This window comes from Streptomyces erythrochromogenes (genome assembly GCF_040684695.1).
GTDB lineage: Bacteria > Actinomycetota > Actinomycetes > Streptomycetales > Streptomycetaceae > Streptomyces > Streptomyces erythrochromogenes_C.
On record NZ_JBFBGM010000009.1, the window covers coordinates 1 to 57,671 of the forward strand.

At 72.9% G+C, this 57,671-nt stretch carries 45 protein-coding genes (1 of these 45 running past the window's edge); 17 read left to right on the plus strand and 28 right to left on the minus strand.

The window, feature by feature from the left end; all coding sequences use genetic code 11:
• Positions 1-147 precede the first annotated feature (147 nt).
• The 5 genes from sucD to AB0O53_RS15730 all read right to left on the minus strand — a co-directional run bounded on the left by sucD (position 148) and on the right by AB0O53_RS15730 (position 7,167).
• On the minus strand, positions 148-1,038 hold the full coding sequence (gene sucD / locus AB0O53_RS15710; RefSeq protein WP_030764277.1) for a succinate--CoA ligase subunit alpha: 891 nt from the start codon (positions 1,036-1,038) through the stop codon (positions 148-150).
• A gap of 21 nt (positions 1,039-1,059) precedes the next feature.
• Complete coding sequence (gene sucC / locus AB0O53_RS15715) at positions 1,060-2,238, minus strand: ADP-forming succinate--CoA ligase subunit beta (RefSeq protein WP_030851393.1); 1,179 nt, start codon at positions 2,236-2,238, stop codon at positions 1,060-1,062.
• Positions 2,239-2,529: 291 nt separating this feature from the next.
• Complete coding sequence (locus tag AB0O53_RS15720; RefSeq protein ID WP_350992713.1) at positions 2,530-3,726, minus strand: VWA domain-containing protein; 1,197 nt, start codon at positions 3,724-3,726, stop codon at positions 2,530-2,532.
• Positions 3,727-3,772: 46 nt separating this feature from the next.
• The gene (locus AB0O53_RS15725) at positions 3,773-6,064 is read right to left on the minus strand and encodes a DUF5682 family protein (protein WP_365196050.1); all 2,292 of its coding nucleotides are present in this window, start codon (positions 6,062-6,064) and stop codon (positions 3,773-3,775) included.
• Positions 6,061-7,167, minus strand: a complete 1,107-nt coding sequence (locus AB0O53_RS15730) for an ATP-binding protein (RefSeq protein ID WP_350992716.1) — start codon at positions 7,165-7,167, stop codon at positions 6,061-6,063. The genes AB0O53_RS15725 and AB0O53_RS15730 overlap by 4 nt, the downstream gene beginning before the upstream one ends.
• A gap of 134 nt (positions 7,168-7,301) precedes the next feature.
• Between AB0O53_RS15730 and AB0O53_RS15735 the strand changes: the two genes are divergently transcribed.
• Both AB0O53_RS15735 and AB0O53_RS15740 read left to right on the plus strand, forming a co-directional pair.
• On the plus strand, positions 7,302-8,645 hold the full coding sequence (locus AB0O53_RS15735; protein WP_350992718.1) for an SWIM zinc finger family protein: 1,344 nt from the start codon (positions 7,302-7,304) through the stop codon (positions 8,643-8,645).
• Positions 8,646-8,815: 170 nt separating this feature from the next.
• Entirely contained in the window at positions 8,816-10,483 is a 1,668-nt protein-coding gene (locus AB0O53_RS15740) for a DUF5691 domain-containing protein (protein WP_434094392.1), read from the plus strand.
• Positions 10,484-10,635: 152 nt separating this feature from the next.
• Here AB0O53_RS15740 and icmB read toward each other — a convergent pair whose 3' ends face one another.
• On the minus strand, positions 10,636-11,037 hold the full coding sequence (icmB, locus tag AB0O53_RS15745) for a coenzyme B12-dependent isobutyryl CoA mutase small subunit (protein WP_030764263.1): 402 nt from the start codon (positions 11,035-11,037) through the stop codon (positions 10,636-10,638).
• A gap of 173 nt (positions 11,038-11,210) precedes the next feature.
• Between icmB and AB0O53_RS15750 the strand changes: the two genes are divergently transcribed.
• Positions 11,211-11,993 (plus strand): esterase/lipase family protein, encoded by a 783-nt coding sequence (locus AB0O53_RS15750; RefSeq protein ID WP_365196055.1) that lies wholly within the window; start codon positions 11,211-11,213, stop codon positions 11,991-11,993.
• Positions 11,994-12,214: 221 nt separating this feature from the next.
• On the plus strand, positions 12,215-13,783 hold the full coding sequence (locus AB0O53_RS15755; protein WP_350992724.1) for a M23 family metallopeptidase: 1,569 nt from the start codon (positions 12,215-12,217) through the stop codon (positions 13,781-13,783).
• Positions 13,784-13,892: 109 nt separating this feature from the next.
• Here the strand turns inward: AB0O53_RS15755 and pcrA are convergent, their stop codons facing one another.
• Together pcrA and AB0O53_RS15765 are read right to left on the minus strand one after the other, a co-directional pair.
• The gene (gene pcrA / locus AB0O53_RS15760; RefSeq protein WP_350992726.1) at positions 13,893-16,436 is read right to left on the minus strand and encodes a DNA helicase PcrA; all 2,544 of its coding nucleotides are present in this window, start codon (positions 16,434-16,436) and stop codon (positions 13,893-13,895) included.
• Positions 16,420-16,764, minus strand: coding sequence for an ArsR/SmtB family transcription factor (locus AB0O53_RS15765; RefSeq protein WP_350992728.1), 345 nt, complete (start codon positions 16,762-16,764; stop codon positions 16,420-16,422). The genes pcrA and AB0O53_RS15765 overlap by 17 nt, the downstream gene beginning before the upstream one ends.
• A 150-nt stretch (positions 16,765-16,914) precedes the next feature.
• On the opposite strand from AB0O53_RS15765, the gene AB0O53_RS15770 reads away from it, so the two are divergent.
• Together AB0O53_RS15770 and AB0O53_RS15775 are read left to right on the plus strand one after the other, a co-directional pair.
• Positions 16,915-17,268 (plus strand): hypothetical protein, encoded by a 354-nt coding sequence (locus AB0O53_RS15770; RefSeq protein ID WP_350992730.1) that lies wholly within the window; start codon positions 16,915-16,917, stop codon positions 17,266-17,268.
• 143 nt (positions 17,269-17,411) lie between these two features.
• Positions 17,412-18,461 (plus strand): C40 family peptidase, encoded by a 1,050-nt coding sequence (locus AB0O53_RS15775; RefSeq protein WP_350992732.1) that lies wholly within the window; start codon positions 17,412-17,414, stop codon positions 18,459-18,461.
• A 51-nt stretch (positions 18,462-18,512) separates the two neighbouring features.
• Here the strand turns inward: AB0O53_RS15775 and AB0O53_RS15780 are convergent, their stop codons facing one another.
• The 3 genes from AB0O53_RS15780 to AB0O53_RS15790 all read right to left on the minus strand — a co-directional run bounded on the left by AB0O53_RS15780 (position 18,513) and on the right by AB0O53_RS15790 (position 21,696).
• Complete coding sequence (locus tag AB0O53_RS15780; protein WP_350992734.1) at positions 18,513-19,616, minus strand: alpha/beta hydrolase; 1,104 nt, start codon at positions 19,614-19,616, stop codon at positions 18,513-18,515.
• 89 nt (positions 19,617-19,705) lie between these two features.
• Positions 19,706-20,404, minus strand: a complete 699-nt coding sequence (locus tag AB0O53_RS15785; RefSeq protein ID WP_030659486.1) for a LuxR C-terminal-related transcriptional regulator — start codon at positions 20,402-20,404, stop codon at positions 19,706-19,708.
• On the minus strand, positions 20,401-21,696 hold the full coding sequence (locus AB0O53_RS15790; protein ID WP_350992736.1) for an ATP-binding protein: 1,296 nt from the start codon (positions 21,694-21,696) through the stop codon (positions 20,401-20,403). Before AB0O53_RS15790 ends, AB0O53_RS15785 begins: the two co-directional genes overlap by 4 nt.
• A 131-nt stretch (positions 21,697-21,827) precedes the next feature.
• Here AB0O53_RS15790 and AB0O53_RS15795 point away from each other — a divergent pair, with 131 nt between their 5' ends.
• A complete protein-coding gene (locus AB0O53_RS15795; RefSeq protein ID WP_365196064.1) occupies positions 21,828-23,174 on the plus strand; it encodes a PspC domain-containing protein in 1,347 nt (448 codons plus the stop codon).
• Entirely contained in the window at positions 23,161-23,385 is a 225-nt protein-coding gene (locus AB0O53_RS15800) for a hypothetical protein (RefSeq protein WP_350992739.1), read from the plus strand. The genes AB0O53_RS15795 and AB0O53_RS15800 overlap by 14 nt, the downstream gene beginning before the upstream one ends.
• Here AB0O53_RS15800 and AB0O53_RS15805 read toward each other — a convergent pair.
• The 4 genes from AB0O53_RS15805 to guaA all read right to left on the minus strand — a co-directional run bounded on the left by AB0O53_RS15805 (position 23,331) and on the right by guaA (position 27,711).
• Complete coding sequence (locus AB0O53_RS15805) at positions 23,331-23,840, minus strand: DoxX family membrane protein (RefSeq protein ID WP_350992741.1); 510 nt, start codon at positions 23,838-23,840, stop codon at positions 23,331-23,333. The two genes, AB0O53_RS15800 and AB0O53_RS15805, sit on opposite strands and share 55 nt — an antisense overlap.
• Positions 23,841-23,858: 18 nt before the next feature.
• Entirely contained in the window at positions 23,859-25,115 is a 1,257-nt protein-coding gene (locus AB0O53_RS15810; RefSeq protein WP_350992743.1) for a hypothetical protein, read from the minus strand.
• A 102-nt stretch (positions 25,116-25,217) separates the two neighbouring features.
• Positions 25,218-25,979 (minus strand): class II aldolase/adducin family protein, encoded by a 762-nt coding sequence (locus AB0O53_RS15815; RefSeq protein WP_350992745.1) that lies wholly within the window; start codon positions 25,977-25,979, stop codon positions 25,218-25,220.
• Between the two features lie 145 nt (positions 25,980-26,124).
• The gene (gene guaA / locus AB0O53_RS15820) at positions 26,125-27,711 is read right to left on the minus strand and encodes a glutamine-hydrolyzing GMP synthase (protein ID WP_350992747.1); all 1,587 of its coding nucleotides are present in this window, start codon (positions 27,709-27,711) and stop codon (positions 26,125-26,127) included.
• A 292-nt stretch (positions 27,712-28,003) separates the two neighbouring features.
• Here guaA and AB0O53_RS15825 point away from each other — a divergent pair, with 292 nt between their 5' ends.
• Complete coding sequence (locus tag AB0O53_RS15825; RefSeq protein ID WP_031147873.1) at positions 28,004-28,264, plus strand: chorismate mutase; 261 nt, start codon at positions 28,004-28,006, stop codon at positions 28,262-28,264.
• A gap of 271 nt (positions 28,265-28,535) precedes the next feature.
• Here AB0O53_RS15825 and AB0O53_RS15830 read toward each other — a convergent pair whose 3' ends face one another.
• The 7 genes from AB0O53_RS15830 to AB0O53_RS15860 all read right to left on the minus strand — a co-directional run bounded on the left by AB0O53_RS15830 (position 28,536) and on the right by AB0O53_RS15860 (position 42,818).
• Positions 28,536-30,164 (minus strand): LPXTG cell wall anchor domain-containing protein, encoded by a 1,629-nt coding sequence (locus AB0O53_RS15830; protein WP_365196070.1) that lies wholly within the window; start codon positions 30,162-30,164, stop codon positions 28,536-28,538.
• A 166-nt stretch (positions 30,165-30,330) separates the two neighbouring features.
• A complete protein-coding gene (locus AB0O53_RS15835; RefSeq protein ID WP_365196073.1) occupies positions 30,331-32,181 on the minus strand; it encodes a GMC oxidoreductase in 1,851 nt (616 codons plus the stop codon).
• 10 nt (positions 32,182-32,191) lie between these two features.
• On the minus strand, positions 32,192-33,823 hold the full coding sequence (locus AB0O53_RS15840; protein ID WP_350992753.1) for a succinic semialdehyde dehydrogenase: 1,632 nt from the start codon (positions 33,821-33,823) through the stop codon (positions 32,192-32,194).
• A gap of 103 nt (positions 33,824-33,926) precedes the next feature.
• Positions 33,927-35,570: a serine/threonine-protein kinase gene (locus AB0O53_RS15845; RefSeq protein WP_350992755.1), complete on the minus strand. Its 1,644-nt coding sequence runs from the start codon at positions 35,568-35,570 to the stop codon at positions 33,927-33,929.
• A 125-nt stretch (positions 35,571-35,695) separates the two neighbouring features.
• Positions 35,696-38,359: a serine/threonine kinase C-terminal domain-containing protein gene (locus AB0O53_RS15850; protein ID WP_365196077.1), complete on the minus strand. Its 2,664-nt coding sequence runs from the start codon at positions 38,357-38,359 to the stop codon at positions 35,696-35,698.
• A gap of 77 nt (positions 38,360-38,436) precedes the next feature.
• Positions 38,437-40,830 carry a serine/threonine-protein kinase gene (locus AB0O53_RS15855; RefSeq protein ID WP_435886655.1) on the minus strand — a complete coding sequence of 798 codons (2,394 nt, stop codon included), beginning with the start codon at positions 40,828-40,830 and terminating at the stop codon, positions 38,437-38,439.
• A 281-nt stretch (positions 40,831-41,111) separates the two neighbouring features.
• The gene (locus tag AB0O53_RS15860) at positions 41,112-42,818 is read right to left on the minus strand and encodes a glycerol-3-phosphate dehydrogenase/oxidase (protein WP_350992761.1); all 1,707 of its coding nucleotides are present in this window, start codon (positions 42,816-42,818) and stop codon (positions 41,112-41,114) included.
• Between the two features lie 229 nt (positions 42,819-43,047).
• On the opposite strand from AB0O53_RS15860, the gene AB0O53_RS15865 reads away from it, so the two are divergent.
• From AB0O53_RS15865 to AB0O53_RS15880, 4 genes are all read left to right on the plus strand, one after another.
• Complete coding sequence (locus AB0O53_RS15865) at positions 43,048-44,277, plus strand: nucleotide sugar dehydrogenase (protein ID WP_350992763.1); 1,230 nt, start codon at positions 43,048-43,050, stop codon at positions 44,275-44,277.
• 114 nt (positions 44,278-44,391) lie between these two features.
• Complete coding sequence (locus AB0O53_RS15870; RefSeq protein ID WP_350992765.1) at positions 44,392-44,862, plus strand: hypothetical protein; 471 nt, start codon at positions 44,392-44,394, stop codon at positions 44,860-44,862.
• A 99-nt stretch (positions 44,863-44,961) separates the two neighbouring features.
• Complete coding sequence (locus tag AB0O53_RS15875) at positions 44,962-45,930, plus strand: hypothetical protein (protein ID WP_350992767.1); 969 nt, start codon at positions 44,962-44,964, stop codon at positions 45,928-45,930.
• 12 nt (positions 45,931-45,942) lie between these two features.
• Positions 45,943-47,685, plus strand: a complete 1,743-nt coding sequence (locus AB0O53_RS15880; protein ID WP_365196083.1) for a M16 family metallopeptidase — start codon at positions 45,943-45,945, stop codon at positions 47,683-47,685.
• Between the two features lie 71 nt (positions 47,686-47,756).
• Here the strand turns inward: AB0O53_RS15880 and AB0O53_RS15885 are convergent, their stop codons facing one another.
• The 4 genes from AB0O53_RS15885 to AB0O53_RS15900 all read right to left on the minus strand — a co-directional run bounded on the left by AB0O53_RS15885 (position 47,757) and on the right by AB0O53_RS15900 (position 52,250).
• Positions 47,757-48,881, minus strand: a complete 1,125-nt coding sequence (locus tag AB0O53_RS15885) for a GuaB3 family IMP dehydrogenase-related protein (protein ID WP_350992771.1) — start codon at positions 48,879-48,881, stop codon at positions 47,757-47,759.
• A gap of 139 nt (positions 48,882-49,020) precedes the next feature.
• Complete coding sequence (gene guaB / locus AB0O53_RS15890) at positions 49,021-50,520, minus strand: IMP dehydrogenase (protein ID WP_359126073.1); 1,500 nt, start codon at positions 50,518-50,520, stop codon at positions 49,021-49,023.
• Between the two features lie 113 nt (positions 50,521-50,633).
• Positions 50,634-51,263, minus strand: coding sequence for a sigma-70 family RNA polymerase sigma factor (locus AB0O53_RS15895; protein ID WP_350992775.1), 630 nt, complete (start codon positions 51,261-51,263; stop codon positions 50,634-50,636).
• A gap of 375 nt (positions 51,264-51,638) precedes the next feature.
• Positions 51,639-52,250, minus strand: a complete 612-nt coding sequence (locus AB0O53_RS15900; protein ID WP_003948568.1) for a response regulator transcription factor — start codon at positions 52,248-52,250, stop codon at positions 51,639-51,641.
• 389 nt (positions 52,251-52,639) lie between these two features.
• Here AB0O53_RS15900 and AB0O53_RS15905 point away from each other — a divergent pair, with 389 nt between their 5' ends.
• On the plus strand, positions 52,640-52,966 hold the full coding sequence (locus AB0O53_RS15905; RefSeq protein WP_030027725.1) for a WhiB family transcriptional regulator: 327 nt from the start codon (positions 52,640-52,642) through the stop codon (positions 52,964-52,966).
• A gap of 207 nt (positions 52,967-53,173) precedes the next feature.
• On the opposite strand, the gene AB0O53_RS15910 is transcribed toward AB0O53_RS15905, so the two are convergent.
• A complete protein-coding gene (locus tag AB0O53_RS15910) occupies positions 53,174-54,073 on the minus strand; it encodes a LysR family transcriptional regulator (protein WP_350992777.1) in 900 nt (299 codons plus the stop codon).
• A gap of 89 nt (positions 54,074-54,162) precedes the next feature.
• Here AB0O53_RS15910 and AB0O53_RS15915 point away from each other — a divergent pair, with 89 nt between their 5' ends.
• From AB0O53_RS15915 to AB0O53_RS15925, 3 genes are all read left to right on the plus strand, one after another.
• Positions 54,163-54,849, plus strand: a complete 687-nt coding sequence (locus tag AB0O53_RS15915; protein ID WP_365196270.1) for an MOSC domain-containing protein — start codon at positions 54,163-54,165, stop codon at positions 54,847-54,849.
• A gap of 31 nt (positions 54,850-54,880) precedes the next feature.
• Complete coding sequence (locus AB0O53_RS15920; protein WP_350992779.1) at positions 54,881-55,654, plus strand: SDR family NAD(P)-dependent oxidoreductase; 774 nt, start codon at positions 54,881-54,883, stop codon at positions 55,652-55,654.
• Between the two features lie 122 nt (positions 55,655-55,776).
• Entirely contained in the window at positions 55,777-56,472 is a 696-nt protein-coding gene (locus tag AB0O53_RS15925; protein ID WP_365196089.1) for an ester cyclase, read from the plus strand.
• A gap of 75 nt (positions 56,473-56,547) precedes the next feature.
• On the opposite strand, the gene groL is transcribed toward AB0O53_RS15925, so the two are convergent.
• On the minus strand, positions 56,548-57,671 hold the 3' portion of the coding sequence (gene groL / locus AB0O53_RS15930; RefSeq protein WP_350992783.1) for a chaperonin GroEL. The gene runs 505 nt beyond the window's last position; only the last 1,124 of its 1,629 coding nucleotides appear in the window; the start codon falls outside the window, past its right edge; the stop codon is at positions 56,548-56,550.

The following is a 57,671-nucleotide window of genomic DNA, read 5'->3' on the forward strand; positions in this document are numbered from 1 at the left end:
CGCCACCTCCTGTACACGCGCCCCGCGTTCCCGCTGGGGGGCCCCCCGCCCACCCCCCCCACGGTCTATGCCGCCGGCACCGGCACACGGGGGGGCCCCCCCCCCCGGGGGGGGGGCCCCACGCCCGTTCAGCCGTACGGCCGCTGCTTACTGAGCGGCGTTCAGGATCGCGCGAGCGAGCTCGGCGGTCTCGGTCGGCGTCTTGCCGACCTTGACGCCGGCGGCCTCGAGGGCCTCCTTCTTGGCCTGCGCGGTGCCGGAGGAGCCGGAGACGATGGCGCCGGCGTGGCCCATGGTCTTGCCCTCGGGGGCGGTGAAGCCCGCGACGTAGCCGACGACCGGCTTGGTGACGTTCTTCGCGATGAAGTCCGCCGCACGCTCCTCGGCGTCGCCGCCGATCTCGCCGATCATGACGATCAGCTCGGTCTCCGGGTCGGCCTCGAAGGCCTCCAGGGCGTCGATGTGCGTGGTGCCGATGACCGGGTCGCCACCGATGCCGACGGCGGAGGTGAAGCCGATGTCACGGAGCTCGTACATCATCTGGTAGGTCAGCGTGCCGGACTTGGACACGAGACCGATCTTGCCGGGCTTGGTGATGTCGCCCGGGATGATGCCGGCGTTGGACTGGCCGGGGGTGATCAGACCCGGGCAGTTCGGGCCGATGATGCGGGTCTTGTTGCCCTTGGCGGTCGCGTACGCCCAGAAGGCGGCGGAGTCGTGCACCGCGATGCCCTCGGTGATGACGACGGCCAGCGGGATCTCGGCGTCGATGGCCTCGACGACGGCGGCCTTGGCGAAGGCCGGCGGGACGAAGAGGACGGAGACGTTGGCGCCCGTCTTCTCCATCGCCTCGGCGACGGAACCGAAGACCGGGACCTCGGTGCCGTCGAAGTCGACGGTCGTGCCGGCCTTGCGCGGGTTCACGCCGCCGACGATGTTGGTGCCGTCAGCCAGCATCAGCTTGGTGTGCTTCATGCCCGTGGCACCGGTCATGCCCTGGACGATGACCTTGCTGTCCTTGTTGAGGAAGATAGCCATGTGAGTCTGTGACCTCTGCCCTTACTTCGCAGCCGCGAGCTCGGCGGCCTTGTCGGCCGCGCCGTCCATGGTGTCCACGCGCTGCACCAGCGGGTGGTTGGCGTCCGAGAGGATCTTGCGACCCAGCTCGGCGTTGTTGCCGTCGAGACGGACGACGAGCGGCTTGGTGACCGCCTCGCCCTTCTCCTCCAGCAGGGCCAGCGCCTGGACGATGCCGTTGGCGACCTCGTCGCACGCGGTGATGCCACCGAAGACGTTGACGAAGACGGACTTGACGTCCGGGTCCCCGAGGATGATCTCGAGACCGTTGGCCATGACGGCGGCGGAGGCGCCACCGCCGATGTCCAGGAAGTTGGCGGGCTTGACGCCACCGTGGTTCTCGCCGGCGTAGGCGACGACGTCCAGGGTGCTCATGACGAGACCCGCGCCGTTGCCGATGATGCCGACCTCACCGTCGAGCTTGACGTAGTTGAGGTTCTTCGCCTTGGCGGCGGCCTCGAGCGGGTTCGCGGCGGCGTGGTCGACGAACTCCTCGTGACCCGGCTGGCGGAACTCGGCGTTCTCGTCGAGGGAGACCTTGCCGTCGAGGGCGATGACCTCGCCGGAGGCGACCTTGGCGAGCGGGTTGACCTCGACGAGGAGCGCGTCCTCGGCGATGAAGGTGTCCCACAGGGTCACGAGGACCTCGGCGACCTTCTCGGCGACCTCGGCCGGGAACTGCGCCAGCGCGACGATCTCGCGGGCCTTCTCGATGGTCACGCCCTCGTTGGCGTTCACCGGGACCTTGGCGAGCTTCTCCGGGGTCTCCTCGGCGACCTGCTCGATGTCCATGCCGCCCGCGACCGAGGCCATGGCCAGGAAGGTGCGGTTGGTGCGGTCGAGGAGGTACGAGACGTAGTACTCCTCGACGATCTCGGGAGCGGTCTCCGCGATCATCACCTTGTGGACCGTGTGGCCCTTGATGTCCATGCCCAGGATGTCCGTCGCGCGGGCGACGGCCTCGTCCGGGGTGGCGGCCAGCTTCACGCCGCCGGCCTTGCCGCGGCCGCCGACCTTCACCTGCGCCTTGACGACCGACTTGCCGCCCAGCCGCTCGGTGGCCTCGCGAGCCGCCTCAGGCGTGTCGATGACTTCACCGGCCAGCACCGGTACACCGTGCTTGGCGAAGAGGTCCCTCGCCTGGTACTCGAACAGGTCCACGCGCGTCCGTCCCTTGTCTTTTTAAAGATTCGCAGTGATTCGCGGTTGTCTGCTATCTGCGTGGGCGTGCCGCGGAGGGCAACGTGACGGCGCTGTCACAAGGAAGGCGCACACGGTGACCGTGGACGCGGCATGTCCGTCCGGCAGGTTATCCCCGTGGGGCGTGGGACCCTAAATCGCAGATCACACCTGAGCGGTGATACCTGTCACAGAACGCCTTACGGTTGAACTGGAAATTCGTGTGATCGGCCGATTCACAGGCGTGGCCGGGACGGGCGTGTCGGAGGAACCTCAGGGGGTCGGCAGGGGCCGCTTCTCCAGCGCCGCGGCCATCACCTCCGGGAACAGGTCGGGCGTGCAGGCGAAGGCCGGCGCCCCGAGCGCGGCGAGGGCCGCGGCGTGCTCGCGGTCGTAGGCCGGGGCTCCCTCGTCGGACAGCGCCAGCAGGGTCACGAACTCGACGCCGGCCCCCTTCATCGCGGCGACCCGCTTGAGCATCTCGTTGCGTATGCCGCCCTCGTAGAGGTCGCTGATGAGCACGACGACCGTGTCGGAGGGCCGGGTGATCTTCGACTGGCAGTACGCGAGGGCCCGGTTGATGTCGGTGCCGCCGCCCAGCTGGGTGCCGAAGAGGACGTCGACCGGGTCGTCGAGCTGGTCGGTCAGGTCGACGACGGCGGTGTCGAAGACGACCAGGCGGGTGGCGATCGAGCGCATGGAGGCGAGGACCGCGCCGAAGACGGACGCGTAGACGACGGAGGCCGCCATCGAACCCGACTGGTCGATGCAGAGGATCACCTCCTTCTTCACCGATTGCGCCGCCCGGCCGTAGCCGATCAGCCGCTCGGGGACGACGGTGCCGTACTCGGGCAGGTAGTTCTTGAGGTTGGCCCGGATCGTGCGGTCCCAGTCGATGTCGCGGTGGCGGGGACGGCTGATGCGGGCGGAGCGGTCGAGCGCGCCGGTGAGGGTGGCCCGCGTACGGGTCGCGAGCCGCTTCTCCAACTGCTCGACGACCTTGCGGACCACGGCCCGCGCGGTCTCCTTCGTCGTCTCGGGCATCGCCTTGTTCAGGGAGAGCAGGGTGCCGACCAGGTGGACGTCCGGTTCGACGGCCTCCAGCATCTCCGGCTCCAGCAGCAGGGCGGACAGGCCGAGCCGCTCGATGGCGTCGCGCTGCATCACCTGGACCACCGAACTCGGGAAGTACGTCCGGATGTCCCCGAGCCAGCGGGCCACGTTCGGCGCGGAACCGCCGAGCCCGGCCGACCGGGCCGACCCCGTGGACCGGCGGCCCCCTCCTTCGCCGCCTCCCCCGTACAGCGCGCCGAGCGCGGCGTCCATCGCCGCGTCCCGCCCGGTCAGGGCGTGGCCGGTGCCGTCGGCGTCTCCCCCGCCGAGCACCATCCGCCACCGGCGCAGCCGCTCGCCGCCCACGGGGTCCGCACTGCCCCGTGCCGCCGCCGCGCTCATGTCCGTACCGCTCATCCGTCCGTCCCCCTGCACTCGTCGTACCCGTCCTTGCACCGCGTTCTCAGGCGGCTGCCACCCCGTCGGGGGAGGCCAGCAGCATCCGGACCAGCTCCGTCACCGCGTCCGCCCGCTCCGGGTCCAGATCGGGGGCGAAGCCCTCGGGGGCCCGGTCCGTCGCCCGCGCCGCCCCCGCGGCGGCGGCCGGGCCGCGCCGGACCAGCTCGCCCAGGGTCCGCTTCACCCCCGGCTCGTACGCCCCGAAGGTCCGCCGCAGCAGCGGGAGGACGTCGGTGAAGGCGCGCTCCGGGACCCCGGTCAGCCAGCTGTCGATCAGGCCCAGCAGCCGTTCGTCGTGCACCAGCAGGGTGCCGCCGCCCGAACTCCCGCCGGCGAAGCCCTCGATCCAGCCCGCCGCGTCGGCGGGCGGGGCGGCCGGGGACAGCGCGAGGCCCATCAGCCGAGCCGTCTCCTCGGCCTCCAGCCGTCCGTCGTCGAGGAGCAGCCGCGCCGCCCTGCCCCGGATGACGCCCGGCACGGTGTCCCGGGCCGCCAGCGTCCGCAGCACCGCGGACCAGCGCACGCGCAGCCCGTCGCCGGTGTCCGCCAGCAGGCCGACCGCCGTGTGCACCCCGTCCACGTGGCCGCGCAGCTCCGCCGCCGCGTCGGCGTCCAGGCCGGCCGCGCAGGCCGGCGGGAGCGCGACGCATATCCGCTCGGCGAGCCCGGCCGCGACGGTGCCGAGCGCCGTCGCGTCGGTCCCCCGCACGTCCCCGTACCGCAGTGAACGGGCGAGCGCCGGAAGGGCCTTCGCGAGCTTGGCGACGTCGGTGTCCAGCGCGGCGCGGTCCGCCAGGGCCCGCAGTACGGCCGGCAGCGCCTCGGACAGCCCGGCCAGGAGGCACCGCTCGGCCAGCGCCGTGACCTCGCCCAGTTCCCCGGCGCCCGCCGCGTCCGCCTCCGCCTTGGCGGTGGCCGCCGCGAGGACGGTGGTGCCCCAGATCCCGGCCTCGGCCACCCGCACGGACAGTTCCGGCTCCCAGCGCAGCCGCCAGGTCTCCCGGAAGGTGCCGGTGCTGCCGCGGGAGGCGGTCGGGGTGCCCCAGCCGATGCCGAGCAGCCGCAGCCGGTGCAGCAGCAGGGACTTCGCGGCGTCGGTGTCCTTGCGCAGGTCGAGTTCCAGCTCGCGTTCCTGCGCCTCGGCCTTGAGCCGCAGGGACTTCTGCAGGCGTGTCAGGTCCCGCTGGAGCGGTACGACGGGGGCCGCGTCCGGGACCTCGCCGAGCACGTCGCCGACGACGAGGCGGTCCTCGACGAGCGCCAGCGGTACGTCGGAGCCGTCGCACATCACCGCCCGGACCGCTTCCAGGGTCTCCGTCAGGCCGGGCAGGGGCCTGCCCCGCATCGCGGCCAGGGTCTCGGCCAGCCGGACCGCCTCGATGACGTGTGCCGAGGAGACCTGCCGGTCCTCCTCGCGCAGCAGGCCGGCAACCTTGGTCAGCCACCGCTCGACGGGCCGGTCCGGGGCGGAGAAGAGGTGGGCGTACCAGCCGGGCGAGGTGATCCCCGCGCCGTAACCGCCGGCGCGGGCGAGCCTGCGGTGGGTCCACGGCACCCAGGTGGTCTCCACCTTGACCTTCGCCAGCCCGGTCAGCAGCGCCCTGTCCGCGGCCACCGTGGTCTTCGCCCGCAGCGCCGGGACGTGCCAGGCTCCGCACACCACCGCGTACCCGTCGCCGAACTCGCGGCGGGCGGCGCGCATCCGCTGCCGCATGTACGCCTCGCGCACCAGGTCGCGGCGGTGACCGCCGTCGCCGTACGCCTCGCGCAGGGCCGCCATGGCCTCCCCGAGCGCCTCGAACGCGCCGAGCGCCTCCTCCCCCGCGCCGCCGGTGCCCCGGTGCTCGACCACGTCCTCCCACCAGCGCTCGGGGTCGTCGTACCCGGCGGTCTCGGCGAGCACCGCGAGGGGGTCCAGCCGGACCCCGTCGGTCTCGGCACGGTCCGCGTCCGCCTCCCCGGCCGCGGCCAGCGAATGCGCGGCGGGCAGGTCCATGAACCGGACCGGTACGCCGGCCTCCTGCGCCCAGCGGATCGCCACCCACTCCGGGGAGAAGTCGGCGAGCGGCCAGAACGCGGCCCGGCCCGGGTCGTCCGCGGCGTGCGCGAGCAGTGCCACGGGCGGCCGCATACCGGGGTCGGCGGCCAGCTCCAGCAGTGCGTCTCCCTCGGGCGGCCCCTCGATCAGCACGGCCGCCGGGCGGGCCGCGTCCAGGGCGGAGCGGACCGCGCGGGCCGATCCGGGCCCGTGGTGGCGCACGCCGAGGAGCAGCGGGCCCTTTCGGGCGGTGCTCATGCGGTCACCTCCCGGCAGGCCCGGTAGAAGTCCTTCCAGCCGTCGCGCTCGCGGACCACGGCCTCCAGGTACTCCTGCCAGACCACCTTGTCGGCCGCCGGGTCGCGGACGACGGCGCCGAGGATCCCCGCGGCCACGTCGGAGGGGCGCAGGACGCCGTCCCCGAAGTGGGCGGCCAGGGCGAGGCCGTTGGTGACGACGGAGATGGCCTCGGCGGTGGAGAGGGTGCCGCTGGGCGACTTGACCTTCGTGCGGCCGTCGTCGGTGACGCCGTCGCGCAGCTCGCGGAAGACGGTGACGACCCGGCGGATCTCCTCCAGCCCCTCGGGCACGGCGGGCAGGTCGAGGGCGCGGCCCATCTGGTCGACGCGGCGGGCCACGATGTCCACTTCGGCGTCCGCGGTGGCGGGCAGCGGCAGGACGACGGTGTTGAAGCGGCGGCGCAGCGCGCTGGAGAGCTCGTTGACGCCGCGGTCGCGGTCGTTGGCGGTGGCGATGAGGTTGAAGCCGCGCACGGCCTGCACCTCTTCGCCGAGCTCCGGTATCGGCAGCGTCTTCTCGGACAGGACGGTGATGAGGGTGTCCTGGACGTCGGCGGGGATGCGGGTGAGCTCCTCGACGCGGGCGGTCATGCCGTCGGCCATGGCCCGCATGACGGGGCTGGGGACGAGGGCCTCGCGGCTGGGGCCGTGGGCGAGGAGCCGGGCGTAGTTCCAGCCGTACCGGATGGCCTCCTCGGGGGTGCCGGCGGTGCCCTGGACGAGGAGGGTGGAGTCGCCGCTGACGGCGGCCGCGAGGTGTTCGGACACCCAGGTCTTGGCGGTGCCGGGAACGCCGAGGAGGAGCAGGGCCCGGTCGGTGGCCAGGGTGGTGACCGCGACCTCGACGATGCGGCGCGGGCCCACGTACTTGGGTGTGATCACGGTGCCGTCGTCGAGCGTGCCGCCGAGCAGGTAGGTGGCGACGGCCCACGGGGAGAGCTTCCAGCGGGTCGGGCGGGGCCTGTCGTCGGCGGCCGCCAGGGCTTTCAGTTCGTGCGCGAAGGCGTCTTCGGCGTGCGGTCGCAGCGCCTCGGCGCCGGTGCCGTTCTCGGGCTTGCTCATGGTCCCCCTCCAATGCTCGGCAGCCGCTCCCGACTGCTGTTCCAACGGTGCACCACGCCACTGACAACGCACCGAGCCCAGGCCGTTGTTGCAGGTCAGAGCAATTGTCAGAGGGGGTCTCTACGGTGGTTGTCATGACTGAGCAGGGGGTCCGCTGGACGGCGGAACAGGTACTGGCTCTGGCTCCTGACGATGCCTCACGCAAGGCGGGCGGCAGACTCGGCGGGGCGGGGCCGTGGTCACAGATCGGAGGTTCCGCTTCCGGTTCTGTATGGGGGTTGTGCAAGGGCAGCGGCAGCAATCCGTACCGCACGGTCGTCGACCTGACGGGACCGGCCTACAAGTGCTCCTGCCCGAGCCGGAAGTTCCCGTGCAAGCACGCGCTGGGACTGCTCCTGCTCTGGTCCGCCGAGGGGGTCGGCGAGCCCGGGGAGGCACCGGACTGGGCCGCGCAGTGGCTGGCGGACCGGGCGGCCAAGGCCGCCCGTCCGGCGGGCGCGGCGGCCGGGCCGGTGGACGAGGAGGGGGCCCGGCGCCGGGCCGAGCGGCGGGCGGCGCGCATCGGAGCGGGCGTCACCGAGCTGGAACAGCGGCTGTCCGACCTGCTGCGCGGCGGCCTCGCGGGCCAGGAGCACGCGGGCTACGCGGCATGGGAGGAGACCGCGGCCCGGATGGTCGACGCCCAGGCGCCCGGACTGGCCGGGCGCGTAAGGGAGTTGGGGACGATACCCAGTTGCGGCCCCGGCTGGCCCGCACGGATGCTGGAGGAGGCGGCGCTGCTGCACCTGCTGGACCGGGCCTGGATGGGGGTGGCGGGACTGCCGGAGCAGTTGGCGGCGACCGTGCGCAGCCGGGTGGGACTGCCGGCCTCCGGGGAGGGGGAGGCCGTACGGGACCGCTGGCTGGTGCTCGCGCAGTACGACTCGGTGTCGCCGGACGGACGGCTCACCACCCGCCGGATATGGCTGCGCGGGCTGGCGGGCGGACGGCCCGCGCTGGTGCTGGACTTCGGACCGCCCGGGCGGCCGCCGGGGCTGGCGCTGCCGGTGGGTCTGGTGCTGGAGGCGGAGATGCGCTTCCGGCCCGGGTCGGCGGGGCTGCGGGCGGACCTCGGGGAGAGGTTCGCGGCGGCCGCGCCGTGCACGGAGGTTCCGGCCGGGGTGGGCACGCAGGCGGCGCTGGAGGCCTATGGGACGGCGCTGCGGGACGACCCGTGGCTGGAGTCCTGGCCGGTGGTGCTCGGTCCGGTGGTTCCGATACCGGGCGAGCTCGGCTGGCAGTTGGCGGACGCGGAGGGCACCTGTGCCCTGCCGGTGCCCCTCACCGGGGCCGGCAGCCGCTCCCGCGGGGGGCTGTGGCAGCTGGCCGCGTTGTCGGGCGGGGACCCGGTGACGGTGTTCGGCGAGTGCGGCCACCGCGGCTTCACCCCGCTGACGGCCTGGCAGCCGGGTTCCTCGGAGCCGGTCGCCCTGTCCTGAGCCGGGCGGGGTCGGACAACCACATCGCAGGGGGCCTGGGGGGTCCTGTGCCGTCACACGGCGGCGGCAGGGAGAAGTGCGGCGCCGGGGGGCGCCGTACACGCAACGACGAGAAGCCGGGGGGCTTTCATGAACGACAACCACGCCAGTTGAGCGGACCCGCAGGGGACATCGACAGCCCTGGTCCCGCGGAGGGGGCGGGACCGGGGCACCGGACACAACCGAGGACGAGCAGCGAGGGAGGGGCACCGATGGGCGAGGGTGACGAGGGGTACGGGGAGTGGCAGGAGCTGGTCGGCACCGCGCTGCTGGGCACCGACCGGCGCCGGGGCGGGGGGCCGGCCGGCTCGCCGGAGGCCCTGCTGGACGCGGCGGCCGTGCACGCCGTGCGCCGCCGCGCCGGATTGCGGCCGGCCGAGGCGCGCCCGCGGCCCGAGCCCGCGCCCCGCGACCCCCGGCCGGCACCGCCGGAGGCGGCGGGCCGCCGGCTCGCGCAACTGCTGGCGGGCCGCACCGGCGCCGCCGGCGGGAGCGGTGGCGGCCGGCGCGGGTCGGCACCGGACCTGACGGAGCTGCTGCCGCAATGGCTGGCCGCGGCCGGACGGCACGGCTACCGCGCGCCCGCGGCCCTCGTACCGGCACTGCTGGACGCCGCCCGGGCCCGGACGGACCTGCGCCCGCAGGCACTGGCTCTCGCCGGGACGCGGGGCCTGTGGCTGGCGCGGATGAATCCGGACTGGCGGTTCGCCCTGCGCGGCGGGGCGGGCGGCGGGGAACTGCCGGACGTGACCGACCCGTCCGCGGTGGAACGCCTGTGGGAGGAAGGGCTGTTCGCGGAACGCGTGGCGCTGCTCGGCGCCGTACGGGCCCACGAGCCGGCGGCGGCGCCGAGGCTGCTGGAGACGACCTGGGCGACCGAACGGGCCGAGGACCGGCTGATGTTCCTCGACTCGCTGAGGGTGGGGCTGTCCCTGGAGGACGAGTCCTTCCTCGAGGCGGCACTGGGCGACCGCAGCCGCAATGTCCGTGCGACGGCGGCCGAACTGCTCTCGGCACTGCCGCAGTCGGCACTGGCGGGCCGGATGGCCGAGCGCGCACTGGCCTGTGTGGGACCGGAGGGGGTGACGCCGCCGGCCGAGTGCGACGCGGAGATGCTCCGCGACGGCGTGGTCAAGCGGCCGCCCGCCGGACGCGGGGAGCGGGCCTGGTGGCTCGGGCAGTTGGTGGAGGCGGCGCCGCTGTCGTGCTGGCGGGAGCGGTTCGGGGGGCTGGGCCCGGCGGAGATCGTGGCGCTGCCGGTGGCCGCGGCAGAGGGCTGGACGGAGGAACTGCACGCGGCGTGGTGCCGGGCCGCGGTGCGCCAGCGGGACCCCGAGTGGTCGCGGGCCCTGCTCGGCCCGGCGTCGGCGCCGCCCGCGGCGGGTCCGGGTACGGCCTCGCTCGCGGAGCGGGCCAAGCTGCTGGAGACCCTCCCCGACGGGGAACGGGCCGAGTGGGTGGCGGAGTTCGTCCGGGCGCACGGGCTGTCCGAGGCGTTCCAGCTGCTGGGGGTGTGCGTGGTGCCGTGGGCGGGTGCGCTGGGCCGCGCCGTGGTGGACGCGCTGGACATCGCCCGGGAAGCCGGCAGCTATCCGTGGAGCTTCAGCGGGGTGATGGGCCTGGCCGAACGCTGCCTCGACCCCGCCGAGGCGGGCCGGCTGGAAGCCCTGACCGCGGCCGCGGAGGAACCGCAGGACGCGTCGCCGGGCGCGGCCGCCTACTGGGCCGAGGCCTTCCAGCGGCTGGTGGCCACCCTCCGGCTGCGCGCGGCGATGCTGTCGGAACTCACCCCGGCCTGACCCCTGCGGGCCGCTCGGCCGACATCAGGACTCGGGCAGCCGTGCCCGACTCCCGGTCCGGCGCAAAGCCGGGGCCCGCCGCGCGCGGGGCGGCCACTGCCGGGAGGCGGCCCCGCGGGGCCGCCGCCGGACCGCCGCCGGACCGCCGGGGGCTACTGGCGGACGTGGGCGTTGACCCAGTCCACGATGGAGGTGGTCGTCGCGCCCGGGGTGAAGATCTCGGCCACGCCCTTCTCCTTCAGGGGGGCGATGTCGTCCTCCGGGATGATGCCGCCGCCGAAGACCTTGATGTCCTCCGCGTCGCGCTCCTTGAGGAGCTCCAGCACGCGCACGAAGAGCGTGTTGTGGGCGCCCGAGAGGATCGAGAGGCCGATCGCGTCGGCGTCCTCCTGGATCGCGGTGTCGACGATCTGCTCGGGGGTCTGGTGGAGGCCGGTGTAGATGACCTCCATGCCCGCGTCACGCAGCGCCCGCGCGATCACCTTGGCCCCGCGGTCGTGGCCGTCGAGACCCGGCTTGGCCACCACCACACGGATCGGACCGGTCACACCCATCGCACTGCCTCCCGAGTGAACGAACGTTAAGTACAGCATCGCGCACGCCGCCGTTTCGCGGTCAAGCACGAGGGGGAAATCACACGTGGGACGGCATTGCGCCACCGTGCCGACAGCCGCACGGCACGGTGGCGCGGCGGCCGTCGTCCCAAGAGGATCACAGGAGGCCGTCGATGGGTCTGTCCTTACCCATACCCGTCCCCTTCTCCGGCGCCGCGCTGCGGGCCGGAGCGCTGGAGGTCGTCGTGCTCGGCGGGCACCTCCTGCTGTACCCCACCGGGGTGTGCCAGGAGAAGGTCGCCGCCGTGCCGGCCACGACACGCCCACCCGTCCTCCTCCTCCACGGGTTCACCGACAACCGCTCCGTCTTCGTCCTGCTGCGCCGCGCCCTCGCCGCGAGCGGCCTGCGGCACGTGGAGGCGTACAACTACTCTCCGCTCACGCTCGACCTGCGCGTCACCGCCCGCCACCTCGCCCGGCGTGTCGAGGAGCTGTGCGAGCGCACCGGGCAGGACCGGGTGGACCTCGTCGGGCACAGCCTGGGCGGCCTGGTCGGCCGGTACTACGTGCAGCGGCTCGGCGGCGACACGCGCGTACGCACCCTCGTCACGCTCGGCACCCCCCATTCCGGCACGCGGGTCGCCCCCTTCATGGACGCGCACCCCCTGGTGCGGCAGATGCGCCCGGACTCCGAGGTGCTGGCCGAGCTGGCGGCGCCCTCGCCCGGCTGCGCGACCCGCTGTGTGGCGTTCTGGAGCGAGTTCGACACGCTGATGGCCCCGGTCGGGAGCGCCCGCATCGAACATCCGGACATGCGCGTGGAGAACGTGCAGGTCATGGGCATCGGACATCTCGCCCTCCCGGCGCACCCGGCGGTCATCGCGGCGGTCGGCCGCGCCCTCGACGGCTTCGCGCCGGCCGTCGTGACGGGCCCGGACGCCGCTTCCGTCGCCTGACCGTTCGGCGACCAGGAGTCGAACACATTTCGAACTCAAGGCCAAGGCTGCGTCTTTCGGCGACCGAAAGACGGCCGAATGCCCGGTTCCGCTGATCTGAGGACCCGGCGAAGATTGTCGTTGCGAGTAACCGACGGGTACAGTCACGCCACTGCTCTCCTCCGGTGAACTTCGAGTTCCCGGCCACCCAGGCCCCCACTGCCGAGGCGAAAGAGAAGTTGGTGAACGACCGCCCCCCGTCGGGCCAGTACCCGGATGCCGGGTACGACGGCCTTTCCACCACCGCTTTCGCTGGTGACTCGGCCTACGTTTCCTACGAAACGCAGGGCCAAGGAGTCAACTACGCTGCCTACGGCTCCTATGAGACCGGCGCGTACGACACGACCGCGTGGACCGCGCAGGACCCCTACCTGTCCACGATCCCTTCGCAGTCCGCACCCGAGGACACCACCGGGAGCTGGGACGCGAGCGCCTGGAACGCGGCGGGAGCGGGCACGGACTATTCCGGCTACACCGCCTACCCGACGGCCTCCTTCGGCTACGACACCTCCGCGGAGCAGACGGGCCACTGGGCGATGCCCGGCTTCGGCACCACCGGTACCGAGACCGGCGCCTACGACGCGACCGCCTGGAACACCGTCGCGCAGAGCCCGGCGCAGCCCGAGGCCGAGTACGCCTACGACTACCAGCCCGCGCAGCAGGACTACGCGTACGGCACGACCACGCTGGGCACCGTAGGCTACGTCCACGAGACCCCGGCCGAGGTGAGCGCACCGGAGACGACCGGGGCCGACACCTACAGCGAGACGGCCGTCTTCGAGGTGCTCTCCGACCCGGCGCCCGAGGCCGCCGAGGCGTACGAGGCAGTCGAGGCGTACGAGGTGCCCGAGGCGTACGAGCTGCCCGAGGTCCACGAACTGCACGGCGTGCACGACATGCCCACCCAGGCCATGCCGGTGACCTCCGCCCCGCGCTCGGCGCGCCGGACCGCCGCCAAGGCCAACGCCAAGACGACCGGCGCCAAGACGACGGGTGCCAAGGCGGCCGGCGGCCGGCGGCGCACCCCGGCGAAGCGTTCCGCCCTGCTGACCGTCGCGGTGCCCTCCGCCTGCGTGATGGGCGTCGCGGGCGTCGCGGCCGCCTCCGTCGGCGGACTCACCGGTACGGACAAGCCCGGTGAGGACACCACCACGATGGCCGCGCCCGACCCGGCGTCGGTCAAGCCGGTCGCGGCGAACACCAAGCTCGACACCCAACTGGTCGCGCTCAGCGCCGACGCGGGCGACTTCGCGGACCGCGCGAGCCGCACGCAGGAGCGCATCGACCTGCGCGAACGCCAGGAAGAGGAAAAGAAGAAGAAGGCCGAGGAGGCCGCGGCCAAGGAGGCCGCCCGCCCCAAGTTCGCGATCCCCGTCGAGCAGCACGGCCTCAGCGCCAGCTTCGGCCAGGCCGGCGGCATGTGGATGTCGGTGCACACCGGCATCGACTTCCCGGTGTCCTACGGCACCCCGGTCATGGCGGCCACCGACGGCACCGTGCGCACGCAGTTCAACAGCGCCTACGGCAACATGGCCATCGTGACCGCGCCCGACGGCACCGAGACCTGGTACTGCCACCTCAGCTCCACCAAGATCCGCGGCGGCAAGGTCAAGGCGGGCGACGTCATCGCCTACTCGGGCAACTCCGGCAACTCCACCGGCCCGCACCTGCACTTCGAGGTCCGGCCCGGCGGCGGCTCCGCGATCGACCCCCTGGCCTGGCTGCGCAGCAAGGGCCTGGACCCGAGGTAGGCACCTCGGCACGACCGGTTCCACGAGGGCCCGGCAGCGTTCTCGCTGCCGGGCCCTCGTGCGTGCGCGGGAGCCCGGCCGGGGCCCGGCCGGAGACCGGCCGGGGCCCTCAGAGCTTCTGCACCGGCGCGTAACGCAGCAGCAGCCGCTTCGGCTTGTCGTCGCCGAAGTCGATGGTGGCCTGCGCGTCCGCGCCCGCCCCCTTGACCTCCATGACGGTGCCGAGCCCGAACTGGTCGTGCGTGACCCGGTCCCCGACCGCCAGCGCGATGACGGGCTTGTCCGCGGCGCGGCGCGTCGCGAACCCGGACGGGCCAGACTTCGTGCGCGACGAGGACAGGAACGCCTCGGGCGAGGTGCCGAAGGAGGACCGTCCGCCGCCCGAGCCCGAACCGTAGCCCGAACTGCGCATCGGGCCGGCCGGCTTCTGGGCCGCTCCCGTGCGCTTCCACTGCAGGTACTGGTCCGGGATCTCCTCCAGGAACCGCGACGGCGGGTTGTAGGAGGGGGTGCCCCACGCGCTGCGCATGCTGGAGCGCGTCAGGTAGAGCCGCTCGCGCGCACGCGTGATGCCGACGTAGGCGAGGCGGCGCTCCTCCTCCAGCTCCTTGGTCTGGCCCAGCGCGCGCATGTGCGGGAAGACCCCGTCCTCCATGCCGGTCAGGAACACCACCGGGAACTCCAGGCCCTTGGCGGTGTGCAGGGTCATGAGGGTGATGACGCCGGAGCCGTCCTCGTCCTCGTCGGGGATCTGGTCGGAGTCGGCGACGAGGGCGACCTGTTCCAGGAACTCGGCGAGCGTGCCGGGACCGGCCGGCGCCGTGCCCTCCGGGGCCTCGGCGGCCGCAGCCTCGCGCGCCTGCTCGAACTCCAGGGCCACGGCGGCCAGTTCCTGGAGGTTCTCGATCCGCGTCTCGTCCTGCGGGTCGGTCGAGGCCTGGAGTTCGGCGAGGTAGCCGGTGCGCTCCAGGACCGCCTCCAGGACCACCGCCGGGCCGGCGCCCGAGTCGACGATCGTACGGAGCTCCTCCATCAGCGCGTTGAACCGCTTCACGGCGTTGGTGGAGCGGGCCGCCATGCCGAAGGCCTCGTCGACGCGGCGCAGCGCCTGCGGGAAGGTGATCTTCTCGCGCAGCGCGAGCGCGTCGATCATCGCCTCGGCGCGCTCGCCGATGCCGCGCTTGGGCACGTTCAGGATCCGGCGCAGGGGGACGTTGTCCTCCGGGTTCGCGAGGACGCGCAGGTACGCGAGGACGTCGCGGACCTCCTTGCGCTCGTAGAAGCGGACGCCGCCGACGACCTTGTACGGCAGGCCGACCCGGATGAAGATCTCCTCGAACACACGGGACTGGGCGTTGGTCCGGTAGAAGATCGCGACGTCGCCGGCCTTGGCGTCACCGGCGTCGGTGAGCCGGTCGATCTCGTCGGCGACGAACTGGGCCTCGTCGTGCTCGGTGTCCGCGACGTAGCCGGTGATGACCGCGCCGGTGCCGGCCTCGGTCCACAGGTTCTTGGCGCGGCGGTTCTCGTTGCGCTCGATGACGGCGTTGGCGGCGGACAGGATCGTCTGCGTGGAGCGGTAGTTCTGCTCCAGCAGGATCGTCGTGGCGTCCTTGTAGTCCTCCTCGAACTGGAGGATGTTGCGGATCGTCGCGCCGCGGAAGGCGTAGATCGACTGGTCGGCGTCACCCACCACGCACAGCTCGGCCGGGGGCAGGTCCGGGTAGCCGGTGCCGACCAGCTCGCGCACCAGGGTGTACTGGGCGTGGTTGGTGTCCTGGTACTCGTCGACCAGGACGTGCCGGAAGCGGCGCCGGTAGTGCTCGGCGACGTCGGGGAAGGCCTGGAGCAGGTGCACCGTGGTCATGATGATGTCGTCGAAGTCGAGGGCGTTGGCCTCGCGCAGCCGCGCCTGGTACATCGCGTACGCCTGGGCGAGCGTCTTCTCGAAGCCTCCCCCAGACTCCGTCCGGGAGGTGCCCCCTGCCGCCTGGTCGGCGAAGGCCTCTTCGTCTATCAGCTCGTTCTTCAGGTTCGAGATCTTGGCGTTGAAGGACTTCGGCGGGAACTTCTTCGGGTCCAGGTCCAGGTCGCGGCAGACGAGCGCCATCAGGCGCTTGGAGTCGGCCGCGTCGTAGATCGAGAACGAGGACGTGAAGCCGAGCCGCTTGGACTCGCGGCGCAGTATGCGCACGCACGCGCTGTGGAAGGTGGAGACCCACATGGCGCCCGCGCGCGGGCCGACCAGGCCCTCGACGCGCTCCTTCATCTCGCCGGCGGCCTTGTTGGTGAAGGTGATCGCCAGGATCTGGCCTGGGTGGACGTTCCGGGCGGACAGCAGGTGCCCGATCCGGTGGGTCAGCACCCTGGTCTTGCCGGAGCCGGCGCCGGCCACGATGAGCAGCGGGGAGCCCGCGTGCACCACGGCGGCGGCCTGCTGCTCGTTCAGGCCGTCCAGGAGCGTCGCCGGGTCGATGACGGGCTTGGGGGCGCCGTCCCGGTAGTACGCGTCCCCGGTCATGGGCACGTCGAAGTGACCCCCGAAGAGGTCGTCCGCACCCGCCTCCGGGGCGGGGTACTCCTCGGGCGGCGGCGGGACCTCGTCGGAGGGGGTGAGGTCCGCCAGGAAGCTGTCGTCAAAGAGGCTGCTCATCGCATTCCGAGTCTAGGGGGCGGGACCGACAGGCCAGCACGAGTTCCAGCAGACCGGGGAAACGGAGCTCCAGGTCGTCGCGGCGCAGCGCGAGGTAGAGCCTGCGGCCCTGGGGGCGCCGGCGGATGACTCCGCTCTCGCGCAGCGTCCTGAGGTGGTGCGTGACGCTCGACCGGGGCAGGTCGGGCACGACCTCGCCGCAGCAGGCCTCCTCCCCGGAGGCGAGCCGGCGGACGATCTCCAGCCGGACGGGGTGTCCGAGCGCCGCCAGGACGTCGGCGAGATCGAGGCGGTCGGCGGCGGGGTGGGGCGGGTCGGCGGCGGGCACGCCCACCACTGTACGCAGATCTCGTACGGACGGGTCCGGACCGTCCCCGGGCAGGGTCCGCCGGCCGTTCCCGGGCAGCGTCCGCCGGCCGTTCACGACGGGCCGACCCGCTGCTCGGGCCGGGCCTTGGCCCCCGTACGCTCGACTGCCATGGACGTACTGATCAGTGTCTTCGTCGGCCTGCACATCATCGGGATCGCCGCCCTCCTCGGTGGCTTCCTGACCCAGATGAAGGCGATGAGCGCGGGCACGGCCCGCTTCACGCCCGCCATGCTGCACGGCGCGCTGACGATGCTCGTCACCGGTGTGCTGCTCGTCGGCTTCAACGAGATGGACGGCACGCCCGTCAACAACGTCAAGGTCGGCGTGAAGCTCGCGCTCCTGTTCGTGATCCTCGCCCTCGTCTACGTCAAGCGCGACGAGGAGCGCGTGGACAAGGCGGTCTTCGGCGCGGTCGGCGGCCTGACCGTGATCAACATCTTCATCGCCCTTCTCTGGCACTGACCCTCGTCGCAGCGATCCGCTCCGGTCCCGTGCGGCCAGCTCCGATCGCATCAGGGCACTTACGATCATCGCGTCATCCGCCCGTTACCTCCGGGTCTAGCGTCCTCCTCCTAGCACCGGCAGAGGAAGGACGTGAGGCCCGCGTGGCCAGTCATCGAAAGCCCAGGCAGCGCTCGCTCTCCGGCGGCCCGGTACGGACGACCGCCGCCACCATCGCCCTCGCGGGCGCTGCCACCGCCACCGCCTTCGAAGGCGCCGCCCAGGCCGACCCCCGGCCCACCCCCGCCCAGATCAAGACGGAGGTGGACCGCCTCTACGAGGAGGCCGAGGCGGCGACCGAGCGGTACAACGGGGCGAAGGAACAGGCCGACGAGGCCGAGAAGGCACTGACGGGCCTGCGCGACGAGGCCGCCCGCAAGGCCGACCAGCTCAACACCGCCCGCAGCGCGCTCGGGACGCTCGCCGCCTCCCAGTACCGCAGCGGCTCCCTGGGTACCGCCGTACAGCTCGCCCTGGCGGACGACCCGCAGGAGTACCTCGCCCAGGCCTCCTTCATCTCCCGCGCCGGGGACCGCAACGCCGCCGGGATCACCACCGTGCGCCGCAAGCTGGACGAGGTCTCGAAGCTGCGGGAGCAGGCCTCCGGCCGGCTCTCCGACCTGCGCTCACGGCAGGACGAGCTCGCCGCCCACAAGGCGGAGGCCGAGGAGAAGCTCGCCGCCGCCAAGCGCCTGCTGGCCAAGCTCACCGCCGAGGAGCGCGCCGCCTACGAGGCCCAGGCGCCCGGCGCCGCCGCCGCACCCGCCGGCCCGGTCACCGCCGCGCCCCCGCCGCCCGCCGACGGCTCCCGCGCGGCCCGCGCCGTGGCCTTCGCGTACTCCTCGATCGGCAAGCCCTACGTGTGGGGCGCGACGGGGCCCGGCTCCTTCGACTGCTCGGGGCTGACCCAGGCGGCCTGGCGCTCGGCCGGGGTCTCGCTGCCCCGCACGACCTACACGCAGATCAACGCCGGCCGGCGCGTGTCCCGCGACCAGCTGGCCCCCGGCGACCTGGTGTTCTTCTACTCCGGGATCACGCACGTGGGCCTCTACGTCGGCAACGGCCAGATGATCCACGCCCCGCGCCCGGGATCGACGGTCCGGCTGGCGCCGATCGACTCGATGCCCTGGGCCGGCGCCTCCCGCCCGGCGTGAACCCGTAGCCCGGCGTGAACCCGTAGCGCGGCGTGCGGCCGAGGAGCCGGCCTACGGGGCCTTGACCACACCGCTCAGCCAGCCGAAGGTCTGCGGCAGCTGCTTGGACCACGAGTCGAGGTTGTGGCCGCCGGTGACCTTCTCCGCGTGCACGACGGTCGGCTTCTGCGCGAGCGCCTTGAGGTCCATGCCCGACAGGTAGCCGTCCTGCTCCGCACCCGAGAGCCACAGCGAGACCGCCGGCGGCGCCGGCTGGGCCTTGAGGACGTTCTTCAGGTTGTGCGAGACGCGCAGCTGCGGGTCCTGGGCGACGAGCGAGGAGGGTTCCTGGCCGGGGTCGTTGTAGCCGGACAGGGAGACGGCCGCGCTGTAGCGGTCGGGGTGGGCGATCGCCAGCTTGGCGGCGCAGTAGGCGCCGGCCGAGTAGCCGGCCACGCCCCAGGTGCGGGCCTCGTCCGAGGCCCGGAAGTTGTCGACGACCATCTTGCGGACGTCGACGCTGAACCAGCTGTCGGCGTTGACCTTGCCGGGGAGGTTGGCGCAGCCGGTGTCGCCGTTGCCCACGAGCATGGCGCGCGGCGAGACGAGGATGAACGGCTGCACCTTGCCGCTCTTCATCAGCGGCTCCAGCACCTCGTGGGCCTTGAGCCCCTGGAACCAGGACTTGCCCGTACCCGGGATGCCCGGGATCAGCTCGACGACCGGGAACTTCTTGTCCTTGAAGGCGGGGTCGTCGTACTGCGGCGGCAGCCATACCAGCACGTCGCCCTTGACCCCGGATATCTTCCCGTCGAGCTCGGTCTTCCGGACGCGGCCGCCGAGGCCCTCGACCGGCTCGAAGGCCTGCTTGACCTTCGGCGCCTCTTCGACCTTCTTGCCGCCCAGGCCGTCCGGACCGAGGTCGGGAGCGGCGGTGACGTACTTGCCGGTGCCGAGCAGATCGCCCCACGAGTTGTAGAAGTGCTCGGCCCTGTTGACGGCGACGAACACCACGGCGACGGCTGTGACCTGGGCGAAGAACACCATCAGGGTGCGCAGCACGGTGCGTACGACGGCAGGGCCGCGCACCTTGCTCCACAGGGCCAGGGGAAGGATGACGGCGATCACGGTCAGCGCGATCACCGACACGAAGAAGGGTGTACCGGTCAAGCTCATCACGCCAGCCTAGAGTGCGGCCGGCGGGAGCCCGGTTGCCCCCTTGACCTGCGGCGTGGGTCACACCGCAGGTCGGGGACCCGGCGGTGTCACACCAGGCGGCGGGCCGTCGCCCAGCGGGTCAGCTCGTGGCGGTTGGAGAGCTGCAGCTTGCGCAGTACGGCGGAGACGTGGGACTCCACCGTCTTCACCGAGATGAAGAGCTGCTTGGCGATCTCCTTGTAGGCGTAGCCGCGCGCGATCAGCCGCAGCACCTCGCGCTCGCGCTGCGTGAGCCGGTCCAGGTCCTCGTCCACCGGCGGCGCGTCCGTCGAGGCGAACGCGTCGAGCACGAAGCCCGCCAGCCGCGGCGAGAACACCGCGTCCCCGTCCTGCACCCGGAAGACCGAGTCCACCAGGTCGGTGCCGGTGATGGTCTTGGTCACGTAGCCGCGCGCACCGCCGCGGATCACCCCGATGACGTCCTCGGCCGCGTCCGACACCGACAGCGCCAGGAACCGCACCGGGTTCTCGGCGGCCGCCATCAGGGGGGCGCAGCGCCGCAGCACCTCGACGCCGCCGCCGCCGGGCAGGTGCACGTCGAGGAGGACCACCTCGGGCCGGGTGGCCGTGATGACGGTGACGGCCTGGTCGACGTCGGCGGCCTCGCCGACGACCTCGACCCCGGTCCGGTCGGTCTCGCCGATCTCGGCCTGCACCCCGGTGCGGAACATCCTGTGGTCGTCGACGAGCACCACCCGGACGCGCCTGGTCTCCCCCACGCCTGCGTTCTTCTCGTCCTCGGTCATGCCGCGTTCGCCGCCCTCTCCATCTCCAGCTCGACTTCCGTGCCGCCGTCGGGCGCGGACCGCAGTCGGGCGGTCCCGCCGTTGCGCTGCATCCGGCCGATGATCGATTCTCGTACGCCCATGCGGTCGTCGGGTACCGCGTCGATGTCGAAGCCCGGGCCGCGGTCCCGTACGGACACGAACACCGTCAGCCCCTCGACCTCCGCGTACACCTGTACCGGGCCGCCCTCGCCACCGTACTTGGCGGCGTTGACCATCGCCTCGCGCGCGGCCTGGATCTGGGCGCCCAGCTTCTCGTCGAGCGGGCAGTCGCCGACGACGACGACCTCGATGGGCACGCCGTGGTGGTCCTCCACCTCGGCCGCGGTCTTCTTCACGGCCTCGGCCAGGGTGGCCGGCTCCTCCGCCTCGTCCTTGCCGGTGCCCTCGGGCTTGTAGAGCCAGTTGCGCAGCTCGCGCTCCTGGGCGCGGGCGAGCCGGCGCACCTCGCCCACGTCCTCCGCGTTGCGCTGGATCAGCGTGAGGGTGTGCAGCACCGAGTCGTGCACGTGGGCGGCGACCTCCGCGCGCTCCTGGGCGCGGATGCGCATGAGCCGCTCCTCGGAGAGGTCCTGGGTCATCCGGATCAGCCAGGGTCCGGCGAGCAGGGCGACGCCGACGAGGACGGCGAGGGTGGCGGTCAGGACGTTGCCGAGCTGCGCGGCGGAGCCCCGTACGACGATGAAGACGGTCAGGCCCACGCCGACGAGCGCGACGCCGGCGAGCGCGCGGGCGGCCTGGAAGAGCCGCCCGTGCCGTCCGGCGGCGGTGGTCCAGTGGGCGCGGCGGGCGTTGTCGGCCTGCCGCCATACGAGGACCACCCCGGCTCCGACCAGCAGCGTCGGCCACACGTAGCGCCCGGACTCGCCGCCCAACTGGACCTTGGAGATGAAGATGCCCGCGCCGATGAACAGGGCGATCAGGGCCGTGATCTGACCGCGGTCGGGTTTGCGCAGGCGACGGGTGCCGTCGGGCAGGCTCTCGAAGAAGGAGCGGTGCCCGGCGCGGCCGCCGACGCCGAGCGGTACGAAGACCCAGAACGCGGCGTAGAGCAGCACGCCCAGTCCGTCGCCCCACATGAACAGCAGGAGGAACGCGAGCCGGACCCAGCCCACGGGCAGCCCGAGGTGCCCGGCCAGACCGCGCGCGACACCGCCGAGCATCCGGCCGTCGGCGCTGCGGTAGAGCTTGCGCTGCGGCGGGTCGTCGGTGTCCGGGGCGTGCGGGGGGCGGGTGGCGGCGGCTACGGGCATGTCACCAAGGGTCACACGGCGGGCCGCGGCCGGGCATCAGGGCATCCCCCCACTTCTGCCCGGGAGATTTCAGGGTTGCGCCAGGGTAGGGCCGGATTCCGGGTGCCCGCGCCGACCGTCACCATGGACGCATGACCGAAGTACACGACGCCCCGCCGGCGGACCCCGGGGCCTCCCGGGCGGCCGAGACCCGGCCGCCCCTGCGCCGCAGCAAGCGCGACAAGGTCCTCGCGGGCGTGTGCGGCGGCCTGGGCCGGTACTTCGACCTGGACCCGGTGGTCTTCCGGATCGTCCTCGGCGTCCTCGCCGTCACCGGTGGCGTCGGCCTCATCTTCTACGGGTTCGCGTGGCTGCTGCTCCCGCAGGAGGGCGAGGAGGACAGCGAGGCGAAGAAGCTGCTGACGGGCCGGGTCGAAGGGGCGACCCTGGCGGCGGTGTTCGCCGCCCTGGTGGGCTGCGCGCTGTTCCTGTCGATGCTGGACAACGGCGCGCTGGCGGTGTTCTCGGTCCTGGTGGTGCTGGCGCTCGGCGGCGCCTCGTACTGGTCGCAGCGGCGGCGGCAGGCGCTCGCCCCCGAGACGGAGGCGCCCGCCCCGGGCGGGACCGCGCCCCGCGCCGCGCACTCCCCGGCGGCCCCGCCGGAGACGAAGGCGCCGCCCGCTCCCGGGTCCCCTTCCTGGTGGCGGGACCCGCTGGTCAAGGACGGCACCACCGGTCCCGTGGGCTCGACGGGCTACCTGTGGGGGCCGCCCGACGTCGCCGCCGACCCGGTGGGGCCCGAGGCGGCGGGCGCCGCGGACGCCACCGTACGGGAGCCCGCGGCCGCCCGGGTGCGGGGGCGCGGCGGCATCGGCGGCCGGGTCTTCGTGCTGGCCCTGCTGGCGGGGGCGGCAGGTACCGCGGCGCGGTGGGAGGGCAGCTCCCTCGGCACGGCCCTGCAGACCGGGCTCGCCGCCGCGCTGATCGTCTTCGGCCTGGGCCTCGCGGTCAGCTCCCTGCTGGGGCGCACCGGCTTCGGCACGGTCGTGGTGGCCGTGTTCACCTCGGGCCTGCTGGCGGGCGCCGCGGCACTGCCGCGCGAGATCGGCACCGACTGGCGGGAGGTCGAGTGGCGGCCGGCCGCGGTGGCCGACGTACGGCCCGTGTACGAGGCGGGGACCGGGCTGGCCACCTTGGACCTGAGCCGCCTGGACGTGCCGAAGGGCACCACCGTGGCCGTGAGCGCCTCCATCGACGCGGGCCGGCTCAAGGTGCTGCTGCCCCGGGAGGTCACCGCCCAGGCCGAGGTCACCGTCCGGCGCCTCGGCGACATCCAGCTGCCGGGCGACTACGCGGGCCGCATCGAGCGGGCCGGGCCCGGGCAGCAGAACCGGACGGCGACCCTCGCCCCGGCCGCCGGCACCGAGGCCGGCGGGACGATCGAGCTGGACCTCAGTGCGGGAATCGGACAGGTGGAGGTGGCCCGTGCGGCGTCATGAGTTCCAGCCGGGACGGCTGATCGCGGGGCTGGTCCTGCTGCTGGCGGGCGTGCTCTACCTGGTCGAGACCACCGGTGGGGCCGACATGCCCTGGTACGCGGTCGTCCCGATGACCGCGGGCGGACTGACGCTGGCCGCACTGGTCGGGCTGGTCACCTACGCCGTACGACGGGACCGGCGCGACCGGATCTCCGAGTCCAGCGACAGGTAGGACGAACCGGCGAGGATCAGCGGGGTCCAGGCCATCAGGTAGATCAGGTCGTTGCCGTAGTAGTACGGGGACACCGCCCACGACACCGTGAGCCACAGGCTGAGCGAGATCAGCGCACCGCCGATCGCGGCGGTCCGCGACAGCAGGCCGACCAGGGTGCCGAGGCCCACCAGGATCTCGGCGACGGCGAGGAACACGGCGAAGCCCACGGGGGACTCCAGGGACAGGTCGACGAGGGCGGGGACCGCGGAGGTGTCGCGCACGCCGCGCATCAGGTCGCCGATGGAGCCGTCGCCGGAGGCGGAGAGGAACGCGGGATCGAAGAGCTTGTCGAGCCCCGCGTAGACGAAGGTCACGCCGAGGAAGAGCCGCAGGGGCAGCAGGTGGTACCGGGCAGCCTGGTCACGCAGCCCGCGCGGTACGTCGGTCCGGGGAGGTGCTTCGGTTCTGGTCACGCGTCATGTGTACCCCGATCACTCGGCCACGTCGATGGTGCAGCGGTTCGATTCCACTCCGGCGGCGGTGACCACCTGGATCTCGGTGCGCCCGGGTTCCACTTCCGCCGGGACCGGCACCGTGAGCACCGCGTCGGCGGGGTTGGTGAACCCGCCGGGCACCGGGACCAGCGGGACGTGCACGTGAACCGCCCCGATCCGTACGACCAGTCGGGCGAGCATCTCCGGGGTCTGGGCCCCGGGCGGCACGAAGCCCACGCCGCGGATCTCGATGTCGTCCCCGGGGCGGACGGCGGCGTCCAGGTCCCCGGGCTCCCGTCTGCGCACCACCGACAGTACGAGCGGGCGGCTGCCCTCCGCGTACTTCGCCGCCAGGTACACGGCGGCCGACAGGGCGACCAGCAGGGCCAGCGCCCACGGCAGCTGCGGCAGCCGGTCCGGGAAGCGGGCGAGCGAGGCCGCCGCGTAGGCCAGGACGACCGTCGAGACGAGCACGTACTGCGCGTCGGGGAAGCTGCCGCGGCCCGCGTCGTCCGTCAGCAGGTCCGCTCCGCGCGGCCGGTCGGCCGGCAGCTTCTGCAGCCGCTGGCTCATGATGCGTACGCAGACCACCCGGCGCACCAGCACCGCCACCCCGGACGTCAGCACGACCACCGACAGCAGCGGCAGCGCCCGGTCCAGGGCGAGGCCCGCGTACAGCGCCTGCCGCTCCGGGCCGGGCACCGACGTCGCCAGCCGCAGTGCGGGCAGCAGCGTGGCGAAGGCCGTCAGCACCACCCAGGCGCTGGGCACCGCCTTCGAGGTGGACAGCCGGTTGTCCTCGCCGACCAGCGGGGCCAGCAGCCCGCCGCGCAGCGACTGGGCGCGGGCCGCGACCGTCAGCAGGCCGGCCAGCAGCAGGGCGGCGAGCAGGCCGGCGGTGCGGGCCGTGGACCAGCCGGTGCCGAGCGCTGCGGCGACCTGGACCAGCAGCAGGACGCCGGCGGCGATCCACACGGCAAGGACGGCCCGCCGCGAGAACACGTACAGCCAGGAGTTCCCGGCTTCCCGGCCGCGGTCGGCGACGTTGCGGGCGGACAGGGCCAGCTCGTCGGAGACCCACTGGCGGGAGGCGCCGAGGGAGTGGGCGACGGCGGCCGGCACGCCCTGCCCGGCGGCGAACTCGTCGCGCTTCTCCAGGAACGCGGCGACCGCGCGGCGGTGCCCTTCACGCGCGCACTCTTCGCAGGCGCAGGCAGTGGTATGGGTGCCGCGGGACATCTCTTGGACAGCCACGTACGTGCCGCCTCTCTGAACTACGGGGCAATGCCAGCGAATTGTGCACCACTGCGGCAGTGCTCCGGATTGCGCACGATGTCAGAGCAGGTGATTAACGGTTCATGATGTTGACGCCACGGACTCCCGGAGGGGCTGGTAGCTCACCCAGGCGGCCAGGTCGGATCCGAACCGCTCGCGCGTCAGGGCCGCGGCCCGGTGGTCGATGGGCACCGGCTTGCCGGCGGCCCGGGCGATCAGCTGCACCTGCGCGGCCCGTTCCGCCTCGATGAACCACCAGACCGCGGCGTCGACCGAGTCCCCCACGGTCAGCAGCCCCCGGTTGCGCAGGACCAGTGCCTTGTAGGGGCCCAGCGCGAGCGCGGTCCGCTCCGGCTCGTCGGCCCCCGTGTACTCGTCGAGGAGGGCGTGGTCCTCGTAGAAGGCGCAGGCCTCCTCGGTGATCGGGGCCAGCAGCTCGCCCAGGGCGGCGAGGGCCCGGCCGTACGGGGCCCGCGCGCGGACGACGGCGACCACCTCGGGACGCCGCCGGTGGACGGCGGCGTGCACCGCGAAGGCCAGCTGGTTGACCCGGCGCCCGCCCGTGACCACCCGCCCGTCCCCGTCGACCAGCAGCAGGTCGGCGGCGGTGATCGCGGTGAAGGCCCGGCCGAAGGGGTTCACCCAGTAGCAGTCCTCGAACTCCGGGTCCCGTGCGGTGATCTGCCCCGCCACCCCGTCCCCGTACCCCAGGCGCCCCAGCAGCCGCAGCGCCTCGGCGAGCCGCTCCTTGCGGTGGGCGCGCGCCGCCTCGGCGGTGTCGTGCACGGGCGGCATCTCGAAGCCCAGCCGTTCCACGGGCACGGGTTCGGGCTGGTCCGGCATGGGCGCTCCTTCGAACGGCTCGGCTCGCCGCGCAAGGTACCCGGGCCCCTGCCAACTGGCCAGAGGAACGGCGAAGCCGCCGCCCGCGGGTGCGGGGCGGCGGCTTCACGGTGATCCGGGTGGGACCTGGTGGGACCGGGTGGGACTACTCCCACTCGATGGTGCCCGGGGGCTTGCTCGTGCAGTCCAGGACCACACGGTTCACCTCCGGCACCTCGTTGGTGATGCGGGTGGAGATCCGGGCGAGGACCTCGTACGGCATGCGCGTCCAGTCCGCGGTCATCGCGTCCTCGGAGGAGACGGGGCGCAGCACGATCGGGTGGCCGTAGGTGCGGCCGTCGCCCTGGACGCCGACGCTGCGGACGTCCGCGAGCAGGACGACCGGGCACTGCCAGATCTCGCGGTCCAGGCCGGCCGCGGTGAGCTCGTGGCGGGCGATGGCGTCGGCCTCGCGCAGCAGGTCCAGGCGCTCCTTGGTGACCTCGCCGACGATGCGGATGCCGAGGCCGGGGCCGGGGAAGGGCTGGCGCTGGACGATCTCGTCGGGCAGGCCGAGCTCCTGGCCGACCATGCGGACCTCGTCCTTGAACAGCTGGCGCAGCGGCTCGACGAGCTCGAACTCGATGTCGTCGGGGAGGCCGCCGACGTTGTGGTGCGACTTGATGTTCGCGGTGCCGGTGCCGCCGCCGGACTCGACGACGTCCGGGTACAGGGTGCCCTGCACGAGGAAGGCGACCGCGGGGCCGTCCTCCTGGAGGATCTCCAGCTGGGCCTGCTCGAAGACGCGGATGAACTCGCGGCCGATGATCTTCCGCTTGGTCTCCGGGTCGGAGACGCCGGCGAGCGCGTTCAGGAAGCGCTCCTGCGCGTCGACGACCTTCAGCTGCACGCCGGTGGCGGCGACGAAGTCCTTCTCGACCTGCTCGGTCTCGCCCTTGCGCATCAGGCCGTGGTCGACGTAGACGCAGGTGAGCTGGGAGCCGATGGCCTTCTGCACGAGGGCCGCGGCGACCGCGGAGTCCACGCCGCCGGAGAGGCCGCAGATGGCGCGCTTGTCGCCGACCTGCGCGCGGATGGCCGCGACCTGCTCCTCGACGATGTTGCCGGTGGTCCAGGTGGGGGCGAGGCCCGCGCCGCGGTAGAGGAAGTGCTCCAGGATCTGCTGGCCGTGCGTGGAGTGCATCACCTCGGGGTGGTACTGCACGCCGTACAGCTTCTTCTCGTCGTTCTCGAAGGCCGCCACGGGGACGACGTTCGTCGACGCGGTGACGGTGAAGCCCTCGGGGGCGGCGGAGCAGGCGTCGCCGTGCGACATCCACACCGACTGGTTCTCCGGGGTGCCCTCGAAGAGGGTGGAGCCGACCTTGGAGACGTGCAGCGGGGTACGGCCGTACTCGCGGGCGCCGGTGTTGTCGACGGTGCCGCCGAGGACCTTCGCCATCAGCTGGAAGCCGTAGCACATGCCGAAGACGGGGATCCCGGCCTCGAAGAGGGCGCGGTCCAGCTGCGGGGCGCCTTCCTCGTAGACGGAGGACGGACCGCCGGAGAGGATGATCGCCTTCGGGTTCTTGGCCAGCATCTCGTCGACGGGCATCGAACTCGGCACGATCTCGCTGTAGACCCGTGCCTCGCGGACGCGGCGGGCGATGAGCTGGGCGTACTGGGCGCCGAAGTCGACGACGAGAACCGTGTCCGGGGCGCTGTCGTGGGCGGCGGAGGGTGCTTCTGGCACGGGGCGGCCTTCCGGCGGAAGAGGTGGCTGTTTTGTCGATTCTAACGGGGGACGCCGGGGCTCCTTCGTCTCACCATCCGAATCGGCTTGGCAGGCGACGGGGGGCGGGGCCATAATCCCTTCCGTGCGCAAGCAGCTGAGCTTCCTCTTTACCTATGGCACCGGCCGGTCCGGTCGCCATGGGTCATCGTGATGCTCGCTTGAGCCGCTGACTTCCCAGAGCGCCCCGGTCCGACAGGACCGGGGCGCTCCGCGTTTCCGCTCCTGCCGGCACGACCCACAGGAGAACACCATGAGCGTCACCACCACCCCCGAGCAGCTGATCGCCGAGTCCCGGACCCGTATCGACGCCATCGACGACCGGATCATCGGACTGATCCAGGAGCGGATGGCCGTCTCCACGGTCATCCAGGACGCCCGGATCGCCTCCGGCGGGCGCCGGGTGCACCTGTCCCGCGAGATGGAGGTGCTGTCCCATTGGAGCGATGCCCTCGGCAAGCCCGGGACCGCCCTGGCGATGACCCTGCTGGAGCTGTGCCGGGGCCGGGTGTGACGGCTGTTCGTCACCCGTCCGGAGCGTGACCGCCCCCGGGACGCTTCGTTGGTGAGGATGTCCGCGTCAGCCAGCCGCGGAACCGCAACACCACGCGTGGCTCTGCAGGAGCGATGAGACGTACGCCTCGTGGTGCGTACGTCGTGGGACCTCGCTCCTTCGCGTGACCGGACGGCAGGGGACAGCAGCCCGGTCACCCCGTAGAGACGGCCGGCCCGGGGGACGCCCCGGGCCGGCCGTTCTGCGTGCGGTGCAGTGTCCGCCGGGCCGGCTAGGCGTGCGTGCCGGCCTTGCGGCGGAAGGCCAGGACCAGGCCGCCGCCCGCGGCCACGAGCACCGCGCCGCCGAGCGCGAGCGCCCCGGCGGAGCTGCCGGTGGCGGCGAGGCCGCCGTTCGCCGTGGCGCCGGAGGTGGCGGTGGCCGTGGCCGAGGCGGTCGCCGTCGCGGTCGGCGAGGGGCTCGTCGTGGCGGTCGCCGTCGGCGTGGCGCCGCCCTTCGCGCTGATCACGACGGGCGTCTTGTCATTGGCGTGGTTCGGGTCCCACGGCTGGCCCTTGGTGCCCTCGGGCGTCCCCCGGCCGACCGAGACGGAGCCCGCCGCGTTCGCCACGACCTGCTCGATCTTCAGCTCGAACGGGTAGCTGAACTTCTCCCGCTCCCCCACGACGTGGCCGGTGGAGCAGAAGTAGCGGGGCGCGCCGAGCGTCTGCTCGCGGGCGGTGCCGTCGGCGTTGACGCCCTGGCAGCCGGCCGGGACCTTGGTGACCTTCGTACCGGCCGGGACCACGATGTCGGTACGGGCGACGTTCTCGCCGGACCGCAGCTCCGCCACCCAGGCGGGACCGTTGTTGCGGAAGCCGAAGTCGGCCGCGACCGTGTCGCCCACCCCGCCGGCGAGGGCCACGGGCCAGGCCACGAGGTCGGCGCTGTTCCTCGTCCGGAAGTCGAACTCCTGGAGGTTGTTCCAGGGGTCGAGGTCCACCGACTGCGCGGAGGCCGCCTTGGGGGCGCGTTCCCGCACGGCCAGCTTCTTGCCGCCGGTCGGCTTCCTGGAGGTCTTGGCGGCCTTCGGCTGGTGCCCGTCGGCGTACACGGCGTAGGTGAGGGTGTCGGCGAAGGCGTGCGGGGCGGCCTTCAGGGTCAGCGAGCCGTCGACCCCGTAGACGCTGCCCGGCTCGTACTCGCCCTCCAGCAGGCACTGCACCGTGCTCCAGGCCGTGTTCAGGGGCTGCCCCGGACCGGTGTCCTCGGAGTAGGAGCAGTTGTCGTACTGCTCCAGCAGGTCGATGCCGTGGGTGGTGCGCATCTCCAGGACGACGCCCTTGACGGACTCCGTGCCCTCGTTCGCGAAGACGATCGACAGGTTCTGCCGGTCGCCCGGCTTCTGCTCCTCCTTGAGCGCGGCCCGCTCCAGCACGAGGTCGGGGCCGCCGATCCGCACCTTGGTGGTGGCCGCCCTGAAGGCGGCTCCCTCGGCCTTGCCGGTCACGGTGAGGTCGGCGGTGGCGCCGGCCTTGCTGCCGCGGGCGGCGGTCAGGTCCAGGCCGACGACGCCGGTCCGGCCCTTCCACAGCGCGGGGCGCTTGCAGGTGACGGCCGCCTCGGTGAGCGTGCAGTCGGAGCCCTGCTGCTTCGCGAGGGCGACGTCGGCGATCCCCTTGAGGCCGCTCAGGTCGATCGTGAAGGTGCTCTCGCGCTCGAACGCCGAGGCGGTGTCGTTGACGAGCTCGAACCCGACCGAAGTCTTCTGCGGTGCGCCGCTCTGCCCGGGGTGCGGGCGCAGGCCGATCTCGGCCGGTCCGGCCAGGGTGAAGGAGGGGTCCGCGGCGTGTGCGGGAGTGGCTGCGAGCCCCAGGGCGGCGATGCCGCAGGCAGCCAGCAAGGAGATGGGCTTTCTCATGCTGCGGTTGACGGTCGAGCGCGATGAGCAGTTGCCTCGTTGACCGTGTGATCGACGCCACAGCCCGGCTTGGCGGATTCCGGTACAACCATCAAGGCTGAACATCTGTCACGTATGTACCGCGGCGGGTACCGCGCTCGGAGGGGGAGCGCGGAACCCGCCGTCGTCATCCGGCCGATTCCGGATCCCGTGGGGGAACTTCGGGGACGGCCAGGAACGGCAGCCGCAGCGCGCCGAACGCGTCCTTGGGCACGGCCGGCCGGACCGGCTCCACCGCGTCCAGGCGGGCGTAGGCGGCGCCCTGTTCGGGCCGCGGGTCCCGCTCGCCCTTGTTGGGCCAGTACGACATCGCCCGCTCCGCCTGCGCGGTGATCGTCAGCGACGGGTTGACCCCCAGGTTCGCGGAGACGGCCGAGCCGTCCACCACCGAGATGCCCGGGTGCCCGTAGAGGCGGTGGTACGGGTCCACCACGCCCTCCGCCGCCGATGCCCCGATCGGGCAGCCGCCGAGGAAGTGCGCGGTCAGCGGGGTCCCCATCAGCTCGCCGATGTTGCTGCCGGGGAAGCCGTTGATCTCCTCGGCGAGCAGGGTCGCGGCCTGCGTGGCCTCCGCGATCTGCACCGGGTTGGGGGCGCCGTGCCCCTGGCGGGCGGTGAGCATGCCCCTGCCGATCCCGCCCGGCTTGCGGTACGTGGTCAGCGAGTTGTCCAGTGACTGCATGACCAGGCCGATGATGGTCCGTTCCGACCAGCGCCGGTTGGACAGCGACCGGGCCAGCTGGAGGGGGTGCCTGGCGGTCCTGGCCAGCCAGCCGCGGACCCGGTGGGCGCTGTGGGGGACCTGCAGGACGGTCATGAAGCCCATCGCGTTCGAGCCCTTGCCGTAGCGGACCGGCTCGATGTGGGTGTCGGCGTTGGGGTGTACGGAGGAGGTGATCGCCACGCCCCTGGTGAAGTCGGCCCGCCGTTCCTCGCCGGGGACCGCGCCGCGGCGCCTGCGGTAGCGGCGGTCGTCGGTCTGCGCGCCGACGATCCCCTCGGAATTGGTCCGGGTCAGCTCGCCGAGCCGCTCCGACAGGTTCGGCAGCTCGCCGCGGTCCTTCATGGTGTGCAGCAGGGTCTGCGTCCCGTACGTGCCCGCGGCGACGACCACGTACCGGCTGCGCAGCACCTTCGCCCTCCCGCGGCGGCGGCCGTCGGTGGGCACGGTGCGGACGCGGTGGCCGCCGTCCGGGTGCTCGGACAGGGCGGTGACGGTCGTCATCGGGTGGATGACGGCGCCGGCCCGCTCGGCGAGGTGCAGGTAGTTCTCGTTCAGGGTGTTCTTCGCGCCGTGCCGGCAGCCGGTCATGCACTCGCCGCACTCGGTGCAGGCCCTGCGGGCGGGGCCGGCGCCGCCGAAGTACGGGTCGGCGATCTGCTCGCCGGGCCGGACGCGGGGACCGTCGGCGGCGTCCTCGCCGTCGCCGAAGAAGACGCCGACCGGGGCCATGTGGAAGGTGTCCCCCACGCCCATCTTCTCGGCGGCCGCCTTCAGGTGGACGTCGGAGGGGGTCATGGTCGGGTTGAGGCGCACCCCGAGCATCCGCTTGGCCTGGTCGTAGTACGGGGCGAGTTCGCCCCGCCAGTCGGTGATGGAGGCCCACTGCCGGTCCTCGAAGAAGGCCCGGGGCGGCACGTACAGGGTGTTGGCGTAGTTGAGCGAGCCGCCGCCGACGCCGGCGCCCGCGAGCACCATGACGTTGCCGAGCAGGTGGATCCGCTGGATCCCGTACAGCCCGAGGGCCGGGGCCCACAGGTAGTTGCGCAGGTCCCAGCTGTTCCTCGGCAGGCTCTCGCGGGTGAAGCGGCGCCCTGCCTCCAGGACGCCGACCCGGTAGCCCTTCTCGGTGAGGCGCAGGGCCGAGACCGACCCTCCGAAGCCCGATCCGATGACGATGACGTCGTAGTCGTAGGCGTCGTCGCCGGATGCGTCGTCGCCGGGTGCGTCGTCGCCGGGTGCGTCGTCGTGCGACACGGTTACCTCCTCAGCGCAGTCGGAGAGCCTTCATGACCTTGAGGCTGCGGGTCATGAACGCCGCGTACTTCTCGTCGTCCATGCCCAGCGAGGGCGCCATCGGGACCAGCCGCTGGTGGGCGACGGTCTGGGCCTCGGTGTACTTGAGGATGCCCTCGGAGCCGTGGCGGCGGCCGAGGCCGGAGTCCTTCATGCCGCCCATGGGCGCCTGGGCGCTGCCGTAGGCGGGGGCGTAGCCCTCGTTGATGTTGACGGTGCCGGTGCGCAGGCGGGCGGCGACGGAGTGGCCGCGGCGGGCGTCCTTGGTCCAGACGCTGGAGTTGAGGCCGTAGGCGGTGGCGTTGGCCTCCGCGATCGCCTGCTCCTCGTCGGTGAAGCGGTAGATCGAGACGACCGGGCCGAAGGTCTCCTCGCCGCAGACCGCCATGGGGGCCTCGACGCCGTCGAGGATGGTGGGCTCGTAGAAGAGCGGACCGATGTCGGGGCGGGCGGTGCCGCCGGCGACGAGGGTGGCGCCCTTGGCGACGGCCTCGTCCACGTGCCGCTGTACGGTCTCCAGCTGGCGCTCGCCGACCAGCGAACCCATGTCGGCGCCGTAGGAGAGGGAGGCCCCGAGCCGCATGGCGCGGGTGCGGGCGGCGAACCGCGCGACGAAGTCGTCGGCGATCGAGGCGTGGACGTAGAGCCGCTCGATGGAGATGCACAGCTGGCCCGCGGAGGAGAAGCAGGCGCGGACGGCGCCCGCGGCGGCCTTCTCGACGTCGGCGTCGTGCAGGACGAGCATGGCGTTCTTGCCGCCGAGTTCGAGGGAGACCCCGACGAGCCGGTCGGCGGCGCCCCGGGCGACCTCGCGGCCGGTACGGGTGGAGCCGGTGAAGGAGACGTAGTCGGCGTGGCGGACCACCTCGGGGCCGACGACGGGGCCCTCGCCGAGGACGATCTGGAAGACCTCGGCGGGCAGCCCGGCCTCGATCAGCAGGTCGCGGGCCCACAGGGCGGTCAGCGCGGTCTCCGTGTCGGGCTTCATGACGAGCGCGTTGCCCGCGACGAAGGCCGGCAGGGCGTCGCCGACCGACAGCTCCAGGGGGTAGTTCCAGGGGGCGATCTGGCCGACGACCCCGCGCGGCTGGCGCAGCTCGGTGACCTTGGTGAGGGTGGGCATCGCGCCCGTGTGGCCCTTGGGGCGCAGGTAGGAGGGCGCCTTGCGGCCGTAGTGGCGGGCCGAGACGGCGACGGCCTGGACCTCTTCGTGGGCGTGCAGGCGCGCCTTGCCGGTCTCCAGCTGGATCAGGTCGAGGACCTCGGCCTGCCGGGCGAGGACCAGGTCGTGGAAGCGCAGCAGGACCGCGGCCCGCCGGCGCACGGGGACGGCCGCCCAGGCGGTCTGGGCGGCGCGGGCCCGGTCGAAGGCCTCGGCCACGTCCTCGGGGGTGGCCTCGGGGAGCTCCGCCAGCCGGTCCCCGGTGAAGGGGGTGTGGTTGGCGGTGCGGCCCGAGCCGATCACTCCGCGGGTCAGCCGGGCGACCAGGTCGGGGGTCACCACGTCGGCCGCGGTGCGGGCGCCGGCCGGGGCCGGGGCGACCGGGTTGGTGGGCTGCGGTGCGGTGCGGAGGGGGGCTTCGGAGGCCTGCGAGTCCGTCATGCCGGTGAGCGTATTCCGCCCGGCAGCCTTTGGGTACCCGCCGGTAACCGGATTTTGCCTTTTCCGCCAGTGATCGCTGGCAGGATGCCCTGATCGGCGCCGATCAGGGCTTCTTGGCGGGCGGCTCCCAGCCGCTGAGCACGACGTCGAACTGCTGCTCCGTCGTGGCCCAGCTCGCGACCGGGCTGGAGATGTAGATCGCGTACTCCGTGCCGTCCGGCGCGATGTACATCTGCTCCTTGGCGCGGCGCGGGCCCGGGTGGTTCTGCTTCTCCGTGTAGGTGAAGTCCCAGAGCGCGGCCCGGGTGCTGTCCCGGAAGGTGTTCTGGTTCAGCCGCACCTTCTTGTAGTCCGTCCGCTTGGACACCTGTGTCTCCAGGTCGAGCAGGTGCGCGAGCGGGTCCCGGTAGTCCGGGGTGGGGTCGGCGGCGATCCGGACGAAGTGCTTGCCGTCGTCCGGGGTGTAGTCGATCTGGTCGCCGTTCGCCTTGCGCGTCCAGCCCTCCGGGACGAACAGGGTGAACCCGGCGAGGGGGTCGACGACCTTCTTGTAGCCGGCCGGCGGGGCTGCCGCCTGCGGCTTGCCCTCGTCGCCGGACTGGCCTCCGGTCGAGCTCGCGACCCGGTCGGGGTCGTTCTGCTTGCCCGGGTCCCCGGTGTACTTCAGGACCCCGAAGACACCGCCGCCGCCGAGCAGCGCGGCCACCAGGGCCACCACCGCGGCGCGCTTGAGCCAGCCGCCGTCCCGGTCGGCGGGCGCGGGCGCGGCCACCGTCCCGGAGACCGCGGGCTCCGGCAGCGGGGCCGTCTGCGCGACCTCCTCCTGCGGGGCCGGCTCCTCGGGCTTCTCCTGCGCCGGGGCCAGCTCCTCGGGGGTGACGGCGCGCGTCGGGACGTACGCGTGCGCCGCCTTCGGCTCGCGGCCCTCCATCGCCTCCAGCAGCATCCGCTCGGCCTCCTCCGCCGAGGGCCGCTCCGTGGGGTCCTTGCGCAGCAGGGAGGTGATCACCGGACCCAGCGGCCCGGCCTGGCGCAGCGCCGGCGGCTCGTCGTTCACCACGGCCTGCATGCTGGAGATGGGCGACGTACGGCGGAACGGGGAGCGGGCCTCCACCGCCGTGTAGAGGGTCGCGCCCAGCGACCACAGGTCGGAGGACGGGTCGGGGATGCCCCCGGTGACCCGCTCGGGCGCGAGGTAGTCGATCGATCCCACGATCTCGCCGGTGCGGGTGATGGACGAGTCGCCCTCGATCGCGGCGATACCGAAGTCGGTGAGCAGCACCCGGCCGTCCTTGGCGAGCAGCACGTTGCCCGGCTTGACGTCCCGGTGCAGCACGCCGACCGCGTGCGCGGCGCGCAGGGCGCCCAGCACGTGCAGGCCGATCCGGGCCGCCTCGCGCGGCTCGATCCGGCCGGCCGCCTTGGCCGCGTCCGCGAGGGAGGGGCCGTCGATGTACTCCATGACGATCCACGGCCGGTCGTCGTGCTCCAGCACGTCGTGGACGGTGACCACCGCCGGGTGCTGGATCCGGGCCGCCGCCCGGGCCTCCTTCTGCGTCCGGGCGTGCATGACGTCCCGGTCGGCCTGGGTGACGTACAGACCCGCCGTCAGTTCCTTGACCGCGACGGTCCTGTGCAGCAGCTCGTCATGCGCGCGCCACACCTTCCCCATGCCGCCCCGGCCGATCGGCTCGACGAGCCTGTACCGGCCCGCCAGCACGGCGCCCCCACCAGTCTGCTGTTCCACGAATTCCCGCCGCTCTCTGCACTTCAGGCCAGATTACGGAGCCCACGGGGGCTGTCGGAACCGCCCGGGCGCCGAAAGACGGCACTGTGACGCAATCGCCGTACTGATCAGTCGTCAATATCCGCTCATCCGCCCGCCTTGTAACTCGCCGTGGCCTTCTCGAAGACTTCGGTGACCTTGGTCTGTTCGTCCTCCGGACCGGTCACCAGGACGACGTGGTAACTGCCGCCCAGCGCGACGACGAAATTGCGGGCGAACACGTTGCGGCCGGTCCCGTCGATCCACGTGTAGCGGCCCGTGGCCCGCAGTTGCTGCCCGACCCGGGTGGTCTTCACGTCCCCGACCGTCGACCAGGTGGAGGTCCGGTACGGCGTCAGCTCCGGCTCCTTGTCCTTCTGGTAGGCCGCCGGGTCCGGATTGCCCTCGACCTTGTCCCTGCCGGGGACCACGGTCAGCACGAACGCCCCGTCGGTGTAGCGCACCTGGCCGGCCTCGTTGATCCCGCGGCGCTCCCAGCCCTCGGGGACGGCGATCTCGAAGTGCTCCGGGTCCTGCTGGGTGGTGTAGCCGGGCGGGGCCTGCGCGGGCGGGGCCTGCGAGGCGGCGGGGCCGGTCGTCTGGGGCGCGGGCTTGGACTCGGGCGTGCCGGTGGGCACCTTGGAGGGGCCCGGCCCCGCCGAGGTGTGCGCGGTGGTCTCCCCGGGGCCGTCCTGGTCCTGCGGGACACCGGCCCGGGGCATGAACAGCATCGCGTAGGCGACGGCTCCGGCGAGGAGGACCAGGATGCCGACGAGCAGGGTCCGGCCGAGCGCCAGGGGCTTGCGGGCGGCCGTGGGATTGCGGTGCCGTCCGTGGACCTCGCCGCGGCGGCGTACGACGGGCAGCCGCGCGGGATCCGCCTCCGGCATCGGGAGCACGCCGAGCCCGGCGTCCGGCTCGGGGGCGGACCGTACGAGCGAGCGCAGCCAGCCGCGCAGTTCCTCGAAGTCGGGCCGCTCGGTGGGGTCCTGGCGCAGCAGGGACTCCACGACGGGGCGGAGCGCGCCGCACTCCTCGGCGAAGGCGGGGGGCTCGGCGCAGACCATCTCGACGAGCTCGGCGACGCTGTCCTCCGGGTACGGGGCGTGGCCCTGCACGGCGCGGTAGAGCAGCGCGCCGAGCGCCCAGAGGTCGGTGGCGGGCCCAACGGGCGCCGCGAGCTGCCAGTGCCCGTGCACCGGGCCGGCCTGCTCGGGGGCCCACCGCTCGGTGATCGCGCCGACCACGGCCATGCGCGTGTGCCGCGCCCGCTCGGCGTCGAGCCCGGTCCAGGCGGCGGCCGCCCGCGGGGCCGGGGGCGGCATCGGGGCCGGCGCCGGGCTCGGCCCGCCGGGGGCGGGGCGGCCGGGTGTCTCGGCCTGGCGATAGCCCTGCGGCAGGGCGAGTTGCGCGGGCAGGGCGGGCGCCGCCGGTGCGTCGGACCGGTTCCACGCCGGCGGAGCCGGTACGGGCCGCGACAGGACCTCGGGCCACGGATCGGACCCGGGCTCGGGCTGCCGCCTCGGCTCGGGCCCGGTTGGGTGCTGTGGCTGGGGCCCGGTTGGGTGCTGTGGCTCGGGCCGGGCTTCGGACTGCGGCTGGGGCTGCGGCCGGGGGCGGACTTCGAGGTGCGGCTCGGGCTCGGGCTGCGGCTCGGGCCGGAGTTGGCGCTGCGACTCGGGCTCGGGCTCGGGTAGAGCAAGGCGGCGCGGGGTCGCGCCGTGCCAGGCGCCGGCGGGCCCGGCCGCGGTCTCCGGTCCTCCCCCGTACGGGTACGAGTAGCCCTGCGGGAGGGTCGATCCCTCGGGCCTGCGCTCGGGCGCGGCGGCGGGCCCCGCCTCGATCGCGGCTCCGGCCGCGGCCTCGGCCCTGCGCTGCTCGGTGACCCGGGCGGCCGCCGCCCGCGCGCCCGCCCGGTACGCGGCGACGACCCCGGCGCGCGCGGCGGCCTGGACGTCGGCACGCTCCTGCGGCCGCCCGGGGGTGATGTGGTCGGTGTACCGCGGCCCGGTGTCGTACCCCGGGGCCACGAGCGGCGCGTACTCGGGGGCGCCGTGATCGGGGGCGCCGTGATCGGGGGCCGGAGGCGGCGGCACGGGTGTCGGCGCGGGCGGAAGCGGTCCGGCCGGCACGGGAGCGGGTAACGGGTCGGGGTCGGAGCCCGCGCCCCAGCGCCCGTCGGGACCGGAGTCGGTGGTGCGGGGGACGGGGTCGTACCCGCACAGGGCCTCCTCCGCGGCCCCGGCCGCGAGGCCCGTCAGCACGACCCGGCCGTCCTCGCACACCAGCACCGTGCGCACGGTGATGTTCCGGTGCGTCCAGCCGTGCGCGTGCAGCACGCGCAGCGCGGTGAGCACGTCCGACGCCACCTCAGCAGCCCTATAGGGACTGAGGGGTTCGTCGGCGAGCAGCGCGGCCAGCGGCTTGGCCGGGACCAGTTCGCTCACTATCCACAGCGACTCGCCCTCGGCGAACACGTCGAAGACCTGGTCCAGTCGGGGGTGGTCGGGAATCGAGGCCGCGGCCTGCGCCGCCTCGATGGCGCGCCGCACGGCAGGCAGGTCGGCGGGAGCGCGGCGGACCGCCGGAACCGCCAACGGCCCGTCCACCAGCTCGGCGTCCACGACCTCCGGCAACGGCACCTGCCGGACCAGGACTTCCTGACCGCTGCGCGTATCAAAGGCCCGGGTCTCGACGAGTTCGTACGCGTCGGACGGCGGCAGCGGCAGGCGGTAGCGGCCGGCCAGGATCCGGCCCGCGTACTCCTCCACATCGCCTCCCCCGAGTGCGGCAGGCCGACAGGGCCCCGCTGACACGATACGTCGACAGGGGCGCCTGCGTCCCGGGGTCAGCCGAGAGGCTGGAACGTCTGGAAGGCGACGTCGCGCATCTGGGTGCACTCCGGGCCGTCCCACTGGTCCGCGGGGCAGCTGATCATGATGGCGTAGCCGCGGCCGGCGTCGATCTTGAAGCCGCGGTTGAGCACGCGGACCTTCGTCCCGCCCTGCTCCCGCTCGAACTCCCAGTCCGCGACGGTCGGATAGCCCCGGTACTCCACCTTGTCTATGCGGATCTGCCGGTAGCCCTTGCTGCTGCCGCCGACGGCCGGGGCGAGCTTGACCCAGGCGAGGGCAGCGTCGTCGCCCGGCTTGCCGGTGAAGTCGACCTGGATCCGCGGGAACCCGCCGTCACGGCTGAATATCCCGCCGGAGTTGTCGCCGGCCGTGCCCGTCCGCTTGAACCCCTCGGGCATCGCCATCGAGAAGTGGAACCCGGGCTCCGTCACCATCGCGTATCCGGCGGGGAGTGCGCCTCCCGCTCCGCCGGTCGTCACGCCCTGTCCCTGACCCTGGCCCTGGCCCTGGCCGGCGGTCTGCTGGCCCTGTCCCTGACCCTGGCCGCCGGCTCCCGCGTCGGTACCGGTGCCGGTGCCCGCGCTGCCGCCCGCGGCCGTCTCCCCGGTGTTCCCGGACGGCTTCGGGGAGCCCTGTTCGGCCCCGCCCGAGGTCTGCGGCGCGGACGCGGCCGGAGTGGCCTTGCCGCCCTTGCCCTGGTCCTTCTCGTCCTTGTCGTCGCCGCTGATCGCCCAGACGATCAGCGAGCCGACCACCGCGAGCACGGCGACCACCGCGACGAGGGCCAGCACGATGGTGCGGCGCGGCATGACGTCCGTGAGCGGCGCGACGACGGAGGCCGGCCGGCCCTTCGGCGCTTCCGCCGCCGAGGCCGCGGCCGGGGCGGCGGCCGCCTTGCGGGCGGCCTTCAGTGCGGCGCGGGCACGCTCGCGCTGCTCCCGCTCGCGGCGCTCCCGCTCCTTCTTCGCGGCCTTCTCGGCCGCCTTCTCCGCGGTGGCCTTCTCCGCCGCCTGTTTGGCGTCCGCCAGCGATATCTGCCGGGTCTCCTCGGCGACCGCGGGCACCACGGGGGCGGGTACCGGCTCGGGCGCGGCGATGACGGCGGTGAGCATCGCCCGGGCGCGTCCCTCGTCGAGGCGGCGGGCCGGGTCCTTGGCCAGCAGGCCGTAGATGACCTCGGTGAGCGGGCCGGCGTTCTTCGGCGGGTCAACCGGCTCGGTCATCACCGCGGTGAGCGTGGCGAGCGCGGACCCCTTGTCGTACGGGGGCGTGCCCTCGACGGAGGCGTACAACAGGCCGCCGAGCGACCACATGTCGGCGGGCGGGCCCGGCTTCTGGCCGCGGGCGCGCTCGGGCGAGATGTAGGAGGGGGCGCCGACGAGCATGCCGGTGGAGGTGACGGAGGGGTCGCCCTCGACCTGCGCGATGCCGAAGTCGGTGAGGACGACACGGCCGTTGCCGGCGATGAGCACGTTGGAGGGCTTGACGTCCCGGTGCAGGATGCCCTGGCCGTGCGCGGCGCGCAGGACGTCGAGCACCGCGAGGCCGACCTCGGCGGCGCGGTGCGGGGTGAGGGGGCCGTTCTCCCGGATGAACTCGGCGAGCGAGGGCCCCTCGATGAGCTCCATGACGATCCACGGCCGGGCGTCCTCGTCGACGACGTCGTAGACGGTGACGGCGCCGCCGCTGCGGATCCGGGCGATGGCCTTGGCCTCGCGCAGGGTACGGGTGATGAGGCGGCGCTTCTCGTCGTCGTCGACCCCGCTGCTGAAGCGGAGTTCCTTGACGGCGACGGTGCGGCCCAGGGTCTCGTCCTGGGCCCGCCAGACGGTGCCCATGCCGCCCTTGCCGAGCACGGCTCCCAGCCGGTACCGGCCGGCCAGCAGCCGCCCTTCGTCGTGACCGCCCTCGGCCGCCTTGGCGGCGGCGGCCTTGACGGCGGCGGCCATCGCATCGGCCTTCTCGACGACGGGGTTCGCCCCGGTCGCCCCGACGGGCTTGGGCGCGGGCTTCGCGTCCGCGGGCTTCGCGTCCTCGGGCTCGGCCACGGGCGCGGGTGCGGCCTTGCTCAGCCGCGGCTCGGCGGCAGCGGCAGGCTTCGCCTCGGCGTCCGGTTCGGCAGCCGTGGCCGCGGCCTCGTCCGGCTCCGGCTTCGCGGCGGGAGCGGAGGCGGGCTCCGCGTCGGCGTCCGGTTCCGCCGCGGGCGCGGCCTCGGGCTTCGCGTCAACGGCCGGTGCCGCGACCGTGGCGGCGGCCTTGTCCGGCCCCGGCTCGGCAGCCGCAGGCGCGGGCGCGGCCTTGCTCAGCCGCGGCTTCGCCGGCGCGGGCGCGGGGACGGGCTTCGGCCCATCAGCCTCCGCGTCGGCGGCCGTCCTTGCCGCGGGCACGGAAGCGTCCTCGGGCTTCGCCGCAGGCGCGGAGGCAGGGGCGGACCCCGCCGAAGCGCCATCGCCAAGCTTCGCCGCAGGCGCCCCGGCAGGTGACTCGGTGTGCTCCGGCTTCGACATGCGTCCCCTCTGCGATCGTGCCGCTGCTCCGCCCGCCCCAGCGGCTGAGCGACCCGGCGGCCGGGGCCCACGGTAACCCGCCCCGGCAGAGCCATCATTGTTCCTCACTCCGCAACGGACGGACCCCCCGGGTCTGCGGTTCCGCCTTCCGGATCCCGGAGTTACAACGGAACGATGTCGGGCGCCCCCAGCCGCGCCGCGTCCGCCGTCTGGTCGTCCGGCTGACGCTGCGATTCGCGTTCCGCCTGCACCCTCTTCTCGTAGTGCTCCACCTCCTTCTCGATCTGCTGCTTGTCCCATCCCAGCACCGGCGCCATCAACTCGGCGCACTCCCGTGCCGACCGCGTCCCCCGGTCGAAGGTCTCGATCGAGATCCGCGTCCGCCGCGTCAGGACGTCGTCCAGGTGCCGCGCCCCCTCGTGCGAGGCGGCGTACACGATTTCCGCCCGCAGGTAGTCGTCCGCCCCGGTCACGGCCCTGCCCAGTTCCGGATCGGCGGCGACGAGGTCGAGCAGTTCCTCGGTCAGCGTCCCGTACCGGTTCAACAGGTGTTCCACCCGCACCACATGAAGGCCCGTCCGGGCCGCGATCCTCGCCCGGCCGTTCCACAGGGCGCGGTACCCCTCGGCCCCCACCAGCGGCACGTCCTCCGTCACGCACGGCGCCACGCGCTGGTCCAGCCCGTGCACCGCCTCGTCGACCGCGTCCTTCGCCATGACCCGGTACGTCGTGTACTTGCCGCCGGCCACCACCACCAGACCCGGCACCGGATGCGCCACCGTGTGCTCGCGCGACAGCTTGCTCGTCGCGTCCGACTCGCCGGCCAGCAGCGGCCGCAGGCCCGCGTACACGCCCTGGACGTCGTCGCGCGTCAGCGGCACCGCCAGGACCGAGTTCACGTGTTCCAGCAGGTAGTCGATGTCCGCGCTCGACGCCGCCGGGTGCGCCTTGTCCAGGTCCCAGTCGGTGTCCGTGGTCCCCACGATCCAGTGCCGCCCCCACGGGATGACGAACAGCACCGACTTCTCGGTCCGCAGGATCAGCCCGGTGGTCGAATGGATCCGGTCCTTCGGCACGACCAGGTGGATGCCCTTCGAGGCCCGTACGTGGAACTGCCCGCGCTCCCCGATCAGCGCCTGGGTGTCGTCCGTCCACACCCCCGTGGCGTTCACGACCTGCTTCGCGCGGATCTCGTACTCCACGCCGCCCTCGACGTCCTGCACGCGCGCGCCGACGACCCGTTCACCCTCGCGCAGGAAGCCGACCACCCTCGCCCGGTTGGCGCAGTGCGCCCCGTACGCAGCGGCCGTCCGCACGAGCGTCGTGACGTACCGCGCGTCGTCCATCTGGGCGTCGTAGTACTGCAGGGCCCCCACCAGGGCGTCCTTGCGCAGCGCCGGCGCCACCCGCAGGGCCCGGGAGCGCGAGAGGTGCCGGTGCACCGGCAGGCCCCGGCCGTGCCCGCTGGAGACCGACATCGCGTCGTACATCGCGACGCCCGCGCCGGCGTAGAGCCGCTCCCAGCCCTTGTGCTGCAAGGGGTACAGGAAGGGCACGGGCTTCACCAGGTGCGGGGCGAGGCGCTCCAGCAACAGCCCGCGCTCCTTCAGCGCCTCCCGCACGAGGGCGAAGTCGAGCATCTCCAGATACCGCAGGCCGCCGTGGATGAGCTTGCTCGACCGGCTGGAGGTGCCCGAGGCCCAGTCCCGGGCCTCCACCAGACCGGTGGACAGGCCCCTGGTCACGGCGTCGAGCGCGGTCCCGGCGCCGACCACTCCCGCGCCCACGACCAGCACGTCCAGTTCCCGTTCGGCCATCCGGGTGAAGGCCGCGGCCCGCTGCTCCGGCCCCAGTGTCGCTGTCCTCACGGCTGCCTCCCGTTGGTGCGGGTGAGATCCCGCTCACATGCCCCCGTTTCCCGATTCTGACGTCCCGCACCCACTTCAGCCACCGCCTGTGGACAACACAACGGTGGCGTTCACCCCGGAATGCGACATATCTGTCATATATAAGCCTAGTCTGACATTGCGCCAGCTCCCCTGCCCTCGGGAGGACTTGCGCGGCACCCCCTCACGCCAGGGAAGGGACGGCATCCCCATGCCCGCAGACCTCGCCGTCATCGGACTCGGCCACCTCGGCCTCCCGCTGGCCCAGGCGGCCGTCGCCGCCGGGATCGAGACGGTCGGCTACGAAAGCGGTCCGGTCACGGACTCCACTCTCTCCGCTGCCGAGATCCGCCGCATGTCGGCGGCCGGCTTCCGGGTCACCACCAACCCCGCCGAGCTCGGCCGGGTCCGCACGGCCGTCATCTGCGCCCCCACCCGGCTCGGCCCGGACCGCGCACTGGACCTCTCCGCGGTGGGCGGCGCGGGCCGCGCCCTCGCCGCGCGGCTGCGCCCGCACACCACGGTGATCCTCGAATCCGCCGCACACCCCGGCGTCACCGAGGACTACCTGCGGCCGATCCTGGAGGAGGGATCCGGGCTCCGCGCCGGCCGGGACTTCCACCTGGCCTACTCCCCCAGCCGCCTCGACCCCGGCAACCGGACCCACGGCATCTCCAACACCCCCAAGGTGATCGGCGGCCTCACCCCCGCCTGCACCGAGTCCGCGCACGCCTTCTACGCCCGCCTCACCGAGAAGGTGGTCCGCGCCCGCGGCCTGCGCGAGGCCGAGACCGTGCAGCTCCTCGAAACCAACTACCGCCACGTCAACATCGCCCTGATGAACGAGATGGCCGTGCTCTGCCACGACCTCGGCGTCGACCTGTGGGACGTCATCCGCTGCGCCGAGACCAAGCCCTACGGGTACCAGGCCTTCCGCCCCGGCCCCGGCGTCGGCGGCCACGGCGTCCCCCTCGACCCGAACTACCTCCCCCACACCACCCGCACCCCCGGGCACCCGCTGCGCATGGTCGGCCTGGCGCAGGAGATCAACGACCGGATGCCGCAGTACGTCATCCAGCGCTCCGCCACCCTGCTGAACGAGCACGGCAAGTCCGCCCGCGGCGCCCGCGTCCTGCTGCTCGGCGTCACCTACAAGCCCGACCTCGCCGACCAGGAGGGCTCCCCGGCCGGCGAGATCGCCAGCCGCCTCATCGACCTCGGGGCGCTGATCAGCTACCACGACCCGTACATCACGGGCTGGCGGGTCAGGGACCAGCCGGTCCCCCGCGCCGAGTCCCTGTACGAGGCCGCGGCCAACGCCGACCTGACGATCCTGCTCCAGCACCACCGCACCTACGACATGCAGGCCCTGGCGGTGAAGGCCCAGCTCCTCCTGGACACCCGGGGCGCCAGCCCGATCGGCGCCGCCCACCGCCTCTGAGCACCGGGAAATCCCCCTGGCGATGTCCGAACGGGCTGCTAGCCTGCGGCGTCACTTATCTCGTATTTATGTCCGAGGGTCGCACGCGCGCTCGGACCCTGGGGGGATTTTCCGATGAGCCAGAACTTCACGCCGCCCGCGCCCGACTCCTACACCCCGGTCGCCGCCCCGGCCCCGGTCCGCAGCGGCAACGTCGCCCTGGCGGTCCTCGCGGCGGTCGGCACCGCCCTCGTGGCGGGCGCCGCCTACGGCGGCCTCATGGGCGCCATCGAGTACCAGATCGGCTACGCGGCGGCCGGTGTCGGCTTCCTGGTCGCCCTCGTCGCCGTCCGCCTCGGCGGCCGCAACCCCGTCCTCCCGGTCCTGAGCGCCGTGCTGACGCTCGGCGGCGTGTACGTCGGCTACGTCCTGGCCACGGCGATCGGCGTCTCGAAGAACGAGTCGATTCCCGTCTCCGAGCTCCTCACCACCGAGCTCGTGAACCTGAACCGGTTCTACATCGACAACATCGACCCGATCTCGATCCTCTTCTACGCGATCGGCGCATACGCCGCCTTCCAGACGGCCCGGAAGGCCGGCCACTGACACACCGGCCCGCCACGGGGCGCTGAGCAGGCACGATCGGTCCCTCTCCGCGCGAGAATCCCGGTCGACGGGATCCTCGCCGGTCCATATGATCCGCGCGTGCCCGCTCATACCCCGCCCGGTCGGCCCGTGTTCGAACCCGCCGACCGCATACCCGCCCTCGCCGCCCTGCGCTCCGCCGTCCGGCGCCAGGACTGGGACGCCGTCGCCGCGGCCTTCGACGGACTCGACGACGAGGACGACCGGACCCTCGCCTGCCGGGTCGTCGCCGAGACGAACGGCTCCGAGACGTTCCTGCGACAGGCCGCGGAGCGCCTCCCGCGCGACCCGCTGCCCCGGAGCCTGCTCGCCGACCGGCTGGTGCAGATCGGCTGGGGCATCCGTACCGCCCACCGGGCCCAGCACGTCTCCAAGCAGCAGTTCGACGACTTCCACGCCCACCTGCGGCGCGCCGAGATCCTGCTGATCGACGTCTGCGCCGAGCACCCGCGGTACGCCCTGGCCTGGTACCTCCGGGTCATCACCTCGCGCGGCCTCGAACTGGGCCAGGGCGAGACCCGCCGCCGCTACGACCGGCTCGCCGAGCACCACCCGCACCACTTCGGCGGCCAGTCGCAGCTGCTCCAGCAGATCTGCCCCAAGTGGGGCGGCAGCTGGGAGGCCGCGCACGGCTTCGCCCGGGAGTGCGCGGCGAAGGCACCCGAGGGAAGCCCCAACGGGGCGCTGGTCGCCATCGCCCAGCTGGAGAACTATCTGGAGATCGCCGAACAGACCAGCGTCGGCGCCGCGTCGACGTACCTGCGCGACCTCGACAACCAGACCCGGCGGCTCGAAGCGGCCGCCCGCTCCGCCCTCCACCCCGCCGCCCGCGCCGACGCCTTCCGCCTCGTCGACGCCCACAGCGCCTTCGCCGCCGCGCACAGCGCCGCGGCCCGCCACGCCGCGGCGGCCCCGCACTTCCGCGCCCTCGGCGACCGCGCGAGCGAGTTCCCCTGGGGCTACCTGGGGTCCGGCGACCACGAGGACGAGTTCGAACGCCACCGCAAGATCGCCCTGGCGAAGGGCTGAGGGACCACGGAGATGGACATCGACACCACCACGGCGCCCACCGCCACGACCGACGCGGACGGGATCACCACGACCACCGTGGACGGCGTGCGCACCCTGCTGGCACCCCGCTCCGGCCCCGTCACCGCGGGCCTCCTCTTCCGCGTGGGCCGCGCCGACGAAACCCTCCCCACCAGCGGGATCACCCACCTCGTCGAGCACCTCGCCCTGCACCGGCACGGCCTGAGCGATCTCCACTACAACGGCGCGACCGCCGCCGCGTACACCCTCTTCGCCGTCACCGGCACCACCGCCGACGTGGTCGAGTACCTCAACGGGGTCTGCGCGGCCCTGCGCGACCTGCCGGTCGACCGGCTGGAGACCGAGAAGGAGATCCTCCGCACGGAGGCCGCCGGCCGCGGCCGCGGAGCCGGCCACGGCATGGACCTGTGGCGCTACGGCGCCCGCTCCTACGGCCTCCTCGACTGCGCCGAGACGGGCCTGCCCGCCATCACCGCCGAGGACGTCCGCGACTGGGCCCGGACCCGGTTCACCGCCGAGAACGCGGTCCTGTGGATGACCGGCGACACCCTCCCCGAGGGCCTGGACCTGACCCTCCCCGCCGGCGAGTGGCTGCCCGCTCCCGAGCCGACCTCGGCCCTGCCCGCCACGCCGGCCTATTTCCACGGCGACGCGGGCGGAGTCGTGCTCACCTCGGTCCTGCCCCGGTCGACCGCGGCACACCTGTTCGCCGAGGTCCTCGGCAAGGAGCTCTTCCGCGAGCTGCGCCAGAAGGGCGGCTACTCCTACACCGCCGCCGCCGAATACCACCCGCGCGACACCGACCACGCCACCATCACCGCCTACGCCGACGCCCTCCCGGCCAAGCAGGACGCTCTGGTCGGCGCCTTCGTCGACGTCCTCGCGAAGCTGCGGGCCGGCCGCATCGAACAGGCCGACCTGGACTCCGTACGGGCTTCCGCGCTGGCACAGTTCGACAGCCCGGACCTCGCCGCCGCGATGCTTCCGGCCGCCGCCATGGACCTGCTGATGCGCCACCGCCACCTGGCCGTCGACGGGGCGCGGGCCGAGATCGAGGCGGTCACCGTCGAGGACCTCCACCGCGTCGCACAGGAGGTCTGGGCGGACGCCCTCGTGCGGGTTCCCGGCCGGGGTGTGGACTGGGCGGGCCTGACCGCCGCCGCGGCCTCCCCGGAGATCGTCACCGGACGCCGCTACTCGGCCCTGGAGGACGGGAAGGTCGCCCTGCTCGTGGCGAAGGACGGCATCAGCCTCGTCACGCCGGACGACCAGGTGACCGTGCGGTACGCAGAATGCGCCCTCATGCAGGTCTTTCCGGACGGCGCCCGCCACCTGGTCGGCAACGACGGCTTCACCATCGCCGTCGAGCCGACGCTGTACCGCCTGACCCTCGGCTGGCTCGCCCCGCTCGACGCCGGCGTGCCGGCCGCCGCCGTCGTCCGGATGCCGCCGCGCGACCCCGCCCGGATCCCGCGGCCGAACCCGTCGAACGTCCGGCCGCGGGCGGCCCGGCCCGACCGCAGCGGCGCCGTCACCGCCTGGATCTGGGTGCTGGGCACCCTCACGGTGCTGCTCTCGGCCGGCACGGGCCTCGTCGTGTTCGCCGAGACCGACCCGGAGCTGAGCCCCGAGGGCCCGGACTGGGCCGCGGTCTTCTTCTCGGTCCTGCTGACCGCGACCTGCGCCTATCCGTGGATCGAATACCTCCGCAAGCGCCGGCGCGGAGAAGGCTGATCCGGCCCCGGTACGCCGAAGGGCCCGGCCCCGAAACGGGGGCCGGGCCCTTCGGCGTGTGCGGCCGGGGGTCAGCGGCGGTGCTGGGAGTCCGCGACCGTGACCTCGACCCGCTGGAACTCCTTGAGCTCGCTGTAGCCGGTGGTGGCCATCGAACGGCGCAGCGCGCCGAAGATGTTCATCGAGCCGTCCGGGCTGTGCGAGGGACCGGTGAGGATTTCCTCGGTGGTGCCGACGGTGCCCAGGTCGACCTTCTTGCCGCGCGGCACGTCCTCGTGGACGGCCTCCATGCCCCAGTGGTTGCCCCGGCCGGGCGCGTCCGTGGCGCGGGCCAGCGGGGAGCCCATCATCACGGCGTCGGCGCCGCAGGCCACGGCCTTGGGGATGTCGCCCGACCAGCCCACGCCGCCGTCGGCGATGACGTGCACGTAGCGGCCGCCGGACTCGTCCATGTAGTCGCGGCGGGCCGCGGCCACGTCCGCGACGGCGGTCGCCATCGGGACCTGGATGCCGAGCACGTTGCGGGTGGTGTGCGCGGCGCCGCCGCCGAAGCCGACCAGCACGCCCGCGGCGCCGGTGCGCATCAGGTGCAGGGCCGCGGTGTAGGTGGCGCAGCCGCCGACGATGACCGGGACGTCGAGCTCGTAGATGAACTGCTTGAGGTTCAGCGGCTCGGCGGCGCCGGAGACGTGCTCGGCGGAGACGGTGGTGCCGCGGATGACGAAGATGTCCACGCCCGCGTCGACGACGGCCTTGGAGAACTCGGCGGTGCGCTGCGGGGAGAGCGCGGCGGCGGTGACGACGCCCGAGTCGCGCACCTCCTTGATGCGCCGGCGGATCAGGTCGGCCTGGATCGGCGCGGAGTAGATCTCCTGGAGGCGGCGGGTGGCCGACTCCTCGTCCAGCTCGGTGATCTCGTCGAGCAGCGGCTGCGGGTCCTCGTAGCGGGTCCACAGGCCTTCGAGGTTCAGCACGCCGAGGCCGCCGAGCTCACCGATGCGGATGGCGGTCTGCGGGGAGACGACCGAGTCCATGGGGGCGGCCAGGAAGGGGAGCTCGAAGCGGTACGCGTCGATCTGCCAGGCGATCGAGACCTCCTTCGGGTCCCGGGTACGCCGGCTCGGGACGATGGCGATGTCGTCGAACGCGTACGCCCTGCGGCCGCGCTTGCCGCGCCCGATCTCGATCTCAGTCACGTGTGGTGGCCTTTCCTCTGGGTCTGCCCGTCCAGTATCCCCGAACCCCGGCGGGCCGCGTTCCGGTGACCGCTGTACGGACGTCACGCGGGAGGGGCGGACCCGGTGACCCGGGCCCGCCCCTCCGTGTTGCTCCTGCTCAGCCCTTGCGGCTGTAGTTCGGGGCCTCGACGGTCATCTGGATGTCGTGCGGGTGGCTCTCCTTGAGGCCCGCCGAGGTGATGCGCACGAAGCGGCCGTTGTCCTGGAGCTCCGGAACGGTGCGCCCGCCCACGTAGAACATCGACTGGCGCAGGCCGCCGACGAGCTGGTGGACGACCGCGGACAGCGGGCCGCGGTAGGGCACCTGGCCCTCGATGCCCTCGGGGATGAGCTTGTCGTCGCCGCCCACGCCCTCCTGGAAGTAGCGGTCCTTGGAGAAGGAGCGCTGGTCGCCGCGGGACTGCATCGCGCCGAGCGAGCCCATGCCGCGGTAGGACTTGAACTGCTTGCCGTTGATGAAGAGCAGCTCGCCCGGGGACTCCTCGCAGCCCGCGAGCAGCGAGCCGAGCATCACCGTGTCGGCGCCCGCCACCAGGGCCTTGGCGATGTCGCCGGAGTACTGCAGGCCGCCGTCGCCGATGACCGGGACGCCGGCCGCCTTGGCGGCGAGCGAGGCCTCGTAGATCGCGGTGACCTGGGGGACGCCGATGCCGGCGACGACGCGGGTGGTGCAGATGGAGCCGGGGCCGACGCCGACCTTGATGCCGTCGCAGCCGGCGTCGATCAGGGACTGGGCGCCGTCGCGGGTCGCGACGTTGCCGCCGATGACGTCGACCGTGGAGTTCGACTTGATCTTGGCGACCATGTCGCCGACCAGGCGGGAGTGGCCGTGGGCGGTGTCGACGACGATGAAGTCGGCGCCCGCCTCGATCAGCGCCTGGGCGCGCTCGTACGCGTCACCGGCGACGCCGACGGCGGCGCCGACCAGGAGGCGGCCTTCCTTGTCCTTGGCGGCGTTCGGGTACTTCTCGGCCTTGACGAAGTCCTTGACCGTGATGAGGCCCTTGAGGATGCCCGCCTCGTCGACCAGCGGAAGCTTCTCGATCTTGTGGCGGCGCAGCAGGTCCATGGCGTCCACGCCCGAGATGCCGACCTTGCCGGTGACCAGCGGCATCGGGGTCATGACCTCGCGCACCTGGCGGCTGCGGTCCGACTCGAAGGCCATGTCGCGGTTGGTGACGATGCCGAGGAGCTTGCCGGCGGGGTCGGTGACCGGGACGCCGGAGATGCGGAACTTCGCGCAGAGTTCGTCGGCCTCGCGCAGGGTCGCGTCCGGGTGCACCGTGATCGGGTCGGTGACCATGCCGGACTCGGAGCGCTTGACGAGGTCGACCTGGTTGGCCTGGTCCGCGATGGACAGGTTGCGGTGCAGCACGCCGACGCCGCCCTGGCGGGCCATCGCGATGGCCATGCGGGCCTCGGTGACCTTGTCCATGGCCGCCGAGAGCAGCGGGATGTTCACGCGCACGTTGCGCGAGATGAGGGAAGAGGTGTCGATGTCGTCCGGGGCCATGTCCGACGCGCCCGGCAGCAGCAGCACGTCGTCGTAGGTCAGTCCGAGCGTGGCGAATTTGTCGGGCACTCCGTCGGCGGTCATGACACCTTCCCAATGGTCTTGCTCAGCGCGGATGTCCATGCTAACGGGATCCCGACGCGTCTCATTCCACGACCAAGGTCAACCACGAGTTTCGTAGTTTCCTACGGGTACGCCTACTGCTCGGCGAGCGCACGGAGCCGGCTGAGGGCCCGGTGCTGGGCCACGCGCACGGCCCCGGGGGACATCCCGAGCATCTGGCCGGTCTCCTCCGCGGTCAGCCCGACGGCCACCCGCAGGACGAGGAGTTCGCGCTGGTTCTCCGGAAGGTTCTCCAGCAGCTTCTTGGCCCAGGCGGCGTCACTGCTCAGCAGCGCGCGCTCCTCGGGGCCCAGCGAGTCGTCCGGCCGCTCGGGCATCTCGTCCGACGGCACGGCCGTGCTGCCCGGGTGCCTCATGGCGGCCCGCTGCAGGTCGGCGACCTTGTGCGCGGCGATGGCGAAGACGAAGGCCTCGAAGGGCCGACCGGTGTCCCGGTAGCGCGGCAGCGCCATCAGGACGGCGACGCAGACCTCCTGCGCCAGGTCCTCCACGAAGTGGCGGGCGTCACCCGGGAGCCGGGACAGCCGGGTGCGGCAGTAGCGGATCGCCAGGGGGTGCACGAAGGCGAGCAGGTCGTGCGTGGCCTGCTCGTCGCCCTCGACCGCCCGGCGTACGAGCGCGCTGACGCCCCCGGCACTGCCGCCTCCGGCGGCGCCGGTGGGGCCTGTGGCCGCGGGGGACCCCAGGGCCTCGTCGTCGCGCATCCGTCCATGGTGCCTTGGCGCCGGAGCATCCGCGGCACCGTGGCCCTTTTCGTGCGTCGAAGCGTTATGAGCGGGTGCGCCGGAACTCTTCATCTGCGCCCTCCCCTCCCGCTCGGCCGAATAGTCCCCGAGAGACTCCACACCCTCAAGGATGCGGCATCGCGCACGAAGCGAGACGTCCCCCGGATTGTGCCCCGCCAACCCCCGGGTGCGCACCGGGTACGGCGGGACAGGGCTACCGCGACGAGAAGAGGCGCCGGGAGGCGCCGGGAGACGGCAAGAGCGGCGCGCCGCCCCGTCCACCGGTGGCGGACGGGACCGCTCTCGACGATCCGCGGTCTGCGGCGGACCGGGCGGGGCCCGGCCGCTGCCGGGTCAGCGGACGAGACCCCAGCGGAAGCCGAGCGCCACGGCGTGCGCGCGGTCCGAGGCGCCGAGCTTCTTGAACAGCCGGCGGGCGTGCGTCTTGACCGTGTCCTCGGAGAGGAAGAGCTCGCGCCCGATCTCCGCGTTGGACCGGCCGTGGCTCATGCCCTCCAGCACCTGGATCTCGCGCGCGGTGAGGGTGGGCGCGGCGCCCATCTCGGCGGAGCGGAGCCGGCGCGGAGCCAGTCGCCAGGTCGGGTCGGCGAGGGCCTGGGTCACCGTGGCCCGCAGCTCGGCGCGCGAGGCGTCCTTGTGCAGGTAGCCGCGGGCGCCGGCGGCGACCGCGAGGGCCACGCCGTCCAGGTCCTCGGCGACCGTCAGCATGATGATGCGGGCGCCGGGGTCGGCCGAGAGGAGGCGGCGGACCGTCTCCACACCGCCGAGCCCGGGCATCCGTACATCCATCAGGATCAGGTCGGAGCGGTCGGCACCCCAGCGGCGGAGGACTTCCTCGCCGTTGGCAGCCGTCGTCACACGCTCGACGCCGGGCACGGTGGCAACCGCGCGACGGAGCGCCTCTCGGGCAAGCGGGGAGTCGTCGCAGACGAGGACGGATGTCATGACCGCCCTCCGCAGCTGCTGATGCGCGTCACCTTGAGCCTCCAGGCTGGTACGTATCGTCACCTGTGCGGTCGATGCTCCCGGACACCTGTCCGAGAACTTGTGGGTTCAACCGCCTTCGCACTCTCAACGATGGTCACTCGAAAGAGTTACGGGTCGGACGGACACCTTCGGCACTCTACGTGAGGAAGCGAACACTGCGGCGGAGGCGCGAGCGGCCTGTCCTCCATCTGGAGCTATGCCCTATTTGGCGGCTTTCCTTCCGTTTGGCACGTGTCTGAGGCTAGATTCCCAATGAGTCATATTTACATCTACTCCGACAGTAGGTGTGGAGACCCTTGGAGACATGGACCGTATCCGCCTCAGTACCGGCACCAAGAGGACTACCAATGGCAGATTTCTCCCGCCTCCCCGGACCGAACGCCGACCTCTGGGACTGGCAGTTGCTAGCCGCCTGCCGCGGGGTCGACAGCTCCCTCTTCTTCCACCCGGAGGGCGAGCGGGGCGCGGCCAGGAGCGCGCGCGAGGCCTCGGCTAAAGAGGTCTGCATGCGATGCCCGGTTCGTTCGGAATGCGCCGCGCACGCACTCGCCGTCCGTGAGCCCTACGGGGTGTGGGGCGGCCTCACCGAGGACGAGCGCGAGGAACTGATGGGCCGCGCCCGGCACCGCCTGATCCCCGCGTCGAGTGCGATCGGACCGATCGCGCCGCACTGAGAGCCGACACCACGACGGAAGGAACGTTTCCTCGGCACCACCCGCACGCCGGGGCGTGTCGCCGCCCGGCCCGGGTTTCACACGTTCGGCCGTACGCACCCCCCGCGCGTACGGCCGGTACGTGGCCGCGCGCCCGGACCCGTACGTAACCGCGTGCCCCGCACCGAACGCGGCCGCGCGTACGGCCGGCCGCGCGCTGCGGGCCCGTCAGCGCGCGGCCGCGCGCTCCAGCTCGGCCAGGGTCGCGGCCACCGCGGGCACCCGGGCCAGGTCGGGCAGGGTCAGCGCCACGACCTCCCGCTCGACGGCCGGCTCCACGGCGAGCGTGCTGACGCCCTTGGCCCGTACGGACTCCACCGCGAGCTCCGGCAGCACCGCCACGCCCAGCCCCGCGCCGACCAGGCCGACCACCGCCGGATAGTCGTCGGTGGCGAAGTCGATGCGCGGGGTGAAGCCCGCGTCCTCGCACACCTCCACCAGATGGCGGCGGCAGCGCGGGCAGCCCGCGATCCAGGGCTCGTCGGCCAGTTCCGCCATGCCCACGCGCTCCGCGCCCGCCAGCGCGTGCCCCTCGGGCACCAGCCCCACGAGCCGGTCGGTCAGCAGCGGCCGCACCACGAGGTCCTCCCACTCGGCCGCGGACCCGGCGGCCCCGCCGTAGCGGAAGGCCAGCGCCACGTCGCAGTCGCCCTCGCGCAGCATCTCCACCGACCGCGGCGGCTCGGCCTCGACCAGCGAGATGCGGGTGCCGGGGTGCTCGGCGCGCATCGCCGCGAGGGCGGTCGGCACCAGGGTGGAGCTGCCGCTGGGGAAGGACACGAGCCGCACCCGGCCCGCGCGCAGCCCGGCGATGGCCGCGACCTCCTCCTCCGCGGCGGTCAGCCCGGCAAGGATCCCGGCGGCGTGCCGGACCAGGGCCTCGCCCGCCTGGGTCAGCCGCATCTCGCGGCCGGTGCGGATGAGCAGCGGGGTGCCGGCCGACTGCTCCAGCGCCTTCATCTGCTGGGAGACGGCGGGCTGGGTGCAGCCGAGTTCGCGCGCGGCCGCGGAGAAGGATCCGGTACCGGCGACGGCGCGCAGTACCCGGAGATGACGTGCCTCGATCACCCTTCGAGCATAAGGCCCTCTTTGACCGTCGCGCGAATACCTCTGTGACGCTTTGGGGCGGCCCGGTTAGCCTTGGGTCCATGGGTCCCATGCATCTGATCTCCGTGAACGTCGGCACCGCCACGCCGTCCGAGCACACCGACGCGGAGAGCGGGGTGACGGGCATCGGCAAGCGCCCCGTCCCCGGCCCGGTCCGCGTCTTCGCCCCCGGCGACAAGGCCACCGGCCTCGGCAGCGGCCTGGAGGGCGACGCCATCTGCAACCGGCGCCACCACGGCGGCGACCACCAGGCCGTCTACGCGTACGCGCGCGAGGACCTGGACGTGTGGGAGCGGGAGCTGGGCCGCGAGCTGCCCGGCGGGCTCTTCGGCGAGAACTTCACGACGTCCGGCATCGACCTGAACACCGCCCGGATCGGCGACCGCTGGCGGGTCGGCGCGGACCTCGTCCTCGAAGTGGCCTCCGCCCGCATCCCGTGCCGCACGTTCCAGGGGGCGCTGGGCGAGACCGGCTGGGTCAGGCGGTTCACCCAGGAGGCCCGGCCGGGCGCGTACCTCCGGGTGATCCGGGAGGGCTCCGTCTCCCCCGGCGACCCCATCGAGATCATCCACCGGCCGGACCACGACGTGACGGTGCGGCTGTGGTTCCGCGCCTTCACCACCGAACGCGCGCTGCTGCCGAGCACCCTGGCCGCGGGCGCGGCGATGGAGCCCGAGGCTCACGAGACCGTGCGCCGGTACGTGGAGAAGTACGGGACCGGGGCCGGGGCGCGGTAACGCTGTCGTCCGGGGCGGCTAGGTTGCGCCTATGACGACTGCGTTGATTACGGGATCCACGGCGGGCATCGGCGCCGCCTTCGCCCGGCGGCTGGCCGCCCAGGGGCACAACCTCGTGCTGGTGGCGCGCGACACCAAGCGCCTGGGCGAACAGGCCACGGAGCTGCACGACCTGCACGGCATCGAGGCCGAGGTGCTGGTCGCCGACCTGGCCACCGAGGAGGGCATCGCGGCCGTCGAGAAACGCCTCGACGACCGCACGCACCCCGTGGACCTGCTGGTCAACAACGCGGGCTTCGGCAACAAGGGCCGCTACCTCGAAGTCTCCATGGCCGACGAGCTGACCATGCTGAAGGTGCACGTCGAGGCGGTGCTGCGGCTGACCTCGGCCGCCGCGGAGTCGATGCGCTCGCGCGGGCGCGGCGGCGTGATCAACGTGGCCTCGGTGGCCGCCTTCGTACCCCGCGGCACGTACGGGGCCAGCAAGGCCTGGGTCGTGCAGTTCACCCAGGGCGCGGCGCGGGACATGGCGGGCTCCGGGGTCCGGCTGATGGCGCTGTGCCCCGGCTTCGTACGGACGGAGTTCCACCAGCGCGCCGGCATGGGTACGGACAACATCCCGGGCTGGATGTGGCTGGACGCCGACAAGCTGGTGGCCGCGGCGCTGGCCGACCTGGCGCGCGGCAAGACGGTGTCGATCCCGGACCCGCGGTACAAGGCGCTGATGGGCGTGGTGAAGCTGACGCCGCGCGGGCTGCTGGGCGGGGTGTCCTCGCGCACGGGCCGCAAGTACGGGCCCCAGTAGCGCCGGTGACCCGCCGGTAAGCCTCCGCCGAAGCGCCGAGCAAACCCGCCGTTCGGGTCAATCCTCCCTAAACTGGACATGTCCCATCTCCAGCGGGAGGCGACGCGATGACATTCGTACAAGTGATCGATTATGAGACGACGCGGTTCGATGAGATGAACGCGCTCATCGACCGCTGGGCGGAGCAGAGCAGCGGCAGGCGCACCGCCACGCACACGATGATCGGCCAGGACCGCGAGGCCCGGAACCACTACGTCGACATGGTGGAATTCGCCTCGTACGAGGAGGCCATGAGGAACTCTCAGCTCCCCGAGACGGACCGGATGTTCCAGGAGATGGTGTCCCTCTGCGAGGGGATGCCGAAGTTCATGAACCTCGACGTCGTCCGCGACGAGCACCTCAACAAGCAGCTCGTGAACCGGGTGTTCCAGGAAGCCGCCATGGCCGGCGACATGGGCGTCCTCGACGAGTGCTTCGCGGTGAACTACATCGACCACGACGCCAGCAAGGAGGAGTCCACGGTCATCGGACGCGAGGGCATGCGCACGGACATGGAGATGTGGCGCGCGGCCTTCGACATGACCTTCGAGCCGACGGCCCAGGTGGCCGAGGGCAACATGGTCACGACGGTGTGGAACTGGCGCGGCACCCACAAGGGCGAGTTCATGGGGGTCGCACCGACCGGCAAGACGTACGAGATGTCCGGGACCACGACCTTCCGGTGCCAGGACGGAGAGATCACCGAGGGCTGGTGGCACTACAACCCCGGAGCCCTGCAACGCCAGATGGGCGGGACCGGCGCGCCCTACGGGACCTGAGCCCCGAACCGCCCCCGAACACGGGGAAGGCCCCGCTCCGCGGCTGCGGAACGGGGCCTTCGACGTGGAGCGCGATCAGTGGCTGTGGCCGTGACCGTGGCCGTGACCGGCGTCGCCCTCGTCCTCCGCCGGCTTCTCGACGACCAGGGTCTCGGTCGTGAGCAGCAGGGAGGCGATGGAGGCGGCGTTCTCCAGCGCGGAACGGGTGACCTTCACCGGGTCGATGACGCCGGCCTTGACCAGGTCGCCGTACTCGCCGGTGGCGGCGTTGAAGCCCTGGCCCTTGTCGAGGTCGGAGACCTTCGAGGTGATGACGTAGCCCTCGAGGCCCGCGTTCTCGGCGATCCAGCGCAGCGGCTCGACGGCGGCGCGGCGCACGACCGCGACACCGGTGGCCTCGTCGCCCGACAGGCCGAGGTTGCCCTCGAGGACCTTGACGGCGTGGACGAGCGCGGAGCCACCGCCGGAGACGATGCCCTCCTCGACCGCGGCGCGGGTCGCGGAGATGGCGTCCTCGAGACGGTGCTTCTTCTCCTTGAGCTCCACCTCGGTGGCGGCGCCGACCTTGATGACGCAGACGCCGCCGGCGAGCTTCGCCAGGCGCTCCTGCAGCTTCTCGCGGTCCCAGTCCGAGTCCGTGGCCTCGATCTCGGCCTTGATCTGGTTCACGCGGCCGAGGACCTCCTCGGAGCTGCCCGCGCCGTCGACGATCGTGGTGTCGTCCTTGGAGATCGTGACGCGGCGGGCGGAGCCCAGTACGTCCAGACCGGCCTGGTCGAGCTTGAGGCCGACCTCCTCGGCGATGACGGTGGCACCGGTGAGGGTGGCCATGTCCTGCAGCATCGCCTTGCGACGGTCGCCGAAGCCCGGGGCCTTGACGGCCACCGCGTTGAAGGTGCCGCGGATCTTGTTCACGACGAGGGTGGAGAGCGCCTCGCCCTCGACGTCCTCGGCGATGATCAGCAGCGGCTTCGAGCCACCCGCCTGGATGACCTTCTCCAGCAGCGGCAGGAGGTCCTGGATGGAGGAGATCTTGCCCTGGTTGATCAGGATGTACGGGTCGTCGAGGACGGCCTCCATACGCTCCTGGTCGGAGACCATGTACGGGGAGAGGTAGCCCTTGTCGAAGGCCATGCCCTCGGTGAACTCCAGCTCCAGGCCGAAGGTGTTGGACTCCTCGACGGTGATGACACCGTCCT

Bases quoted from the DNA above. Each gene is read 5' to 3' on its own strand.
- sucD (WP_030764277.1), bottom strand. From the start codon at position 1,038: ATGGCTATCTTCCTCAACAAGGACAGCAAGGTCATCGTCCAGGGCATG.
- AB0O53_RS15720 (WP_350992713.1), bottom strand. From the start codon at position 3,726: ATGAGCGGTACGGACATGAGCGCGGCGGCGGCACGGGGCAGTGCGGAC.
- AB0O53_RS15725 (WP_365196050.1), bottom strand. From the start codon at position 6,064: ATGAGCACCGCCCGAAAGGGCCCGCTGCTCCTCGGCGTGCGCCACCAC.
- AB0O53_RS15730 (WP_350992716.1), bottom strand. From the start codon at position 7,167: ATGAGCAAGCCCGAGAACGGCACCGGCGCCGAGGCGCTGCGACCGCAC.
- AB0O53_RS15735 (WP_350992718.1), top strand. From the start codon at position 7,302: ATGACTGAGCAGGGGGTCCGCTGGACGGCGGAACAGGTACTGGCTCTG.
- icmB (WP_030764263.1), bottom strand. From the start codon at position 11,037: ATGGGTGTGACCGGTCCGATCCGTGTGGTGGTGGCCAAGCCGGGTCTC.
- AB0O53_RS15750 (WP_365196055.1), top strand. From the start codon at position 11,211: ATGGGTCTGTCCTTACCCATACCCGTCCCCTTCTCCGGCGCCGCGCTG.
- pcrA (WP_350992726.1), bottom strand. From the start codon at position 16,436: ATGAGCAGCCTCTTTGACGACAGCTTCCTGGCGGACCTCACCCCCTCC.
- AB0O53_RS15770 (WP_350992730.1), top strand. From the start codon at position 16,915: ATGGACGTACTGATCAGTGTCTTCGTCGGCCTGCACATCATCGGGATC.
- AB0O53_RS15780 (WP_350992734.1), bottom strand. From the start codon at position 19,616: ATGAGCTTGACCGGTACACCCTTCTTCGTGTCGGTGATCGCGCTGACC.
- AB0O53_RS15785 (WP_030659486.1), bottom strand. From the start codon at position 20,404: ATGACCGAGGACGAGAAGAACGCAGGCGTGGGGGAGACCAGGCGCGTC.
- AB0O53_RS15790 (WP_350992736.1), bottom strand. From the start codon at position 21,696: ATGCCCGTAGCCGCCGCCACCCGCCCCCCGCACGCCCCGGACACCGAC.
- AB0O53_RS15795 (WP_365196064.1), top strand. From the start codon at position 21,828: ATGACCGAAGTACACGACGCCCCGCCGGCGGACCCCGGGGCCTCCCGG.
- AB0O53_RS15815 (WP_350992745.1), bottom strand. From the start codon at position 25,979: ATGCCGGACCAGCCCGAACCCGTGCCCGTGGAACGGCTGGGCTTCGAG.
- AB0O53_RS15825 (WP_031147873.1), top strand. From the start codon at position 28,004: ATGAGCGTCACCACCACCCCCGAGCAGCTGATCGCCGAGTCCCGGACC.
- AB0O53_RS15830 (WP_365196070.1), bottom strand. From the start codon at position 30,164: ATGAGAAAGCCCATCTCCTTGCTGGCTGCCTGCGGCATCGCCGCCCTG.
- AB0O53_RS15840 (WP_350992753.1), bottom strand. From the start codon at position 33,823: ATGACGGACTCGCAGGCCTCCGAAGCCCCCCTCCGCACCGCACCGCAG.
- AB0O53_RS15865 (WP_350992763.1), top strand. From the start codon at position 43,048: ATGCCCGCAGACCTCGCCGTCATCGGACTCGGCCACCTCGGCCTCCCG.
- AB0O53_RS15870 (WP_350992765.1), top strand. From the start codon at position 44,392: ATGAGCCAGAACTTCACGCCGCCCGCGCCCGACTCCTACACCCCGGTC.
- AB0O53_RS15880 (WP_365196083.1), top strand. From the start codon at position 45,943: ATGGACATCGACACCACCACGGCGCCCACCGCCACGACCGACGCGGAC.
- guaB (WP_359126073.1), bottom strand. From the start codon at position 50,520: ATGACCGCCGACGGAGTGCCCGACAAATTCGCCACGCTCGGACTGACC.
- AB0O53_RS15895 (WP_350992775.1), bottom strand. From the start codon at position 51,263: ATGCGCGACGACGAGGCCCTGGGGTCCCCCGCGGCCACAGGCCCCACC.
- AB0O53_RS15900 (WP_003948568.1), bottom strand. From the start codon at position 52,250: ATGACATCCGTCCTCGTCTGCGACGACTCCCCGCTTGCCCGAGAGGCG.
- AB0O53_RS15905 (WP_030027725.1), top strand. From the start codon at position 52,640: ATGGCAGATTTCTCCCGCCTCCCCGGACCGAACGCCGACCTCTGGGAC.
- AB0O53_RS15915 (WP_365196270.1), top strand. From the start codon at position 54,163: ATGCATCTGATCTCCGTGAACGTCGGCACCGCCACGCCGTCCGAGCAC.
- AB0O53_RS15920 (WP_350992779.1), top strand. From the start codon at position 54,881: ATGACGACTGCGTTGATTACGGGATCCACGGCGGGCATCGGCGCCGCC.